The following is a 57,551-nucleotide window of genomic DNA, read 5'->3' on the forward strand; positions in this document are numbered from 1 at the left end:
AGCGGGGCCGTGCTGATGAAGGCCGGGGAGGACGCCGAGCGGTTGGCGTTGCTCACCGGCCGCGGCTTGGACGAGGTGGCGGTGCTCTCGCGCGTGGCCTCGCACCTGACACCGGGGGACGCGAAGGAGGTGGAGCGCCTGCTGGCGGCGGCCTCGAGGGGGCAAACCTTCACCGAGGAGGAATTGCGCTTCCTCGAGCGGGTGGCGCGAGGGCTGGAGGCGCCGTTGCGGGAGGCGGCCGGGGCGCTGCGGGCGGGCCAGAAGGTGCCACTGCTGGGAGTGCGCGCCTTGCCGGACGGCAGCCGGCTGCTGCCCGGCACCCGGGCCCACAAGGCGCAGCGCTGGGTGGACTACCAGTTCCGCCACCCGGAGAAGTACCGCCGCTTCTCCTTCCAGCCGGACGCGGACTGGGAGCGGATGTACGAGACCATTCTGAAGAACCGGCCAGCGGGCAACGCCTTCGAGGACGCCATCCTCCAGGCCAACAAGTACGAGCGCAACGCCGCGATGATGATGCCGCCACCGGGCGGCGGCGCTCAGGGTTTCATCCCCGACGCGGTGAAGAGCAACCCGATGGAACTGATATGGGGACAGCCCTACAACTTCGTCGAGTCCAAGGCCCGGAAGGAACTCTCCCTCTCCGGCAACCTCAAGGAGATGATTGCCTACGTGGACAAGTACGGTGGACACCTTGAGCTGTGGGTCCGCTCGGCCAGGCATCCCGATGGGGCCTCGCACCTGTCCAAGCCCCTCCTGAACAAATTGAACGACCTAAAAGAACAAGGCAAGGCAATCCTTCTCCCCTACCCGTGATGTCTATTCAGGACATGCCCACCCGATATCTCGAAACACGTTTCAGGCTTCCTCCCGGACGTCCCCTCAGCGCGTCGGTAGGAGCTTTTCTTGACCTGATTGTTCGTGAGTTCCGTTGGTTCGAGCCCAGACGCTACGGGTCCGTGGCCCTGGATAAACCCATTGATCCGAGCCGCATCAATCTGGGGGCACTCGTGGCCCACTACGAAGAGCATGGTACCTTGTTCGTGGCGGCCCGCACCGATCGGGACTTCATCTCGATTCACCCCATCACCACCGGCGCTCCACCCTATACAGGCTCCATTTCCTGGCTGACGTCCGCGAGCCTCGCCTCGAAAGCCTCCTGGCGGGCGGCCCATACAAAACAAGTGCTTGAGGTCATGCGCCTGTTTCAAATCCCCCTAGCGCTGGCTGGGCTGGAAACGGATCTTCATGCCAAGCAATGGCGGCTTGTCCACGAAAGCATCCCCCAGGATGATGGAACGGAGTTCACCTACTCGAAAGAGGTGGCCACTGTGCCCGACTACAGCAAAGGACTGGTGGGCCTCGTCTGGCGCAACTTCTACGGGCCCCCCTTCGTCCGCATGTTCGGCGATCGGCTCGACAAACTACCCCCCGAGTGCCGCCAGACGCTCGGAGAGGAGTTCGCCCTCGTCCAGCCCTACGAGCTGCCCACCGAGGCCGGCACCGAGGCGGGTATGGCTCGCGAGCGGGAGCTCATTTCCCTGCTCGGCCCCGAGTGCTTCTACGACCACGAGCACCACACCCTCCCCACCCGCAGGCCCGTCCTCGACGCACTCGGCCAGCCTCTTCACTGAAGGGCCTCGCCCCGGCTCCCCTACCCCGCTGTTACGGCTCTTGCCCTGGAAGCTCATCCTCCGGTTCCGAGCTCGCGCGTCGGGAGTGTAGCGTGAGGGACGGATCAACCCCCAAGGAGTGGAGCCCGTGCCCGCCATCGACATTCCCGCCATCGACACCGAGCGCCTCACGCTGCGAGGCCCACGACTCGAGGACTTCGAGGACTCCTTCGGGATGTGGGGGGACCCGCGGGTGACGAAGTACATCGGAGGCAGGCCGTCCACGCGCGAGGAATCCTGGGCTCGGCTGCTGCGCAACGTGGGCCACTGGGACGTGATGGGGTTCGGCTACTGGGTGGTGCGTGAGAAGAGCACGGGCCGGTTCGTCGGCGAGGTGGGGATGGCGGACCTCCGGCGGGAGATCGAACCCTCCTTCCGGGGGGCCAAGGAGGCGGGCTGGGTGCTGTCTCCGTCGGCGCACGGAAAGGGGTTCGCCACGGAGGCGGTGAACGCGGCGCTGCGGTGGGTGGACGGCAGGTTCGGTCCGGAGCGCGTGGTGTGCATCATCGACCTGGGGAACGAGGCCTCGCTCAAGGTCGCGCACAAGTGCGGCTTCCGCGAGTTCGCACGCGGCACGTACAAGGGCGAGCCCTTGCGGATGCTCGAGCGGCTCCCCGGTTCGCGGGCCTCATAGCGTGAACCGGGGGGCTGGAGACGAAATCCCCTGACCCGTGGTACTCGGGCGCTGCCCATGAGCCACCCCCTCCTCGACGTGCTCGGCCTGTCCGAGCGAAACCCCGGCACCTACCTCGGCAGCGGCGAGTGGTCCGGCACCTCTCCGGACGCGGACCTCCAGGTCGTCAATCCGAGCAATGGTCAGCACCTCGCCCGCGTGTCCTCGGCCAGCGCGGAGGATTACGAAACCCTCATGCGCAGGGCGGCGCAGGCCTTCACCGCGTGGCGCTCGACCCCCGCGCCCAGGCGCGGCGAGGCCATCCGCCTGTGTGGCGAGGCGCTGCGCCGGCACAAGGACGCGCTCGGCTCGCTCGTCTCTCTGGAGATGGGGAAGATCAAGGCCGAGGGTGATGGCGAGGTGCAGGAGATGATCGACATCGCCGACCTCGCGGTCGGCCAGTCGCGCATGCTCTACGGCCTGTCCATGCACTCCGAGCGCCCCGGCCACCGCATGTACGAGCAGTGGCATCCCCTGGGGCTGGTCGGCATCATCAGCGCCTTCAACTTCCCGGTCGCGGTGTGGGCCTGGAACGCGTTCATCGCCGCCGTCTGCGGCAACATCTCCGTGTGGAAGCCCTCGCCGCGGACGCCGCTGTCGGCCATCGCCGCCACGCGCATCTGCAACGAGGCGCTGAAGGCGGGCGGCTTCCCGGAGGTGTTCTTCCTCCTCAACGACGGCGGCAACGCGCTGGCGCAGCGGCTGGTGGATGATCCGCGCATCGCGCTGGTGAGCTTCACCGGCTCCACCACCGTGGGCCGGCAGGTGGGCGTGCGCGTGGCCCAGCGGATGGGCAGGAGCCTGCTGGAGCTCGGCGGCAACAACGCCATCATCGTGGACCGCACCGCCGACCTGAAGCTGGCGATTCCGGCCATCGTGTTCGGAGCGGTGGGCACCGCGGGCCAGCGCTGCACCACCACGCGCCGGCTCATCGTGCACGAGTCCATCGTGGACGACGTGGTGGCCAGGCTCGCCGCCGCCTATGCGCAGGTCGAGGCCCGCATCGGCGACCCGCTCCAGCCCGGCACCCTCATGGGGCCGCTCATCGACGCGGAGGCCGTGCGGCGCTTCGAGGCGGCGGTGGAGAAGGCCCGGGCGTCCGGCGGCACGGTGGTGAGCGGAGGCAGGGCGCTGAGCGGTCCGGGCCACTTCGTGCTGCCCACCCTCATCACCGGGGTCCGGCCCACCGACGAGGTGGTGCGAACCGAGACCTTCGCGCCCATCCTCTACGTGCTGCCCTACCGGACGCTGGAGGAGGCCCTCGCCATCCAGAACGGTGTGCCGCAGGGCCTCTCCTCGGCGGTGTTCACGCAGGATCTCAAGGTGGCCGAGCAGTTCCTGTCCGCGGCCGGCTCCGACTGCGGCATCGCCAACGTCAACATCGGTACCTCCGGCGCGGAGATCGGCGGCGCCTTCGGCGGCGAGAAGGAGACGGGCGGTGGCCGGGAGTCCGGCTCCGACGCGTGGAAGGCGTACATGCGCAGGCAGACCAACACCATCAACTACTCGGACGCGCTGCCTCTGGCGCAGGGCATCAAGTTCGATCTCTGAACGCCCCTCCGGCTCCGCCCGGGCCCCCCCTGCTTCGTGAAGGGCACCGGGTCGGCTACGCTGCCGTCCCGTGACGCCCTACACCTTGCTGCACCTCGCCCTCGCGGGCGCGTTCCTCATCCTCGCGTTGATGCACTTCGCGACCTGGGCCGCGGTGCGCTCGCAGCGGGTCCAGCTCTGGCTCGCCGCGAGCTTCCTCGGCTTCTCGGTGCTCGGCTTCGTGACGGGGCTCGCCAGCCGCGAAGCGGGCGAGGTGATCGCCGACACGCGCCCATGGCTGCTGCTCGGCGTGCTCATCTCCATCCCCCTCCCCTACACGCTCCTTCGCGTCGCGTGGTCGCTGCTGGATCAGCCGCTCACCTTCTGGCGGCGCGTGATGCTGGGGGTGGCCCTGGCGCTCGGTGGAGTACGGGTGCTCGCCGTCACCGGGTCCGTCCTCACGCTGCCCACGGCCGGGTTGACCTCGGAATCGCTCTCGCAGGCGAGCGCGGGACTGAGCCTCCCGCTGTTCTGGCTGCTCGCGGTGTGCGTGGCCGGGACCTGGGCGGTCGAGGCGGTGCGGCTGCTCGAGCGCCGGGGGGCGATGGCGGTGGCCGTGCTCGTGGCCTCGCTCTTCGCGCTCGCGCTCCTGGGCCGCGAGTTCGCCGTGGATGCGGGCTGGATGCCAGGGCCTCCGCTCTTCGTGCTCGTGGGCCTGCCCTTCCTGCTGCTCGCCTCCACCGCGCTCGCGATCCTCACCGCGCGCTCGCTGCGGGGCGCGGACCTGGGGACCGGCATCCACCGTTACCGCCGGCTCGTCCGGCTCGGACGCGGCGGCATGGGCGAGGTGTGGCTCGCGGTGCGCACGGGCCGCGCGGGTTTTCATCGGCTCGTCGTGCTCAAGCGGATGCTGGAGGAGGACGGCGAGGATCCCGCGGTCCGGCTCCAACGCTTCATCGGCGAGGCTCGCACCGCCGCGCGCCTCCATCACCCGAACATCGTGTCCGTCTATGATCTCGGCCAGGTGGATGGCGGGTGGTTCATCGTCATGGAGTACCTGAGTGGCGTGAACGTGCTCGAGCTCGTGCGCCGCGTCGAGAACGGCGGCGCGCTGCCGCTCGAGGTGATCGTCGAGCTCTGTCAGCAGGCCCTGCGCGGGCTCGCCTACGCGCACGAGCGGGGCGTGATTCATCGCGACATCAGCGCGGACAACCTCGTCGTGTCGTTCGATGGCGTGGTGAAGCTCGTCGATTTCGGGATCGCGCATGGCGCCGGTGATGCCCAGGAGCGCGTCTCCCGGGCCGTCTCCCCGCCGCCCGTGACACGGCTCACGCAGGTCGGTGGCATCATCGGGAAGCTCCCCTACATGCCGCCCGAGCGCGTCCAGGGGGCCGAGGCGACGGTGTCGGGCGATCTCTTCGCGCTCGGCTGCATCCTCCACGAGCTGCTCTTCGGTACGCTGCCCGTCCTTTCCGAGGAGGGCCTCCACCTGCCGCGCCGGGAGCGGCCCGACGCCCCCGTGGCGTATCGGATGCTCCGGGACGTCCTCGCCGTCGCGCTTCACCCCCACCCGGAGCGGCGCTTCCGCGACGCGAGGGCCTTCCAGCTCGGCCTCGAGCCGGTTCGACACGCCCTTCCCGCGGTGGAGCTCGTGAGCTGGCTGCGGGAGAACTTCGCGGAGCGATGGACGCGTGAGCGGGAGCTGTCGGAGCTCGGAGATCCCTCGCCCGCCGACGTGGAGGCCTTGCTCACGCGCGAATCGGCTGGGGCGCCTGGAGTGGATGCGGAGACCACGCGGCTCATTCAGCGTTCCCGCTGAGACGCTCACTCATTGTTCCGGCGTGGACGCAACGACATCCCTCGCGAACAACAGTCCCTTCCGGTTTCCATCCCCACCCTTCTACCGCTGGGACCCGCTGGCTCCAGCCGAGGGGGGAATGCATGAAACAATCCATGAAGGTGCTTTGGGGGGTGCTGGCGTGGGCGGGCCTCGTGGCCTGCGGCGTTCCGGTTCCCGAGGAGGAATCGGTACAGCCGGTGACGGAAGAGAGCGTGGAGGTCAGCGCACGCTCGGCCGACAGCGCGCACCGGCCGCGGCCGCCCACGGAGCCGGAGTGGGTGCGCACCATCTCCGGGAGCGGCGAGCACGAGACCCAGGCCGTCGCGCATGATCCGCGGGGTAACGTCTTCGTCCTGGTGACGGATCTCGGAGGACCGCTCGACTTTGGCACCGGGCCCATGAGCGCGCCGTTCCCGGTGGGGCGCATCGCGGGGCTCGCCAAGTACTCGCCTGGCGGCAGGCTGCTCTGGGCCCACGTCATCACGGCCCAGCCCACGGAGGAGATTCCCGTCCCTTCCCTCCTGGGCATCGCGATGGCGACCGATCCGAAGGGCAACCTCGTGCTCTCGGTGAACGTCACGGGACGGCTCGCCCTGGGGGCCATCGACGTGTCCTCGGGGGACTACCTGGTGAAGTTGGACGGGGACGGCCATGGGCTGTGGGCGCGCCGGCTGCCCACCCGGGCGACGGATGTGGCGATCGACGATGACGGCCACATTGGCATCACGGGCTTCCTGCAGGGTGCTCCCGGCGCCACGTTCGATTTCGGCAACGGGCCCATCACGGCCGCGAAGCCATTCGCCTTTGTCGCCCGCTACTCCTCGCGGGGCAAGCTGGACTGGGTCTTCGTCGATGACGAGGTGATCTTCACCGAGGCGCTCGCCACGGATGAGCATGGGAACTTCTACTTCGGAGGCATCCGCTTCCCGGACATTCAAAGCGGCGTCGGCACGCCCTACCTGCGCAAGGTCACCTGCAAGGGCCAGGGCGCATGGTCCCGCCTCCTGGAGGGCAGCACGGGCGGGATTTTGAGCATCGCGGCCCACCATGACCGGGTCGTCGCGGTGGGCTCCTTCTCCGGTTCGTTCCGTTTCGCGGGGCGGACCCATACCTCGGCGCCCTCGGTGCTGGCCGAGGGGTTCCTGCTCAACTTCTCGCAGAGCGGCCGGGAGCGCTGGGCCCAGCAGTTGGACTCCCCGCTCTTCGCGGTCGGCCTGGACCACGAGGGGGGCGTGTACGTCGCGGGTGAGATTGGCTCCGATGGCCCGGACGACTGGCTGTTCACCGCCCGCTACTTCAAGGAGAGCGGCAACAGGGACTGGGCGCTCAGCTTCCGCGACCGCTTCCTCTTCGCCAGGGATCTCTCCGTGACGCCGCGGGGAGACCTGGCCATCACCGGCCCCAGCATCTACGTGCTGCAGTTCGCACGCTGAGACTCAGGGCATGGCCACCGCCTGCTCCAGCGCCTCCTGGATCTGCGGCAGTGAATAGGGCTTGGGCAGCACCACCACGCCCGCCAGCGGCGCCTCTCCCTGGGGGAGCGCCACGTTCCCATGGCCCGAGGCGAGGATGACCTTCATCCCCGCCTTCCGGTCCGCCACCTCGCGCGCCAGCTCCACTCCCGACGCTCCCGGCAGCGACACATCGGTGAACAACACGTCGAAGCCGCTGGCGGCCAGCGCTCCCCGGGCCTCCTCGGCGCTGGTGACCGCCAGCACCTCGTGCCCCAGCAGGTCCATCAACTCGCACGCCGACGTGCGCACGTCCTCGTCATCCTCCACCAGCAGCACGCGCAACCGGCGCGACGCGGCGGGCGCGGGGGGACGCATGGGGACGGTGGGGGCCGGCTCCGCACGGGGGGGGGAGCGGACCGACAGCCGCTGCTGACGGCCATTGAGCAACTGCCGCAGCTTGCGGGCCAGCTCCTCCCGGCTGTAGGGCTTGCTCAGCAACTGCACCCCCGCGTCCAGCCGTCCGCCATGGACGATGGCGTTCTCCGTGTAGCCCGAGGTGAAGAGCACCTCGATGTCCGGGTGCAGCTGCCTGGCCTGCCGGGCCAGTTCGGGGCTGCGCACCGGACCGGGCATCACCACGTCCGTGAACACCATGTCGATGGGGACGCCGCTCTGCAGAATCACCAGCGCGCTCTGCGCGTCCACGGCCTTGAGCACGCGGTAGCCCAGCTCGCTCACCATCTCCACCACCGTGCTCCGCACCTCGGCGTCATCCTCCACCACCAGGATGGTCTCCGTGCCCCCCTCGATGGGGCCGGTGACGATCTGGGTGTCCGCCGACTCGGCCTCCGCCGCGCGAGGCATGTAGAGCTTGATCGTCGTTCCGTGCCCCACCTCGCTGTAGAGCTTGATGTGGCCGCCACTCTGCTTGACGAAGCCGTACACCATGCTCAGGCCCAGGCCCGTGCCGCGGCCCTCGGGCTTGGTGGTGAAGAAGGGCTCGAAGACCCGCTCCATCACCTCCGGCGTCATGCCGCTACCGGTGTCCGAGACGGCCAGCAACACGTACTGGCCGGGGAGGACCTCGGGGTGCAGCCGGCAGTAGTGCTCATCGAGCACGGCGTTGCCCACCTCGATCGTCAACTTGCCGCTGCCGTTCATGGCGTCGCGGGCGTTGACGGCCAGGTTGATGATGACGTTCTCGAACTGGTTGGGATCCAGCGCCGTGTTCCACAGCTCCTTGGCGGTGGAGGTCTCCAGCGCCACCTCCTCGCCCAGGGTGCGGCGCAGCAGGTCATCCATGCCGCGCACCACCTTGCTCACGTTGACGACGAGCGGCTGGAGCGGCTGGCGGCGCGCGAAGGAGAGGAGCTGGGAGGCGAGCTTGGCGCCCCGGTCCACCGCGCGGGCGGCGGTCTGCACGCGGCCCAGGGCGCGCTCGTTGCCCACCAGCTCGCGCTGCAGGAGCTGGAGGTTGCCGGCGATGACCTGGAGCAGGTTGTTGAAGTCATGCGCCACGCCGCCGGTGAGCTTGCCCACGGCCTCCATCTTCTGGGACTGCCGCAGCTGCGCCTCGGTCTTGCGCCGCTCGGCCTCGCTCTCCTCGAGCGCGCGGGTGCGCTCGCGCACCAGCTCCTCCAGGTGCTCCTGGTAGTGGCGCACCTGCTGCTCGGCGAGGACCCTCCCGGTGACGTCCGCGCCGTAGACGAGGATGGCCAGGACGGGGCCTCCGGGCAGACGGACGGGCCGGTAGTCGAGGTCGATGAACATCTCCCGCTGCGGCTCGCCCGGCCTCCAGCTGAGGAAGACCTTCATGCTGCGCATGCTGATCGACTCGCCCTGGTGGAACACCCGGTTGAGCATGTCGATGACAGCCCGGTTCTTGTCCTCCGCGAGCTCCGGCCGCGCCTTGAGCAGCGGCAGGCCGATGACGTTGCGGAAGCCGAAGAACGGCAGGTAGTTCTCGTTGACCATCTCGTAGACGAAGTCCGGACCGCGCAGGACTCCGACCACCCCGGGGAACGCCTCGAGCAGCTGGCGGAGGTAACGGCGCTCGTGCTCCAGCTCCTGGTTGTTCTCCTGCACCGTCGACATCCGGGCGAGCAGGGGCGCGACCTGCTCCAGGGAGAAGCCCTCCCGCCCCGCCTCCCGCGCCCACTTCGCGACGTCCGTGGAGCGCAGGTCCGTCACGTCCACGGCCTGCTGGAGGATGAAGGCCACGTTGCCCGAGGCGTCGAGCAGGGGCTTGTGGGAGAAGGTCCAGAAGCGCTCCTCGAGCACCCGCCCCTCCTGGGTGGAGCGCGCGATGGGCTGGGCCACCATCGGGACGACGTCCAGCATGCGCCGTTCGAGCACCCGCTCGAGCGATTCCCGGAGCCTGCTGGCGTTGTTCTGGTCCGGAGGGTTCGTGTCCCGGGGAAGCACGTCGAACACGTTGCGCCCGATGATCTCCTCACGGCGCAGCGACGTGGCCTTCAAGTAGGCCTGATTGACCGTGACGTACTTCAGCTCGCGGTCCAGCACCATGAGCGGAGTGGGCGCGGAGTCGAACAGTTCCTGGGAGTCGATCTGAGGAGACATACGGGGGCGCACGATAGACGACGCGCCCGCTCCAGGGGACGGCTATCCCACGGCGGGACGCATCCTCCCCTGGAGCTCTCCCTCGGAGTGAAGGGTTTTCTTCTCAACACAAGGGGCGGAAACCCCTCGACGGGTCTCCAGGGAGTCGAAAGACAGAGCAGGAGTGGACCTTATCGCCCCGTGAAGGGGTAGTAACCCGGTTTTCGGTGCGGAGGCTGTCACCTCCGGACCGGGTTTCGCATCTAAGAATTGTCCAAGAAATTCCGCCCCAACCGGCCGCCCCTTCCGGCATCGATGGAAGGTGTTGCTCGGTCACCGGGAGCTCTTGGAAAGGCGAAACGCATCTCAACAAACGGGAGACTTTCAAACATGAAGCGAAGCCTGATGATTGTCGCACTGGCGTTCAGCACCATGGCGATGGCCGCTGCCGGCGCTCCGACCGATCCGGAGATCGCGCACATCGCGGTCACCGCGAACCAGATCGACGTCGACGCGGCGAAGTTCGCGCTGACCAAGACCAAGAACGACACGGTGAAGCAGTTCGCCAACACCATGATCACCGACCACACCGGGGTGATCGCCAAGGCCACCGAGCTGGTGACGAAGCTGAAGGTGACGCCGAAGGACAACCCCACCAGCAAGAGCCTCAAGCAGAATGCGGACAAGGCCAAGGCGGAGCTGCGCAAGAAGAGCGGCGCGGACTTCGACAAGGCTTATGTCGACAACGAGGTCGCCTACCACGAGGCGGTGATCGGCGCGGTGGACACCGTCCTCATCCCGAACGCCCAGAATGCCGAGCTCAAGGCCCTGCTCACCCAGGTGCGGCCGGCGCTCCAGGCACACCTCGAGCACGCCAGGCAACTCCAGAGCGAGCTCGCCGGCGGAGCGGCCACCACCGGCTCGCACGAGCACGGCACCAAGCCCGCCAGCACCGGGAAGTAGATGAGAGCGCACCACCTTACAGCAGGACTCGCGGTGGTGCTTGCGTTCGCCGCCGCCGGAGTGACCGTCGCCGCCGAAAAGAAGGCGGCGCCAAAACAGCACGCGGCGCCGAAGCAACACGCGGTCTCGATCAAGGGGATGAAATTCGTCCCCGAGACGGTGGAGGTGGCCGTTGGCGACGTGGTGGTCTGGACGAACGAAGACATGTTTCCCCACAACGTTTTCGGCGGCCCTCTCAACTCGCCCATCCTCGAGCCGGGGAAGACATATCGGTGGACGGCGGAGAAGCCGGGCGAAATCCCGTATCACTGCTCACTGCACGTCGTGATGAAGGGAACCGTTCGGGTTCGCTGAGGAAACACGCCTGGGACTCGGAGAGGGGCCGCGAGCGTCGGACGCGCGCGGCCCCTTCGCGGTCGGGGAGACAGGATTTGAACCCGTCTCCCCTGCCCTGCTTCAGTTCGAGCCGGCCGTGGAGCTGAGCGGCTTGACCTCGGGAGCCGGGGACTCCTTCAGCTCCACCGAGAGCGCGTCGAGGCCGTGGTAGCCCTTGGTGCTCACCTCGCCGCCTCGATAGAGCGCCCAGCCCTGGAGCTGACCCGGCATGAACGAGCGCGTCATGTGCCAGAGCTGCGGCCCGCTGTTGGCCAGGTAGAGGTAGAGGTTGCGCTTCGGGTTCCACGGGTTGGGCAGCGCCACCGCCAGCCCGTCATCCGAGCGCCCATACGTCTTGCCCTGCCAGCGGAAGTAGCGGCGGCCGATCTCCACCGGCAGCTTCTTCTCCGCCGCCAGCCGCGCCACCAGCCCGTTGTCCTCGGCGCCGCCGAGCACGAACAGATCGCGGCTCGCCAGCTCCTCATCCGTCACCTCGGAGTCGGGCTCGAGGGGGGCGAGCTGATCCGTGAAGGCATCCGCCACCACCTCGCGGAAGGCCAGGGTGAGCGTGCGGTCCGCCTCCACGCCGCGGGCGGTGCCGTGGACGAAGAGCAGCTGGGTGAAGTCATCCATCACGTTGGAGAGCACCTGGAAGTGCTCGCGCGGCACGGGGATGTCGTTGGACGGGTTGAACACCACGCGCACGGGCTTCTCGGCGGTGTGGAAGGAGAAGGTCTCGCTCGCGCCCTTCACCTCCACGCGCTCCAGGCTCGAGCCCTTGGCGGACACGAGCTCCACGCTGGAGACGAAGTGGTAGGGCTTGCCGCCCTGCTCCACCTTCAGCGTCACGTCATAGCCGTCCTTGGCCTGGGTGGAGCTGGCCTGGATGCGAGGCTCGGGCAGGCCGCCGCGCTCCACCCACTGCGAGACGAAGGGCTTGAGGTCCCTGCCCGCGGCCTCCGAGGCGGTGCGCACGAAGTCCGCCGTGGTGATGTTCTTGTTGGCGTAGCGCTCGTGGACGGTGGTCATGACCTTGGAGAAGGCCTTGTTGCCGAGCAGCAGCCGGAGCTGGTGCAGCACGTAGGTGCCCTTGATGCGGGGAATGGTGTAGGTGCCGTAGCGGCCGTACGAGGTGCGCGCGGCCACGGGCACCACGTCCTCCTCGCGCGAGGTGAGGTACAGGTAGCGGGTATTGAGCTCGGCGAGCGAGTCGCGCTGCTGCTCGAAGGCCTTGTCCGCCGGGTCCGGCAGCTTGTTGAGCAGGTTCCAGTAGGCGGCCGTGCCGCTCACGAGCCAGTTGTCGCCATCGGTGGCGGGGAACACGGTGTTGGCCCACAGCAGCTTCTTGTCGAAGCCGAGGGCCTCCTTCACCTTGGTGGTGTCACGCTTCGCCGCGGCGGCCTTCTCCTCCTTCTCGAGCGCCTTGGCGTGGACCGCCTTGAGCTTGTCCGCGACGAAGATGGGGCTGAAGGTGGTGTAGCCGAGCGTCAGGTGCGCAGTGGCGCCGGGGAGGTCCTGGATCCACCGGCCGCCGACCATCTTCTCGCGCAGGGTCGTCTTGCCGTAGTGCGCGAGGAACATGAGCTGTCTGGCCATGTCGGCGGTGGTGATCTTCCCGTCGCAGGCGTGGGGCCGGTTGATGGGGCTGGAGGCCATCATGCGGATGGCGTTGTCCAGGTCGATGCCGCCCTTGCCGTGCTCCTCGAAGTACTTCTGGAAGGCGATGTCGCGGTTCCAGGTATTGAAGGCCAGGTCCACCGGGGCGTTCTGCGGGTTGGAGATGTATTCCTTGCGCACCTCGAGGTCGCGGTTGTTGTTGTTGGCCCAGATGAAGTCCTTGAGGTTGCCCGGAGTCTCCGCGGGCTTGCCCTGCGCGCCGGTGCGCCACAGCTTCGTCTTCTGGGTGCCGAGCGTGAGGCAGGCGCCCTCGCCCGTCTTGGCGTCCGCGAGCGTCCAGTCGTTGGTGTAGAGGCCGTTGTTGCGGTCCTGGAGGATGCGCTGCACCTCGTCGATGGTGGAGGCGTACTGGGCGGCCTTGCGGATGCGGTTGCTCTGGGGCGTGCCATCGGGATTGAAGGGCGTCTGGCCCACGGTCGTCTCGCCGATGACGATGCCCGCGTCGTTGATGAACCAGTCGGCGCCGCTGTGGATGCCGCCCGGGAACGTCTGCATGACGAAGCGGTGGCCCTTGGTGGGCTGCACGTCGAGCATCACGTCCCAGTGCACGCCGGTGTAGCCGTTCCACATGAAGATCTGCGCCATGATGAACTGGCCATCACGGGTGGCGGACTTCGTGGCGACGAAGGACGAGCAGTGGTCGCCCTCGCCCGCGCGGGCCGTCTCGTCCTCGGCCTTGAGGAAGGTGCGCCCGGAGAGCGGCGTGGAGCGCACGCGGTTGGCGTCCTCGAGCTGCCCCAGGTCCACCGCCGAGTTGAGCGCCACCACGTCCAGCAGATCCAACTCGCGGTCCTTGAACTTCACGCCGGCCTTGTTGACGCCGTCGGCGATGCCCTTCATCTCCTCGAGGAACTCGGCGTCGTACTTGCGCAGGAAGAGCGAGTCCGCGAGCAGCCGCACCTGGGACCAGCCATTGACCACGTCCTGGCGGTTCTTCAGCGTGCCGAGCTTCTCCATGTAGCGGACGACGTCCTCGGCCACGAGCTCGCCGTACTGCTGGCCGCGCTCGTAGGGCTCGCCCTCGATGTGGATGTACTTCCACCCGCCATCGTCGTAGCGGAAGCCCTTGCCGGCCCAGCGCACGGACTCCATGGGGATGTACGCGGTGATGTCGTCCACCTCCTCCACGCGCACGTCATCCACCCAGACGGAGCCGGTGGCCTTGCCGTTGCGGCCCAGGTGCACCTGCACGGCATCCGAGCCCTGAATGGCGAAGAAGAGCACCGAGACGCGCCCGTCCGCGTCCGCGCCCTGCGTGGGCGAGCAGTTGGTGAAGGGGAAGCTCTTCATGGACAGGCATGCGCCGATGGCCGTGGGGTAGCGCGCCTGGGGATCCGCCCGCACGCCGCGGGTGCGCACCCACGCGCTCAGGCGGTAGAGGCGGCCCACCTGGAGCTTCACGGGCTCGGACCGCACGGTCGTTTCCGCGCCGCTGGCCGGGTTCTCGATGACGAGCCCGCGCGCGCCCTCGGCCTTGCCGTCCGTGCTGGAGGCCACCTTGCCTCCGCCCGTCGCGGTCCAGCCCGTGGGCTGCCCCGAGGAGGCCAGCGCCTCGAAGCCCGCGTTGGCCACGGGGACCTGCGCGGCCCGTGAGTCGGGCGAGTGAAGTGCTCCCGCGGTGAGCAGCAGTGCGCCGAGGAATCTCGAGATTGTTCGCAGAGGGGTCATGTCCTGAGTGGGGAGATGAAAAGGTCCGGGTACTTCCCCCGCTCCGACCGCCCCGGTCAACCGCCCGCGCATGACGCGCCACGACATCCGGGCCCGTGCGGGGAATCGCGTAGCCGCGTTCGCCGGAAGCGCGAAGTGCGCGGTTTGACTTGGAAATCGGCGCCCGAGGCGTGCCATGGCGGGTAGGACGCGCCCTGCCCCACGCGTCAAGTCCGTCCGGCCCGCCTGCCAGGAGTCCCAGGCAGCCCAGACGCTTTACTTTTGCCTGGAGGAATTTCGGGTCATGCTCCGCGCCGAGTGCGTTCTACATCTTGGATCATCCTGTTGCTGTGCGCAGGCTGCACCGCGCACGTGGTTCCCTCTGTCTCCCCGTCGAAGGTGACGGCGATGTCACAGGAGGCCTCGTCGCCCGCCGTGGCCGCCGCGCAGCCCGCGTCATCGCCGGCCGCCTCGCAGGAGGCCACGGCCTCACCCGCGCTTCCGGAAACCGTGGCGCAGGTGGCGGAGCACAATGACGCGGTCGCCCAAGCCGCCGCCGACACCGAGAGCGAGGAGGAGGCCGGGGGCGAAGATGAGCCGGGCGCCGACGACGCGGACGAGGGCGAGGCCAACGAGGCCCAGGCGAGCACGGACGCCGTGCCCAACGGTCCGCTGTACACCTCGGAGCTGTCGGACGAGAAGCTGACGGAGCTGTGGAAGAAGCAGCCCACCACCCTCGGCTCCATCTCCGTGGGCTTCGTCGAGAGTGGGCGGATGGTGAACTCGGTCCGGGTCCCTCAGGGGGATGACTGGATCGTGGTGTCGCCCGAGCTGGCCTATGGCACCCAGGAGACGGTGGACTACGTCCTCACGGCCATCCGCGAGGTGCGGGCCGCGTACCCGAAGGCGCCCCCGCTCCGCGTGAATCAGATCAGCTCCCGCGAGGGCGGCTTCCTGCGCCCGCACAAGAGCCACCAGAACGGCCGGGACGTGGACCTGGGCTTCTACTACCCCACCGTGGATCCGATCCGCGCCCGCGAGCGCGAGAGGTACATCGACCTCGAGCTGAACTGGGCCCTGCTCAAGTCGCTCGCCACGCACACCGACGTGCAGATGATCCTCGTGGACAAGCGCGTGCAGAAGGTCCTGTACGACTACGCGCTGCGCCAGGGCGAGAGCAAGGAGTGGCTGGACTCGCTCTTCAACGCCGGGCCCAAGGGGCTCATCAAGCACGCGCGTGGCCACCGCGACCACTTCCACGTGCGCTTCTTCAACCCGCGCGCCCAGGAGCTGGGCCGGCGCATCGCTCCGCTGCTCGCGCTGCAGCCGGACAAGAACATCCAGATGCACCGGGTGCGCTCGGGCGACACGCTCGGCGGCATCGCGCTGCGCTACGGCTCCAGCATCAACGGCATCAAGAAGGCCAACCGGATGCGCAACACCTTCCTGCGGCTCGGCCAGGTGCTGGCGGTGCCGCTGCGTGGCCCCTGCACCCGCTGCCCCGTGCCGCCGCCGCTCGTCGTTCCGCCGCGCCGCATGCCGCCCGGGCTCGAGCAGCAGGCCCCGGCCGTGGCCGCGAAGCCCGCGTCCGTCGCCGCTCCGGCCGCCGCCACGCCCGCCCCTGCCCCGGAGCAGCCCGCCGTGGCCGCGCAGCAGACCCCGGCCGCCGCCACCGAGCAGCCCGCCGTGGCCGCGCAGCAGGCTCCGGCCCCCGCGGTGGAGTCCCAGCCCGCCGTATCCGCGCAGCCCGAGAACACGGGCGGCAGCGCGCCGGCGAGCGCCGACACCTCGACCGAGACGAAGCCCCAGACGCCGGACACCTCGCGTCAGGAGCCCTCGGGGATGACGGTGCCGGCCGGGACGCACTCCTCGGCGTCCATCGTGGTGCCGGCGGTGGTGCGGTAGGAAGGACGCAGCGGAGCGGGAGCACGGGCTACACCGTGCTCCCCCGCTTCCGGGTGACGCGGCTCAGGTTCGAGCCCGGCGGCTCGCCTTCTTCTCGCGCTCGCCCAGGGCCGCCTGGAGGAACTTGCCCGCCAGCTTCCGGCCGATGAGCTCCTGGGCCACCATGCCCGCCTCGACGAGCTTGTCCAGGTTGATGCCCGTCTGCACGCCCATGCCGTGGAGCATGTAGACGAGGTCCTCGGTGGCCAGGTTGCCCGCGGCGCCCGGGGCGTAGGGGCAGCCGCCGAGTCCGCCGATGCTGGCATCGTACGTCGTCACGCCCAGCTGCAGGCCCACCAGCGTGTTGGCCAGCGCCGTGCCGCGCGTGTCGTGCAGGTGCAGCGCGAGCTTCTCCACGGGGAGGTGCTCGAGCAGCGCGGAGAGGATGGTGTCCGTCTGCCGGGGCGTGCCCACGCCGATGGTGTCACCCAGGCTGAGCTGGTAGATGCCGGCGTCCACGAGCGCGCGGCTGATCTCCACCACGCGCGACACGGGCACCTCGCCCTCGTAGGGGCAGCCCCACACGGTGGACAGGTAGCCGCGCACGCGCAACCCCGCCTCGAGCGCGGCCTCGGTGGTCTGCCGGGCCTCGGCCACGGCCTCGGCGATGCTCTTGTTGATGTTCTTCTTCGAGTGGGCCTCGGACGCGGAGATGAAGACCGCGGCCTCCTCCAGGCCCGCCTCCTTGGCGCGCGAGAGCCCCTTGAGGTTGGGCACCAGCGCGGAGAACGTCACGCCCTCGCGCCGCCCCACCAGGCGCAGCAGCTCCTCGGCGTCCGCGAGCTGCGGAATCCACTTCGGAGACACGAAGGACGTGACTTCGATGCGCTTCTCCCCCGCGGCGATGAGGGCCTCGACGAGCCGGGCCTTGTCGCGCGTGGGGAGCGTGCGCAGCTCGTTCTGCAGGCCGTCGCGAGGGCCGACCTCATAGACGTCGACCCGCTCTGGCAGCCTGCCGAGCCCGCTCATGCGCGGGCCTCGATGTGGGTTCGGATCCACTGGACGATGTCCTGCGTCGAGCTTCCGGGGGTGAAGATCTCCGTCACCCCCAGGTTCTTGAGCTTGGGGATGTCGTCGTCCGGGATGATGCCTCCGCCGAACACCGCGATGTCGATCGCGTTGCTCTTCTTCAGCAGTTCAATCACCGCCGGGAAGAGCGTCATGTGCGCTCCCGACATGATGGACATGCCGATCGCGTCGACGTCCTCCTGGATGGCGGCGTTGACGATCATCTCGGGCGTCTGGTGCAACCCCGTGTAGATGACCTCCATGCCCGCGTCGCGCAAGGCCCTCGCGATGATCTTCGCTCCGCGGTCGTGACCATCCAGGCCTGGCTTGGCCACCAGAATTCGCAGCTTCTTCTCAGCCATGTCGCAGCTCTGCTCCCACGATGAGATCCGTTGATGTGCCGGACGGCTGCTCCCCCTCCAGCCCACCATGCACCCAGCACATCGAAAATCCCGTGAATTCCAACAGTTGCATCAAATCCGCAAGGGGATAGTAACGGATGGCATATCGCCCTGAAAGAACGCGCCCATCCGGAAATGTCAGTCGCCTGGTGGCCTCGTCGCGACCACGCACCGCGTCGAAGCGGCTCTGCTCCTCCAGCAAGCCGCCGTCCGGCAACCGGGTGGAGAACGAGGCCTCCGGCTGGGACGCCAGCCGCTCGTACGGCACGGTGTGCAACACGAGCCGGCCCCCGGGTTTGAGACAGCGGGCCACCTCGCGCAGCAGGGCCGCGTGCTCCTCGTCCGAGAAGACGAACAGCGTCGAGTACCAAGCGTAGGCCCCCGCCAGCGAGCCCGTGCGGAACGGGAGCGAGCGCAGGTCCGCTCGCACCGCCGGAAAGCCCGGGAGCCGCTCCTTCAGGGAGAGCGCGTCGAGCTCCAGGCCGATGACCCGGCCCGCCAGGGGGCCCTGGGCGTTGAGGCGCGCGGCATGCCGGCCGTGGCCACAGCCCAGGTCCACCACGGGCCCGGGCACCTTCAGGTCCTGGAAGCTCCTGGCGAGATAGGCCACCTCCTTCGCCGTCGTCTCCTCGGAGAGGAACGGCAGCGTGGAGCGGAGGTACAGCTCGCCGAAGAAGCTCACGGAGCGGGCTCTAGAACAGGCCGCCCTCGCGGTACGCGCCCCAGACCTTGCGGAACACGTCGCAGATTTCTCCCAGCGTGGCGTAGGCCTTCACGGCCTCGAGCACCGGCGGCATCATGTTGGCCGTGCCGCGCGCCGCCGCCTCCACCTTGGCCAGCGCCGCGTCCACCGCCGCCTGGTTGCGCTCCGCCCTCACCTGCTGCACCCGGGCGATCTGCGCCTCCTGCACCTTCTCGTCGATGTGCAGCAGCTCGATGGGCGCGTCCCGGTCCGACTTGAACGCGTTCAGGCCGACGATGAGCCGGTCACCCTGCTCCACCTCGCGCTGGTAGCGGTAGGCGCTCTCGCCGATCTCCTTCTGCGGGTACTGCTCCTCGACGGCGCGGATGATGCCGCCCATCTCGTCGATGCGGCGGATGTACTCGAGCGCCCGCTTCTCCATCTCGTCGGTGAGGTACTCGACGTAGTAGCTGCCGGCGAGCGGATCCACCACGCGGTCCACACCGGACTCGTGGGCGATGAGCTGCTGGGTGCGCAGCGCGATCGTCACCGACTCCTCGGTGGGCAGCGCGTACGTCTCATCCAGCGAGTTGGTGTGCAGCGACTGGGTGCCGCCGAGCACCGCGGCGAAGGCCTGCAGCGCGGTGCGCACCACGTTGTTGTAGGGCTGCTGGGCGGTGAGCGACACGCCGGCCGTCTGCGCGTGCGTCTTGAGCTGCATGGAGCGCGGGTTCTTCGCGCCGAAGCGGTCGCGCATCACGTGCGCCCAGATGCGGCGGGCGGCGCGGAACTTGGCGACCTCCTCGAAGAAGTCGTTGTGCACGTCCCAGAAGAACGACAGGCCCGGGGCCACGTCGTCCACGTCCAGGCCGCGCTTGACGCACTCCTCGACGTAGCCGATGCCGTCGGCGAGCGTGAAGGCCAGTTCCTGCACCGCCGTCGCTCCGGCCTCGCGGATGTGGTAGCCGCTGACGGACACCGGGTACCACTTGGGCATGTGCTTCGTGCAGAACTCGATCATGTCCGTCACGATCCGCACCGCGGGCCGGGGACCGACGATCCACTCCTTCTGCGCGATGTACTCCTTGAGCATGTCGTTCTGGATGGTGCCCGCGAGCCTGGCCATCGGAACGCCCTGCTTCTCACCCACCGCGATGTACATGCACAGCGCGACGATGGCGCTGGCATTGATGGTCATCGAGGTGGTGACCTTGTCGAGTTGAATCCCGTCGAAGAGGATTTCGAAGTCGCGCAGCGAGGAGACGCTCACGCCCTCCTTGCCCACCTCGCCGCGGCTCATGGAGTGGTCGCAGTCGTAGCCCATGAGCGCGGGCATGTCGAAGGCCGTGGACAGGCCCGTCATGCCGTGGCTGATGAGGTACTTGAAGCGCTTGTTGGTGTCCTCGGGCGTGCCGAAGCCGGCGAACTGGCGCATCGTCCAGAGGCGGCCGCGGTACATGGTCGGCTGGGGGCCGCGGGTGAACGGGAACTGGCCCGGCAGGCCGAGGCGATCCGGGGACTCGGTCTTGCGGTCCGCGAGCGTGACCAGGTCCGGGATGGGGATGCCCGAGTCGGTGACGAACGTCTTGCGGCGCAGCGGCATCTTCTGCGTCACCGCGGCCACGTCCGTCCGGGCCCACTTCTCGGCGGCCTTGCCCACCGCCTTCACCGCGTTCGCGTCGTAGGAGCGCACCACGACGTTCTTCTTGGCCGGGGCCGCGGCCTTCACGGCCTTCACGGCCGCGGACTTCACGGCCTTGGTGGCGGCCTTCACGGCCTTCTTCGCCGCCTTGGCGGGCTTGCTGGCCTTCGACACCTTGTTCGACGCCTGGGTGGAGGACCGGCCGGCCTTCTTGGCGGACTGGTTCGTACGAGGAGCGGAGAGCCTCTTGGACTCGGTCGGGGTACGAGAGGAGGGCATGGTTGGCGCGGGGATGTAGCACCCGGGTGGGGGGGTCGCAAGCCGCCCGGCACCCGGAGGCCAGACGTCAGCGTCCCCGAGCGAGCCCCACCTTCAACCGACGCACTGCTTCATCCAACACCGCCTCCGTTTTGCAGAAGGCGAAGCGTGCCATCCCCTGCCCCAGGGCCTTGTGCTCGGGACCATAGAAAACACTCGGAGGGATGGCCGCTACTCCCACTTCCGTCACCAGGTGGCGGCAGAAGGCCACGTCGTCCGCGAAGCCCCGCCCGGCGATGTCCGCCATGATGAAGTAGCTGCCCTCGGGCACGTGCGCCTTGAGTCCCGCCTCGGCGAGCCCCGTGAGCAGCCGCTCTCGCTTGGAGAGGTACAGGGCGCTCAGCTCCTGGAAGTACGCGTCCGGCAGCCGCAGCGCCGCCGCCATGGCCGCCTGCAGCGGCGAGGCCGTGGCGAACGTCACGAACTGGTGGGCGCGCTGCACCGCGTCACGCAAGGCCGGTGGAGCGATGATCCACCCGATCTTCCACCCGGTGAGGCTGAAGGACTTGCCGCCGCTGCTCACCGTCACCGTGCGGTCCGCCAGCGAGGGCACCGTGGCGGGGCGCACGTGGCGGGCCGGGCCGAAGACGATGTGCTCGTACACCTCGTCCGAGAGCACCTTCACCTCGTGCTCGGCGCACAGGGCGCCCAGGAACTCGAGCTCCTCGCGGGTGAACACCTTGCCGGTGGGGTTGTGGGGCGAGTTGAGGATGAGCAGCCGCGTCTTCGGGCCGAAGGCCGCTCGCACCTCGTCGCGATCGAACCACCACGCGGTGTGCGAGGCATCCGGCGGACGCAGCGGCACATAGCGCGCCCTGGCCCCGACGAAACCGATGTTGGCGTCGTACGAGTCGTAGAAGGGCTCGAAGGCCACCACCTCGTCGCCCGGGTCCACCAGGCCGAGCATCACGCAGAGGATGGCCTCGGTGGCACCGCTGGTGACAGTCACCATGGTGTCCGGATCAATCCCGGTGTGCCCGTGGAAGCGAGCGCCCTGCTCGGCGATGGCGACGCGCAAGTCTCTCAGGCCGGTGCTGGGGGCGTACTGGTTGACGCCGTCGGTGATGGCCTTGCGGGCGGCCTCCTTGACGGCCTCGGGGCCATCGAAGTCGGGGAAGCCCTGCCCCAGGTTCATCGCCCCGTGTTTCAGGGCGAGCGCGCTGAATTCGGAGAAGACGGTGGTACCGAGATGGGCCACGCGGCCCGCGAGGATTGGCCTGCTCATGCGTACGCTCCCTTGTTCAGGGGCGCACGATAGCGTCCATTCGCACCGGACGCGCCACTGCCTCGCGCCGGGCGGCCGCGCGGGTACACCCCAGGGCCAGCCCCATCACCACCATCACCAGGGGGACGGCGCACATCAGGTCCGTGGCGTAGTGGAAGCGGCCCACCAGGGTGGCGAGGATGAGGCCGATGCCCGGCAGGAGCATGACGCGGAAGAAGCGGCGCTCGAAGCGGAAGGCGTAGGAGAGCACCAGGAGCGCGCCGCCGGTATGGCCCGAGGGGAAGCAGTCCCGGGCGAAGGGCGGCATGCGCATCACCGAGTCCAGGTAGGACGTGGCCCACACGCCGCGCAGCGGCCCGGAGAACTCGTGGAAGAGGAAGTAGCGCGGGCCGATGGCGGGCACCAGCGCGTAGCACAGGTAGTTGAAGGCGAAGAAGAGGCTGAGCCCGAGCAGGTACTCGTCGAAGGCGTCGCGGCGGCCGGTGAAGTACAGCATGACGCCGAAGGCCAGCGGCCAGACGAAGTGGCCGTAGTAGCAGACCATCAGCACATCGGTGAGCCAGGGGGGCACCACGTGCCCGAGCACCACCGAGGCCTGGGCGCCGAGCATCCGCTGATCCATGGCGGCGAGCTGGGCGTCACGCAGCACCGGGGTGACGGCCGTCACCAGGGGGCTGAGCAGCTCATGGCTGAGGCTCAACACCGGCAGCAGCCAGAAGGAGGCCACGAAGGCCAACAGCCGCTGCCGGGGGAAGTAGGACTCGAGGGTGCGCAGGACCAGGGGCCCGAGCGCGAAGATGCCGAAGTGAACAGCGGACCTCGTGGAACCGGGAGCCCACCGCGCGGGCCCCAGCAGCGCCAGGGTGGCCAGTGAGCAGGAGACGACAATGACGATGTCGACTCCTCGCAGGTGTACGTCCCGGGCATCCGCGCGAGCGCGGGTGTACGAGGTCCATGGGTTCACGCCGATTTACGCTCCCCCGGCTCTGCTGCCGCCTGCTCGCCAGGCGCGCTGATCTCCAGGCTCTGCACCACAGCCCCCTCCTTCTTCCGGCCTTGCCACCGCTCCATCAACGCCAGCATGGCCGGAAAGAAGACGGTGGTGCCCAGGAAGGTGCACACGACGCCCAGAAGTGCAATCTGGCCGATCGATCGCAGCCCCGCGTGATGGGAGATCAACAGTGCGCCGTAGCCCGCCGCGTTGGACAGCGTGGCCACCACCGCCGCCAGGCCCGTGTGCCGCACGACATGGCCGAGCGAACCGGGGCCCTCTTCCTCATAGCGGTGGAAGAGGTGCACCGAGTTGTCCACGGCGATGGCGAGCAGGTTGGGGAGCACCACGGCGTTGATGAAGTTGAGCTTCACGTCGAAGAGGTACATCCCACCAGCCAGACAGAGCATGCCCAGGAACAGCGGGCCGGCCACCAGGCAGGCGCGCTTGAAGCTGCGCAGGCTGATGAGGATGGTCAGGAAGACCACGATCGCGGCGGACCAGAGGATGAAGGGGCCATCCGCGCGCACCATGGAGAAGATGCGGGCGGCGATCCGGTTGCTGTCCAACACCGCGAGGTCCACGCCCTTCGCCTTCGCGCCGTCGATGACCTCGTCGATCTGCGAGGCCCACGCGGCGAGCTCCCGGGTGTCGTGGTTGGACACCGAGGGGAAGAGCAGGAGGAACATGCCCTTGCCGTCGAGCGCCTCGAAGCGGCGGCGGACCTCGTTGGGCAGCTCGTCGGGCCCGTACGGCTGGGCCTCCAGCATCTTCGTCACGGTGGCCACGCGCGGGTCGTTCCGGGCGCTCTCGGGCAACTTGCTGAGCGTCTCGCGCAGCGCGGCGAGCTGCTCCTGGTGCGCCGGCACGTCCTGAGGGAGCAGATCATTGAGGGACGCGTACTGCTTGAAGGTGGAGTCCGCGCCGTGCTTCGCCTTCACCTCGGAGATGACCTGCTGCACCACCTGGGCCTGCTTCAGGTCGTCCACCAGGAGGATGGCCGGGTTGAGGGGCGTGCCGAGCTGCTCGATGATGTGGTCATCGAGCGCCACGGAGGGCGAGTCGCCCTTGAGCTTGCGCATGTTCGTCTCGAAGCCCACGCGCGGCGACACGTAGACCGAGTAGCCCGCGAAGCCGAGCACCGCCAGGAGGATGCCGACGATGACGGCCGTGGGCATGCGCCGGCCAGGCAGGCGCTGCGCCGTGCCGGCCGGGGCCTCGGGCGCATGGGCGGCGGCGGGCGTGCGGCCCGGGCGCAGGCGCTCGGCGAGCACGAGCAGCGCGGGGCCCATGCCGTAGGCCACCAGCACGGCGAGGATGACGCCCACGCCGGCCAGCAGACCGAACTGCTTGAAGGCCTCGAACTGGGCGAACATGAGCACGAAGAAGGCCGCCGCGTTCGTCAGCGCCGAGGTGAGGGCGCCGGCGAAGGTGCCACGCACGGCCTCGGATAGCGCCTCGGGGGCCGGGTGCTCGCGCCGCTCCTCCCAGTAGCGCATGGCCAGGTGGATGCCGTACTCCAGGCCCAGGCCGATGAGGATGGCCACCAGGAAGCCGGTGACGACGTTGAGGTGGCCGATGGCCAGCTCCGCGAAGGCGAACGTGAGCGACACGCCGAAGATGACGGGCACGCCCACCACCGCGAGCGCCCACAGCCGCCGCGTGGCGAGCAGGATGATGGCCACCGCCATCACCGCCGACAGGATGCCCGCGCGCGTGAGGTCGCGCCGCATCACCCCGTCCTCCTCGAGCCGCGCCTGGAAGGCACCCGCGTAGTCCAGCTTCACCCCGGGCCAGCCCTGGGCCACCTCGTCGGCGGTGTGCTTGACGTCGTCCACGAGCTTCTGCGCGAACACCAGATCGCCGGCGGTGCCGCCCGGCTTCACCATGAGGTACACCTCGGAGCCGTCGGCGCTGCCGAGGTACTCGCGCATGGGCGCGTCCGGGCTGTACTTCTTGACGATGCCCTCGAAGTCCAGCGGCGCGTCCTTCTCGTCGAGCAGGTCCACCGCGAGCGCCTGCTGCTTCTCGTAGCGCAGGCGGGCGTCCACGTCCTGGCGCAGCGCGCGCAGCTTCTCCGTGGGCAGCAGGAGCAGGCCGCGTTCCTGGAAGAAGCCCACGTTGAAGTGGTGCTCCACGTAGCGCACCTCGGGGAGCGTCTCGAGCTTCTTCGCGAGCACGTCCGAGAAGGCGCGCAGCTGCTCGGGCGCGGCGCCCTGGGCGCGCACCACGAGGTAGCCGTCGCCGCCGGCCTTCTTCGCCACGCGCGTCAGGTCCTTCACCTCGCGCGCCTCGCTGGGCAGCAGCTCCACGAAGGAGCCACGGAACTCCAGCCGTCCGGACAGCAGCGCGCCACCGAGCGCCAGGACCGTGAAGGCGAGGAGCACCCGCCACGGACGCGTCAGCGTTCCCCGGATGAAGGCCTCGAACCAACGACGACGCAGAGAATCAGCCAAGCTTGACCCCAGTCGAGTGGAGGCCCGCAGAAAGCAAACTTCCCGCCCCCTGTCACGGCCTCAACGAATCCGGGTGCAAACACCATCCGAGCAAGAAGCCTTCCTCGCGGGTGCGGAATCCACCGATGTGACGCCCGCCCAGGGCGCCCGCCGCCGAAACAGGACAGGCACGTCCCGGCTGTGCAGCCGGTTGCGCACTCGCCTGCCCGGGAACGGGAATATCCCTACGTGTCAACCCCCGCTAATCGCACGCTCCGCCCGGGCTCATGTGCTCTGGGAGAGTCGCCGCCTTGACACTCGGGGGGTGACTCAATAATGACGGCCACGCCTAGCCCCCCGAGGAGGACGCGCGCTGCGGTGCAGCAGCCTGGATGGAACACTGCAGGGAAGCGCGCCCCGGATTCGCGGATCCGGATCTCCCCCACAAGAGAAGACCGCCCATGAGTGACGTATTCGAGAAGTGCAGCAGCTGGAAGGACTACCGCATCGCCAAGGCGACGGGCCTCTACCCGTACTTCCGGGCCATCGAGGAGTCGTTCGGTGCCACCGAGGTCCAGATCGAGGGCCGCCGCATCATCATGGTGGGCTCCAACAACTACCTGGGCCTGAGCGCGGATGCCCGCGTGAAGGAGGCGGCGATCAAGGCGGTGGAGCGCTACGGCACCACGTGCTCCGGCTCGCGTCTGCTCAACGGCACCCTGGCGCTGCACGAGGAGCTGGAGCACCGGCTGGCGAAGTTCCTCAACCGCGAGTCCGCGCTCGTCATCTCCACCGGCTTCCAGACGAACCTGGCGCTCTCCTCCATCCTCGGCCGTCACGACATCGTCTTCGCGGACCGGCAGAACCACGCCTCGCTGGTGGACGGCATCCGCCTGTCCTTCGCCACCGAGCGCAAGTTCCGCCACAACGACCTGGAGCACCTCGAGCAGCTCTTGCAGCAGGCCGAGGAGAAGGAGCCCAAGGCGGGGAAGATCATCATCACCGACGGCGTGTTCTCGATGGAGGGCGACATCTGCGATCTGCCCCGCATCGTGGAGCTGGCCAAGAAGTACAACGCGCGCGTGATGACGGATGACGCCCACGCCATGGGCGTGCTGGGCGAGAAGGGCCGCGGCACCTCCGAGTACTTCGGGCTGGAGGCGGAGACGGACCTGGTCATGGGCACGTTCTCCAAGAGCTTCGCGTCGCTGGGCGGCGTGCTGGCGGGCCCCTCGGACGTCATCAACTACATGCGCCACAAGTCGCGCTCGGTCATCTTCTCCGCGTCCATGACGCCAGCCTCCGTGGCCTCGGCGCTCAAGGCGCTGGAGATCATCGAGGCCGAGCCGCAGCGGCGCGCGCGCCTGCTGGACATCGCGGAGAAGATGCACAACGGCTTCCGCGCCATGGGCTTCGACACGGGCGTGTCGGTGACGCCGGTGGTGCCGGTGCACATTGGCGATCAGGTGAAGTGCTTCCGCTTCTGGAAGGCGCTGCACGAGGCGGGCGTGTTCGCCAACCCCGTGGTGCCCCCCGCGGTGGAGCCGGGCCACGCGCTCATCCGCACCAGCTACATGGCCACGCACACGGACGAGCAGCTGGACCGGGTGCTCGACACCTTCGAGCAGATTGGCAAGAAGCTGGACATCATCCCCCAGACGCGGCCCTCCACGTACACCCCGGTGCAGATCGCCCGCCCGGGCACCTTCGTGCGCAACAACAGGGCGACGGAGAAGTGGGCCGCCGCGAGCAACGGGCACAACGGCCACAACGGCTTCTCGCTGGATCAGCTCTCGCGCATGTCGTCGCGCGAGGTGGCCGGCAAGCTGTTCGACGCGGTGGAGACGCTCACCTGGCGGGCGGCCAACCTGCAGCCCGAGGACATCCGCAAGCTGGGCCAGATGCCGATGAAGCTCTGGGAGAAGCGTGCGAACATCCCCGGCATGCTGCTGGAGAAGGGCGCCAATCTCTTCATCCGCAACGGTCGCGAGGACCACAACTAGGACACGAGGAGCACGCACGCCATGGCCGTCACCGCCGAGAAGCAGACCCCAGCCACATCGCTGCCGCCCCTGCCCGCCGACGTGGAGGTGACTCCCGTCCGGAGCTCGGCGGACCGCACGGCCTTCATCCGCCTCACCTATTCCCTCTACAAGGGCGACCCGAACTTCGTGCCGCACCTGGAGATGGAGCGCCGGGACTTCATGGACCCGAAGAAGCACCCCTTCTTCGAGTTCGGCGAGGTGGAGTTCTTCCTCGCCCGCCGGGGCAAGCAGGTGGTGGGACGGATCGCGGCGGTGAACAACCCCCGCTACAACGAGTTCCACGGCACCAACGTGGGCTTCTTCGGCCTCTTCGAGTGCGTGAATGACGCCGGCGTGGCCCGCGCGCTCTTCGACACCGCGGCCGCGTGGCTGCGCGCCAAGGGCTTCACCTCCGTCATCGGCCCGATGAGCTACTCCACCAACGGCGAGGTGGGTCTGCTCATCGAGGGGTTCGACACCCCGCCGGCCATCATGACGACGTACAACCCGCGCTATTACGCGGCGCTGATGGATGCCAACGGCTTCGCCAAGGCCAAGGATTTGTTCGCCTGGGAGCTGTCGGCCTCCACCCCGCCGCCGGAGAAGGTGGCGCGCATCGCGGAGAAGATCCGCCACCGCGAGGGCGTCACCGTGCGCCCGGTGAACCTCAAGGACTTCGACACCGAGGTGGCCCGGGTGAAGGCCATGTACAACGCGGCCTGGGAGAAGAACTGGGGCTTCGTCCCGATGACGGAGCACGAGTTCGACCACCTGGCGCGCGATCTCAAGCAGATGGTGAAGCCGGAGCTCGCGCTGGTGGCCGAGGTGAAGGGCGAGCCGGTGGGCTTCGCGCTCACCATCCCGGACGCCAACGAGGCCATCAAGGTCGCCAACGGCCGGCTCACCACCTTCGGCCTGCCCATCGGCCTGGCGAAGCTGCTGCTGGCCACGCGCCACATCCGCCGGTTGCGCCTGGTGCTGCTCGGCACCGTCGAGGGCTACCGGCGCCGCGGCCTGGACGCCATCCTCTACCTGGACACGCTCAACAAGGCGCGCGAGCTGGGCTACGAGGGCGGCGAAATCTCCTGGACGCTCGAGGACAACCACCTCGTCAACCGCGCCATCGAGTCCATGGGCGGCAAGCGCTCCAAGCTGTACCGCGTCTACGAGAGGCCGCTGTAACGGCTCCAACGAGAAGACCCCACCCCGCCCCTCCGGATGAGAGGGTCGGCCGTGGGGTCTTCGGCGTTCCGGGACGCGAGAGGCGGCGCGATTAGAGCGACTTCTCGATCTGCGCCCGCTTGGCCTTCAGGGTGGACAGCAGGCCGTCGAAGCCCTTGTCGGCGATCAGCTTGCGGAACTGGCCCTGGTAGGTCTCCAGGAGGGACACGTCATCGGTGATGACGTCGTAGATGCGCCACTCGCCCTTGCCGTCCGCGCGGTAGAGCTTGTACTCGACGGGGAACTTGTCCCGGTTCACGTTCACCGTGGTGTCCACGGTGGCCTCGTTGCCCTGGACGTCCTCCTTGCCGTACTGCACCTGGGTCTTGCCCTGGCCGAGCGCCTTCTGGGCGTAGGAGGCCCTCAGCAGGCCCTCCATGGTGCTGGAGAAATCCTTGCGCTGGGCGGCCGTCAGCTTGTCCCACTTGTCGCCGAGCGCGCGCTTGGACAGCTCACCAAAATCCACGAACTTCTCTACCACCTTCGAGAGCTGATCCGCGGTGGCGCCCCTGGCGGAGGCGACCTTCTGGACGTCGGTGTTACCCGACTTCACGACATCAAGGGGACCGGGCGCGGCGGTGAGCAGCACGGCGGCGAGCAGGGAAGCGAACATATCGGTGTGACTCCGAAGCGCTGAAAGTGAAGTTGGCAGAAATGACACTTCGCGGCGTGGTCTTATTCACGGTCCCTTGGGGGCGGTGCCGGTCACCCGTGCCAGCTCCGCCTGGGCGACCTGGAAGTCGTGCCAGCTCTGCGCCAGCTCGGCCGACGACTGGGCATACGCCGTGAAGGACTCGATGACATCCCGCGTGCCGGTGGTGCCCAGGTCGAAGGCGGCCATGGCGGCCGTGGCCCAGCGCCGGGCGTCCCGCGCCGCGTCGTGCAGGGCCTCGGCCCGGTGCTGCGCCGCCATGAGCTCGCCGTGCGTCTTCGTCACCTCCAGCCGGATGGCCGCCTGGAGCAGCCGCTGCTGCGCCTTGAGCTTGTCCAGCTCCGCCCGCGACTGCTCCAGCTCCGCCTGCTTCGTCGGGATGTCGAAGGTGTAGCGCGCCACCAGCCCCACGCCCACCTCGCGCTGGTTGTAGGGATCGTAGGCGAAGGGATCCCGCTGCGGCGTCGCGTTCGAGGTGTACCGGAGCGACAGGAAGCCCGCGAGCCCGAGGTCCGGATAGAACATGCGCTCGCGGATGAAGACCTCCTTCTCGCGCGCGATGAGGCCCGCGGCGATGCCGGCGAGCTCCGGCCGCTTCTGCTCGGCCGTGGCCAGGGCCTCCTCCAGCGTGGGGGCCTTCACCTCCCCTTCCGGCTCCAGCTCCATCTCCACCACCGCGACGGGCTCCCCGGCGGGGATGTTCGCCAGCAGCCGGATGGCGGCCAGCGCGAGCTGCTGGCCCTGCTCGGCCTGGGCCCGCCGTGCCTGGAGCTGCTTGCGGAAGAAGCCCAGCTTGTACAGGTCCATCTTCGAGACCTGCTCGGACTTCGCGTCCAGCATCTTCTGGAGCTGCCTGGCCGCGTCCTCCAGCCGCCCGGACGTCTCGTCGAGCTGCTTCAGCCCCGAGCGCGCCAGCTGGTAGCCGAAGAAGGCCTGTGCCGCCTGCGAGCCGGCCTCGTCCTCGGCGCGCTGCTGGAGCGCCTTGCCGATGATGGGCCCCTGCTCCGCCGCCTTCTCCAACGCCTGCAACTTCCCGAAGGTGTAGAGCGGCAGCACCGCGTTGGACTCGATGAAGGCCGTCACGCCCAGCCGGCCGAACTTCCAGTCTCCCTCCAGCGAGGCCTCCGTCGTCGGAGGACCGCCCAGGCCGTTGTTGTACGCCTCGGGCATCGGGCCGCCCGCGCCCACCAACGTCTCGAACTTGGGGAACCACGCCCACCGGGCCTGGTACAGCAGGGCCTCCAGCCGGCGCAATTCCGCTCGCGCCTCCTCCACCCGCGCGTCCTGCTTGCGCGCGCGCTGGACGAGCTGCTCCAGCGTGAGCGGCGTGCGCTTCGCCTCCCCAGCGGCCGAGGGCGGGCCCTCGTTGGGGACCGCCTCCTCCACCGCCTGGCCCACCTCGGGGGCCACGTTCGGAACGTTGGGAAGGTCCGCGCCTCCGGCGGGAGCCTGGGGCGTGGCCTGGGGAGCCGCCTGCGAGGCCGGGGCGGGCGTCGTGGCCGACCCGGGTGTTGGTACCGAGGGCGCGGGCGTCGGAGCCGGAGCGAGCTGCGCTCCCGCCCACGTCGCGGTGAGCACCCATCCCAGCCCCAGAGTACGTAGCGAATTTCTGCGGTTCACCACTCGCCTCTCCCAGAAGCCCCGAGCACCCGGGACGTTCGCAGCGGCGCAGCATCCACTTTCAGCAACCGTCCGTCATCGGGATCGTGCATTCCGTGTGTCGAGCGTTCGCGCCGCGACGAAGACGCGAATGATCTGTTGGTACAGGGCCGCCGCGTGGGCAGAATCCGCGGCGTCAAGTCAAGGGGCCTCCCGCCCCAATCCGAGGAGCCACATGGCGTATACCGACCGCGTCAAGCAGATCCTCTCGTGGTACCCGTCCGACACTCCGGGCACGCTCACCAACCTGGCCCGCCTGCTCAACACCGGCACGCTCGCCGGCACCGGCAAGATGGTGATCCTCCCGGTGGATCAGGGCTTCGAGCACGGCCCCGCGCGCTCCTTCGCGCCCAACGCCGCCGGGTACGATCCCGACTACCACATCAACCTCGCCATCGAGTCGGGCTGCAACGCCTACGCGGCCCCCCTGGGCTTCCTGGAGGCGGTGGCCGGCAAGTACCTGGGTGAGATTCCGCTGATCCTGAAGCTCAACAACTCGGACTCCCTGGGCAAGCCCGAGCACCCCATGTCCGCCGTCACCGGATCGGTGAAGGACGCGGTGCGTCTGGGCTGCTCGGCCATCGGGTACACCATCTACCCGGGCTCCGGGTACCGCAACGAGCAGTACGAGGCCCTGCGCGAGCTCATCTCCGAGGCCAAGTCCTACGGCCTGCCCACGGTGCTCTGGGCCTACCCGCGCGGGAGCCTCTCCAAGGAGGGAGAGCAGGCCATCGACGTCATCTCCTACGCGGCGCAGATCAGCGCGCAGCTGGGCGCCCACGTCATCAAGGTCAAGCCGCCCAAGGACTTCCTGGAGCAGCCCGAGGCCAAGAAGGTCTACGAGAAGTTCAACATCCCCACCAAGACGATGGCCGATCGCATTCGCGACGTGGTGAAATCCGCCTTCAACGGAAAGCGCATCGTCATCTTCTCCGGCGGCGAGTCCAAGAGCACCGAGGATCTGCTCGAGGAGATCCGTCAGATCGCCGCCGGTGGAGGCTTCGGCTCCATCATGGGCCGCAATGCCTTCCAGCGTCCGCACGACGAGTCGGTGAAGCTGCTCAAGGACGTGATGAACATCTTCAAGAGCGCCAAGTAGCCGTTCCGACGGGGAGTTTCCGGCGGCCGGTGTCCTTTGACCCGGCCGCCTTTTCATTGCCATTGAACAAGAACACCCCTGGGTCGAAAACGACAGATGGGTAGTGATTGACCCAAATGCTGTTTTTCCCTCTGTGGGCCTTCCATTCTCACTCAATGAGCAATATTTCTCCTCTCAAAAGCTATTTGCCCCTATAAAAATTTTCTGTTATCAAAACCGGGAGTAGAATGCCATGGGGCTTGCCCGACCCCCCAAGCCGCCCAGCCCCGGAGGTTCGCCATGCTGACATTGGTTGCCGCTGTGCAGGATACGATGCCGACGCGCGGAACCTCGGGTGGCAGCCATCAGGACATGAACGAGCGGAAGGCATCTCCACAACAGGGCGGGACCCCGCCGGCGGAGCAGCAGCCGTCCGGGTCACCCGTGAACTTCGCGTCCTGGGCGAAGACGGTGCAGTACCAGACGCAGGTGGTGCTGCATCAGATCCTCGAGCTCGAGGACGAGCGGCACCTGGATCCGGCGTGGAGCAAGGTGCTGGAGCAGGTGCGCAGCTACTCGCTGAGGCCCTCCAAGCGCATTCGTCCGGGACTGGTGCTGGTGGGTTACGCCCTGGGCCGGGGCGACACGCGGGCGCCGTCGGGGCTGTGGCGGTTCGCGGCGGCCACGGAGCTGCTGCACACGTTCATGCTGATCCACGACGACGTGGCGGATCAGGCGGACACGCGGCGCGGAGGCGCGGCGCTGCACAAGATGCTGGGCGAGGGGCGGCTGGGTGAGAACCTCGCGGTCGTGGTCGGAGATCACCTCTATGGGCGCTCGCTCGAGGTGATGCTGGGCTGCAACCTGCCGGACTCGGATGTAGCCACGCGCTACTTCCTCAAGGTGTGCCGCTACACCGCGGCCGGGCAGTACATGGACATCCGGCTGCCGCACCAGCCGCTGGCCGAGCTGTCCATCTACCACGCGCTGCGCGTGGCCTACCTGAAGACGGCGCTGTACGGCTTCACCGCGCCGCTGGTGTGCGGGGCGATGCTGGCCGGTGGCGCTCCGGAGCTCATCAACAAGCTGGAGCGCTTCGGCCGCTACGTGGGCACGGCCTACCAGCTGCGGGACGATCTGCTGGGCCTGTACGGACAGTCCTCCGTGGTGGGCAAGCCGACCGACTCGGACCTGGCGCAGGGCAAGCGCACCTTCCCGCTGCTGGTCGCCTACCTGCGCGCGACGCCCGAGGCCCGCCAGGAGCTCGAGACGCTCTGCATCCCCGGCCCCAAGGACGAGACGATGCTGCAGCGCGCCCGGGAGCTCGTGGAGGCCCACGAGGGCCGCGCCGCCACCGAGCGCCTCATCGAGCGCTCCACCAACGCCGCCGCGCGCGTCCTGGCCACCCTGCCCGAAGCCGGCGGCCTCAAGCAGATGCTGCGCGACCTGCTGCAGATGCTGATGATCCGCGAGGCCTGAGCCTCGAACGCCGTCCCGGGGCCCCCGCCCCACCCGTGCACTTCCAGGCGCTGGCGCCTCCCCCACGTGGTCCGTTGGCCGGATCCGGGGTGTGCGCCCGTCGTGCGTTTCCCGCCCCGCCATGCCGCATTCCCGTCGCGCTCGCTCCGGACCTGGCGCGTCCGCCGTGCGCTCGGGCCGTCAGCGCCCGCGGGGGAAAATGAAAAGGCCCGCCGGGGTATCCCGACGGGCCTTCTTCACTGTGGAGCTAATCGGGATCGAACCGATGACCTCTTGAATGCCATTCAAGCGCTCTCCCAGCTGAGCTATAGCCCCACAATGTCGCAACCACCTGGGAAGTGGTTGCTGTCCGTCGAAAGCGGCGCCCTTTTATAACTTCTTCGTGCGGGGCGCTACTCCTGAATGGCCCCCACCCGCGTTTTTTTGCTTCAGCCGCTGGGCCGCCTCCTCTCCTTCCTGGAGGAGATCGCCAATCTCCCGGGCCTGGGCCTCGGCCTTGTGCTGGGCCTGCTCGATGGCCTTGAGCAGGGGGGCGAACGTGGAGGAGAGCTCCAGCCGGCCCTTCTGCACCTGCTTGAAGACGGCCTCGCCCAGCTCGCGGAAGGCCCGCTCCTTCTCCGTCTGGATGAAGTCGCGCTGCGTCTTCGCCCGAGCCAGCTCGGCGTGCTTCTCCACCTGCTGGCGGAGCTGGGTCATCTGCGACTGGGCGGAATTGAAGGCCTCCTGGAGCTGACGGAAGGCCTCGGACTGCTTCGGGTCGGCTGCCACCGGGTGCAACCTCTCGGGAAAGAGGACCGCTTCCCTGCGTAGCGTGCACCCGGCGGACCTGTCAACCCTGCCCCGTCCCGTCCTTGCGCAGCCGGGCGGCGAAGAAGCCCCCGCCCGGTACCTTGGAGGGCAGCGCCCGGAGGAAGGGGCCGTCGCACAGCACCGCCGCCCGCTCGGGTCCAAACAGGGGCGCGAGCGGCTCCACGGTGAAACCCGGCACCCGGGCGAGGAAGTCCCGCACCACCGCGTCGTTCTCCTCGGGCAGCAGCGAGCACGTGGCGTACACCAGCAGCGCTCCGGGCTTCACCTGTCCGGCCAGCTCCTCGAGCAGCCCCAACTGGGTGTCGTGGAACTCCTCCACCGACTTCAGGCTGAGCTTCCACTTCTGATCCGGCTCGCGCGCCAGCGAGCCCGTCCCGCTGCACGGCGCGTCCACCAGCACCACGTCCGCCTGCTGAAGCGGCAAGGGATGAGGGAAGGAGACATGGCGCAGGGACAGCTCCCGCGCCCGCTCACGCGCCTGGGCCAGCCGCCTCCGGGAACGGTCTCCCGCGAGCACCTTCCCCGCCTTCCCCACCTCGTCCGCCAGCCCGAGCGTCTTGCCCCCCGCCCCCGCGCACACGTCCGCCACCGTCTTCCCCGACAGCGAGCCCTCCAGCGGACGGCAGGCCTCGACAATGAGCTGGCTGCCCACGTCCTGCACCTGCAGCCGGCCCTCCTTCATCACCCGCGTCTCGAAGACCCGGTGGCTGGCCTCGGCGATGCGCACCGCGTCCGGCGCCACGTCCACCGCCTCCGCCACCACGCCCTCCTCGGCCAGCCGCGCCAGCACCTCGGCCCGCGTGCCCGAGGGCCGCGCCCGGAAGTGCAGCGACGGCTCCTCGTCCAGCGCCGCCAGAATCGCCTCCAGCACCGGCGCCGGGTGCAGCTCCGCCAGCCGCAGCACCAGCCAGTTGGGGAACGAGTAGCGCGTCGCCAGGCGCTCCGGCACGGACTCCGGCACCGGCGGCTCCGGCAGCGGCGACTCCGCCACCCGGGCCAGCAGATCATCCTTGATGGTGCGCGGCCGCACCGGACCGGGCAGCTTCACCTCGGGGCCGATGCGCGCCCAGTTCGCGCCACAGAAGAGCCGGCGCCACAGCACGTAGCGCACCAGCATCTGATCCTCCAGCAGACCAATCTTGCTCGGAGGATGGCCCAGCGTCCGCGCCGCCAGGTCCAACAGCCGCTGGTGCCGCGAGAGCTCGCGCACCGCCAGGGCCGTGAAGCGCCGCTCCTGGCCGCCCAGCCCCTCCGCGTCCTTCAACGCATTGGCCAGCGCCGCCTTCAGGGGATCGCCCTTGAGCACCGACAGGTGCGCCTCGAGGGCCGCGGTCGCCGCGCGCCGCGAGGGACGCCCCAACCGCTCCGCGTCCAGGAATGTCTCAGGCCAGAGAGTGCTCACGCTCGAACGTTCTGCCGCGCCCCGCTACCCGCGGAGCGCCTGCGAGACGGCCAGACATCCCTCGTGGGTCCGCACCTCACGCGGTCCGGCCGCCAGAAAGAAGTATTGCTGCCCCACGCGCCGCTCGCCCTCCACCTCGAGCGAGCCCTCCACCACCATCACCCCCGTGCGCCCCCGGTGGACCGGCCGGGACAGGCTCACCCCGGGCTCCATCCGTATCCACAGGCGCCCATCCGGCTCCTCCAGCACCCGGACCCCCGCGCCCACCTCCGTCCAGGCCCCGTCCGGCGGCGCTCCCCCGGCAGCCGCCCGCGTCACCTCGTTCTTCAGCCCGATGAAGCGCTCCACCAGACCGAACACGTCCTCGATCAAGAAGGGCTTGGCGAGCACCGCGTCCGGCTCGTGGGGGCGCAGCACCCGCACCACCTCCTGGGCCGTGGACGCGCTGACGACGGCCACCGGCTGCAGCCGCTGACGCGCCGCTTCCAGGATGATGCGTCCCCCCTCCCCCTTCTCGCCAATGCGCAAATCCGTGAGGACCAGCGCGAAGAGCTCCTCGCGCAAGGCCGCCAGCGCCTGGGGCACACTGCCAGCCTCACGGACCTCGGCCTGCTCGGAGACCAGCTCCACCATCCCCTCGCGGAGACTGGTGTCATCCTCCACCAGCAGCACCTTCATGGGGACCTCCCGCCCGTCCGGAGTCTCACAGCGCGCCTGGGAGTGTCCCGTCCCATCGGGGTGGAGAACTCCCCGGATTGGCCCTCCCCGGACTCGAACCGGGACGCGGGGTCAGCCGCAGCGGATTTTGAGTCCGCCTCGTCTACCAATTTCGACAGAGGGCCCCTTGGGGTTGGAACAAGCAGACGTATACCGCGATGCCCGCCTGGACGCATCCGAAGATTGCGGTCCTCTACAACGATCGCTAAACGGGCGCCATGTACAACCTTCTCATCGCCCTGGGGGCGGGTCTCGTGGTGACCCTGCTGACCCGGTCCTTCGGCTTCAACCTCTGGCAGAGCCTCATCCCGGGCACCATCGTCTTCGTGGCGGCCTACCTCCTGCTCGCCCAGCGCATCGGTAAAAAGCTCCAGGCCCTCATGGGCTCCGTCCAGAAGGACCTCCAGGGGCAACCGACCAGCCAGCGCGAGGCCCAGGCGCGCGTCGAGCGGGCCATCAAGGTGCTCGAGAGCGGGCTCGTCTACGAGAAGTGGCAGTTCCTCGTGGCCCCGGAGCTCCACTCCCAGATTGGAATCTTGAAGTACATGTCCAAGGACCTGGACGGGGCGAAGGTGAACCTCGCCCAGGGCAGCCCGCGCAACTACCTGGCCAAGGCCATGGAGGGCGCCCTCTACTACCAGCGCAAGGACTTCCCCGCGATGAAGAAGTCCTTCGAGGCCGCCGTCACCGCCGGCAAGAAGGAGCCCCTCATGTGGGCCGTCTACGCCTGGTGTCTGGTGCAGAACAAGGAGAAGGACGAGGCCGTCAGGGTGCTCGCGCGCGGCGTGGAGGCCAACCCCTCCGACGAGAAGCTCAAGAACAGCCTGTCGGCGCTGCAGAACGACAAGCGGCTGAAGATGAAGCCGTATGAGCCCATGTGGTGGCAGTTCGGTCTGGAGACTCCTCCGCCCCAGATGCTCGGCGGGGGCGGCGGCGGCCGCCGCGTTCAGTTCAACCCGCGACGCTGATCCACCCCTCCCGGGAATTCCTACTGGCCGCATACCCGGGAACGCTGCAACTCTTGCCAAGTCGGGGGCGCCTCCTTCCGGGGTGGGTGCTGCAAGTCCCTGGAATCATTCTTCCCCTCGGGTGCGGTGAAGAGGGGCACGGCCCTTGCTGCAAAGGGTCGTCACATCAGCGGGCGAGCGAGCCCGTGAAGTGAAGAGACAGCGGACTTGGCAGCCGGGGGTCTCGGGTGAAGGGGGAGGCGGACGTGGGGTGCACTCCGTGGGCGGCGGCGGAGGAGGGGCGGAAGGGTTCACCCTCCGGGCGTGGCACCCGAGACTTTCGGCCTGCCATTAAGCGGCGGGCGCGGCACGTGGAGCGGACCATGGAACGGCACGACCGGTATGGAGATGGGGAGCGGGCCCTGATCCTGGTCGTGGAGGATGACGCGGGCACGCGCGACAGTCTGGTGGAGCTGTTGGCCGCCCGATTCGACGTGCTCGGTGCGAGCGACGGCCAGTCGGGCCTGGTGCTCGCCCGGGAGCGCCAGCCAGATCTGGTGCTGCTGGATCGCTTCCTCGACCACGAGGACGGGCTGGCGGTGCTCGAGTCGCTCCAGCACGACAAGGCGACCGAGTCGGTGCCCGTCATCTTCCTCACCGGAGACTCCGACGAGGCCACGCTGGAGAAGTGCCTGGAGATGGGCGCGGTGGACTTCGTCCACAAGCCGGCCAGCGCCCGCGAGCTGATGGCCCGCATCGACCGGGCCCTGCGCCAGAGCGAGCAGCAGCAGAAGCTCCAGGTGCTCGCCCAGACGGACGCGCTCACGGGCCTGGCCAACTTCCGCGCCCTGTCCGTACGGCTGGACGAGGAGTTCAAGCGCTCCAACCGCTACCAGTATCCGATGTCGGTGGTGGTCATCGACCTGGATCACCTCAAGGCCATCAACGATGGCATGGGGCACGACGTGGGCAACCGGGCGATCCTCGCCCTGGCCAGCCACCTGCGCACCAACCTGCGCGAGGTGGACTTCGCGGCGCGCTTCGGCGGGGACGAATTCGTCGCCCTGCTCCCACACCAGACGGCGGCCGAGGCGGCGGTGTTCGCCGAGCGGATCCGCGCCGGACTGCGCACCGTGAAGGTGACACGCAGCGACGGGCGGCCCGCCCCCTTCGGGCTGAGCGTGAGCGTGGGCATCGCCGACCACTCGACGGCCCACCCGAAGGAGAGCACCGAGTCGCTGCTGAGGGCCGCGGACGCGGCGCTCTACGAGGCCAAGCGCGAGGGGCGCGATCGGGTGGTGGTGTACGGGGCGACGGAGCTGCCGCCCCCCAAGGTTCAGCGGCACTGAAGCACAAAACCCCCATGGAAGGCGGAGCGAGGGCGAGGATGAACGGGAGCAGGCTGGCGAGCGGTTCGAGGGTTGCCATCATCGGGGGTGGGATCGCCGGAGCGGGGCTGGCCGCCTCGCTGCTCTTCAATGGCCGGGCCCGGGGGTGCGCGCTCGACGTGCGCGTCTACGAGAGCGGCGAGCCGGGCTCCATCGCCCCGCCGGCCATCCTCACGCCCGAGTGCCGCTCGCGCCTGGCCGCGCTCGGCTGCCGCGTGCCCCCCGAGTGGCGCGCGCACGAGCTGCGCGGCGTGGAGATCCTCTCCCACGGCAACCGCGAGGTGCTGCCCTGCTCGCCGGGCGGCCTGTGGGTGGTGGATGGGTGGCCCCAGGGCCAGGGAGGGCTCGCGCTGGTGCGCGAGGTGCTCGCCGGCGCGGCCACGTCCCAGGGCGCCCGCTTCGTGCAGCGGCGCGTGGACCGGGTGGAGAACCAGCCCTCGGCCCCGGACGCTCCCGCCGCGGTGCGCAAGAGCGGCCCGCTCGTGGTGCGAGCCCAGGGCAGCGGCGAGCGCTTCCACGCCGCCGTGCTGGCCACCGGCGCCGGTCCTTCTCTCGGGGAGGCCTTCTTCCCGGGCTTCAAGCCCGCGCCCACCGTGGCCGCCGTGCAGGCCCGCCTGCGCCACGCCTCGCCCCGGCTGTCCGTCACGCCGCTCGCGCGGCTGTGGCTCTCCCCGCTGCCCACCGTGGACGGGCTGCTGCTGCTGCCCGGCGCGCACTCGGTGTACGCGCTCGCCTTCGGGGCCTCGGTGACGCCCGCGGACCTGTGCCAGGCGCTGATGATGGCCGCCCGCGATGGGCTGGTGGAGGAAGGTTTCGAGCTCGCCGCGCTGGAGACGACGCGGCTTCCCTATGGGCCGGGCCGCACGATCGTGGCCCCCGGACAGCTCGCGGTGGGCGCGGCGGCGTTCGGCCACCCGCTCCAGCTGGGCCTGTCGGAGACGCTGGCCTCGTGCAGCCGCGCGGCCGTGGCACTGCTGGACGCCGGGCTCGAGGGCCCCGCCCTGGAGCGCCGGTATGTGCGCGAGGGCCTCGGTGAGCTGCTCGAGGACTCGGCCGCCGGGGCTCGCGCCGTCACCTGGTTGCGCCGCGCCGGCCGCCGCGCTCCCCAGGCCTTCCTCGCGGCCCGCAACCGGGGCTCCTCGGGCGGCATGGGCGGTGGCGGCGTGCTGGGGCTCTCCTCCCCCACTCCGCTGGCCCTGCTGTCCTCGGCCCGCTGGGCCGGCTTCCGAGAGACGATGGCCTCCTGGGTGCGCACCGCCGTGGAGCCCCTGCCCACGACGATCCCCACGCTCGAGCCGGACCTCTACTACATCGTGGATGACGATCCGGACGCGCGCGAGGCGATGACGCAGCTGCTGGAGTCCACGGGCGCCCGCGTGGTGGCCTTCGCCGACGAGCTGGCGCTGTTCTGCGCGGTGGCGCGCCGGCCTCCCACGGCCATCCTCCTGGACGTGGTGCTGCACTGGGTGGACGGCCTGCGGCTGTGCGAGGGCCTCAAGCAGCATCCGCTCACGCGCGACACGCGGGTGGTGGTGATGAGCGGGTTGAACCGGCCGCACGTGCGCCAGCGCGCGCTCGACGCCGGAGCCGAGGCCTTCCTGCCCAAGCCCGTGGAGCCCGAGCGGCTGCTGCGGCTGCTCATGGGCCACGTGCCCGCCAGCGCACCGGCGGCCCAGCCGCACCAGCCCGACGAGGCCGGCGTGTCCGACGAGTCGGGACGCTACGCCTCCTGAGTCAGACGGGCGGATGCGCCTCCGTGACTGAAGACGGACCGCGCTCCGTCTCCAGCGGCGGCTGGCGGGTCCTTGGCAGCTCGACGGTGAACGTGGAGCCCTTCCCCAGCTCACTCTCGAGCGTGATGTCGCCCCCGAGGGCCTTCGCGCTCTGGCGGGCGATCCACAACCCGAGCCCCAGCCCCCCGTAGTGCCGTGAATCGACCGCGCGCTCCAACCTCTCGAAGATCCGCTCGTGATCTTCCGGGGCGATGCCGATGCCCTGATCCCTCACCTGGAGGCGCACGCGTCCCGCCCGTGCCTCGAGCCGGACCGTCACGGGATTGCCGGCGCCGAACTTGAGCGCATTGGAGAGCAGGTTGCCGACGATGTGCTCGAGACGCAGGCGATCACTCTCTCCGGGGAGCGGGCCATCGCATTCCAGGCGGAGCTCCGAGCGCGCCTTCGCCGCGGCCTCCTCATGCTGCTCGAGCTGCTCCGCCACCACCTCCCGGAAATCGAGCAGCTCGTAGCGTGGCTCGAGCTTCCCCGAGGTGATCCGCGCGAGGTCCAGGAGCTGATCGCTCAATTCCTGGAAGCGCCTCATCTGGCGCAACGCGGTGGCGACCACGGGCCTGAGCCGGGCGGCCTCCACCTGGCCCCCGGAGGCACCGTCCAGCACCCGCTGCAGGTGTTGGATCTGCACCTTCATCGACGTGAGCGGGGTCTTCATCTCGTGGGCCGCGATCGATAGGAACTCGTCGCGCAGCCCGAGCGCCTTCTGGGCCTCCTGGAAGGCCCGCTCCGCCTCCTGCCGCGCCCGGCTCTCCTCGACGAGCAGGCGATCCCGTTCGGCCTCCGCCCGGCGACGGACCGTGATGTCGCGGAAGCTCCACACCCGCCCGACGATTTCCTCTCCCAGGCGCTGGGGCCGCGAGACGCGATGGAAGATGCGGCCGTCCGTGAGCGTGATCTCGTCCTCGCTCTCCAACTCGGGGTGCGCGTAGAGGTGCTCCACGCGGGAGACAAAGGCCTCGGGGTCCACCAGTTGCTCACGCACGACGGCCAACGCCCGCGCATCATCGCCACTCTCGAGGATGGACGGCGGGAGCCTCCACAGCTCGGCGAAGCGCTGATTCGTGGCGGTGATGCGGCCCCCGCGATCGACCACGAGCAGGCCATCGGCGGTGGACTCCAGCGAGGAGTGCAGCAGGGAGAGGAAGCGCGCGATCTCCCGGGTGCGCTCGGCCACACGCGCCTCGAGACTCTGGCGCTCCAGCTCCAGGGCTCGCTGCATCAGGTGACGATCCTCGAAGGCGGCGGCCAGCACGAGGATGAAGCCGTTGAACACCACCTGCCGCGCCTGGATCTGAATGAAGGTCCGTGCGAAATCCTCGCCATACCCCAACACACGCATGGAGGCGAGCGTCACGCCGGCAATCAGCAGATTGACGAGGACAGCGCCCTTAGCGCCGAAACGCAAGGTGCCCCAGACTATGATGGGGGTGATGGGGTACGCCAGCGCGAGGCCCGCCTCGCCAAACCGCCGCCGGAACTCGACGGAGACGAGGCCAGCGGCCAGAGCGAAGGCGAACGCCAGAGCCACTTCCCCGCGCGACCGGCGCGGCCGGCCTATCGGGCCCGCGGAGAGCGCCAGGATGGCGGGTGCCACGGTCAGCACCCCCGTCGCGTTGGCGTTGAACCAGATCCAGGTCTTGCGGAAGAACTCCGGTCCGAGCTCGGCCAGCCCTCCCGCCCAGAGCGCGGCATGGGTCGTGACGGCGACGAGCGCGGGATGGACAATGCCCCCCACCACCACGAAAGCGATGACGCCGCGCACGGAGTGGGGCCAACGTCTCGTCCTCACGAACCGGTCGATGAGCCGGACACCCGCCACGGTCGAGAGCGTGCGGGCCACGCTCGTGAGGGCCGCGGCGGTATACGCGCGAGCGGTGGATTCGTTGGCCCCCGTCTCGAGAACCCAGCGCCAGGAGCTGAACACACAGGAGCCGATCAGGGACCCGAGCAGGATGGCGGGCCATCGCGAGGTGCCTCGCAGGAGGAGCATCGCGAGGGCGAAGCCCCCCGCTGGCCAGATGGCGACCAACCGGCCTTCGGGCATGAGGAGCAACCCCAGCCATCCCAGCAGCACGTAACCGCCCGCGATCGCGAGGTACTCGACGAGGAGAAGCCCCGCCCGCCGGCCCGTCCATTCCGACGGCCGTGGATGCTGCTCTGGCGCTCGAGACCTCGCGTGCGCATCCATTTGCTTTGCTCCCCGAGCCAGCAAGGGCCAGGACCAAAGATAGACATGCCCGATGCCTCACCCGGCGCCGTGCGCCCACGGGAGCTTCGGCTCGCCGGGGAGGCGATCGGTAGGGCGCACCCTGTCCTTCTTCAGGCCGGCCCCCCGTCCTCGCCCGAGAGCGCGCCATACGGCGGCTCCATGAAGATGGCCCCCGCCTCCTTGCGGAACCACGTGAGCTGCCGCTTGGCGTAGTGGCGCGTCTCCCGCGCCGCCTGCGCGATGGCCTCCTCCACCGAGAGCTTCCCGTCCACCACCGCCTTCGCCTGCACGTACCCCACGCTTCGCATCGGCGCCGCTTCCGCGTAGCCCCGCGCCACGAGCTCGCGCACCTCGTCCACCAGCCCGCGCCGGAACATGGCCGCGGTGCGCGCGTCGATGCCCCGGTACATCTCCTCGCGCGGCGGCGAGAGCACGTACATCCGGAAGGGATACCGGTCCGCGGCGAACGCATGCTCCTTGCGGAACTCGGAGGCCGTCTTGCCCGTCTGCTCGTGGATCTCCAGCGCCCGGATGGTGCGCACCAGATCCCTCGGCGGCAGCTTCGCGGCCGTCTCCGGATCCACCTCGGCCAGCTTGCGGTGCACCGCTTCCCGGCCCTCGGCGGCCGCGAGCGCCTCCAGCTCCGCGCGCAGCTCGGGGTCCGCTCCCGGTGCCTCCACCAGGCCGTGCAGCAAGATGCGCAGGTACATGCCCGTCCCGCCCACCACGAACACCGGCTTGCCCCTCGCGGTGAGGTCCGCGATCGCCTCGTCGGCCCGGCGCTGGTACTCGGCGGCGGAGAAGGGCTCGAGCGGCTCCACCACCGAGATGAGGTGATGCGGCACGGCGGCGAGCTCCTCCGCCGAGGGCTTCGCCGTCCCGATGTCGAAGTACCGGTACACCTGCTGCGAGTCCGCGCTGACGATCTCCCCACCCCGCCTGCGGGCGAGCTCCACGGCGAGCGCTGTCTTTCCGGAGGCCGTCGGTCCGGCGATGACGGTGAGGAAGGGCTTCATCCGCGTAATATGCTTCAGGCGCGGGCCATCCGGGAGCGCCGCGGTTCTGGCCTACTCCGGTCAGCGCTCCAGCGCCGCGCGCACCACCTCGGCGGCGGACGCATCCCTCGCGAAGACGAGCCGGGCCGTCTCCACACCCGCGAGCAGCCGGCTCGACGCGCCCAGCAGGTGGCGGCGTCCCGCGGCGGAGGACTCGGGCAGGAGCGCGTTGAGCAGCAGCACCCGGGCCACCGCCCCCGCATCCACCGGCTCCCAGCGCGAGCCCGTGTCCCAGCCCAGCGTCCCCACCACGCGCAGCGAGGCCTCGCGCGGCACGCCCACGTTCCACGGCGTCCCGGCGGCCCGCCAGCCTCCGGCCTCGGGCCACACCGCCACCAATTCGTCCGTCAGCAGCGCCCCCCCGGACCTCGTCCACAGCGCGCCCAGGGTGCTCTTCCCCGCCCCGGAGTTCCCCGTGAAGAGGGCGGCGCGGCCCTGGTGCTCCACCGCCACCCCGTGCACCAGCAGGCCCCCGCGCCTCGCCAGCTCCCCGGCGAGCATCACCTTCAACACCGTGTCCACGGCGAAGCGGCCCTCGCCCGTCGTCACGGTGGCGCTCCGGCCCCCGGGGGCGAGCTCCGCGACGTAGTCCTCCCCCTCCACCCGCAGGCCTCCACCGAGCACGGGACGCGGCTCGGGCAGGGCGCGCACCGGGGGCACGGGACGAGGCTCCCTCGGACGCAGCACGCGGACCCGCGCCCGGGCCGGCTCCGAGGTGATGAAGGGCTGGAAGGCCCGGACGAGCGCCTCCTCCTGCGAGGGCTCCTCGGGCTCGAGCGACACCGTCCAACCGGCCAGCGCGAGCGTCACCCCATGGGACGGATGAACCTCACGGCAGGTCCTCGCACGAGCCCGGAATGTCGCAGCCGTAGTCGTCGTGGAAGGACAGCTGCGCGAGCGCGACGAAGGGCTGCTCCCAGAGCACCGCGGGCGGCTCGTAGACGCGCGGACGCGAGGCCGCCACCGGCTCCTTCGAGTCGGGTGCGGTGGGCGCTACGGGCATGGGCTCGCGGTCGCGCGTCATGGAGGGCTCAGGGGAAGGGCACCGGGAAGGCGCAGACGCGGCCGTCCTGGGTGCCCACGTGGAGGCGCGACACGGTGGTGTCCACCGTGGGCGTACCCATGGCCAGCGCGCCGGGCAGGGAGACCTGCTTGCCGTCCGCGCCGGTGGTGAAGTCCAGCTCGTGCACCTTCTCGTCCTTGCCGCCGACGTAGAGGCGCTGCACGCCGCCAATCGTGGCCGAGAAGGTACCGGACGGGCTCGGGATGGGGGTGGACCAGAGCTTGCTCACCGTGGTCCCCGTGGAGGTGGTGGTGATGCCCCAGCGCTCCACCCTGCCGTCGGTGTCGGTGGCGCCCAGGATGCTCACGACGAAGCCGTTGTTCACCGGCCGGGCATACTGGGAGAACGCGGGCACCGAGGCCGAGGGGCGGCTCGCCACGGACGCGCTCCAGAGGACGCTCATCGCCACCATGTCGAGCCCGTACACCGTGCCATCGCTGTTCGTCACCAGCGCCACGGGCGGCGTCGTCGAGCCATAGCGGACGATGCCGAAGTCGATGTCCCCGAGCGACAGCCGGGCCAGCTCGCTGCCGGTGAGCGAGTCCAGGACGCGCACCGAGGCCAGCGAGCCCCCGTTGGAGCGAGCCCCCACGTACAGGCGGTTGTACGTGTAATCGATCATCATGCCGCCGCTCACCATGCCGAGGTCCCCCGGGGCGTACGTCCACACGGGAGCACCGTTGGCGGCATCGAGCGCCACCACCTTGTTGTTGGTGCCGGTGCTCAGGCGGGTGGCGAAGAAGGCGATGTCCCGGTTGAGGAAGGCCGCCTTGTAGGCCGCATTGGTGCTGGTGGTGTTGTAGAGCTGCACCACCGGGAAGGACTGGATGGTGCCGAGCGACGTGGTGCTGCGCCAGAGGAGCTCGCCGGTGTCGGTGCGGATGGCCTGGGCGTAGCCGGCCTGGTCGCCGGTGACGATGTACTGCCCGGAGCGGCCGGACAGCGGGACGATGGGGAAGCGGCTCTGCACGGGGCCCTGGAGCTGCACGGGCCGCCAACGCTCGTTGCCATCCAACGAGGGCGTGGACGTATTCGTGAGGTTGGCCGTCACGCGGCCCGAGGTATTCGAGGTGAAGATGCCCACGCCGAGCTCGGTGATGGGCTGCTGCAACGTGGAGAAGCCCGCGCTGTAGCACCACAGCGGCTGGCCGGACGCGCGGCTGCTGGGGACGGACTTCAGCCCGAGCGACTGCGGCGTGTTGCCGGGCGAGTACCGGTAGAGCGAGTCATGGTTGTAGACGCGGTAGACGTACGCCGTGCCATTGGTGAGGCCGGTGTCCTCGAAGGTGGAGGCCACGCTCAGCTCGTCCGAGTACGCCACCGTCGCGTTGCCGAGCACCTCACCGGCAGCGTAGCGCCGGCCCGGCTCGGGGACGGTGTTGGGGGCGGTGCCCGCGGCGCGCAGCACGAGCACCCCGTCATGATCGGAGGGGTTGGTCCACACCAGCGAGTTGCGGCCCTGCCCGGCCACGGCCACCAGCGCATCCACCTCGGGCATGACGCGGTTGACGAAGACGGTGACCGGCGAGTCCACGCGCAGCGTGTTGGTGGTGGTGCCGCTCACCTGGGTGAGCTCGAGCTGGTGGCTGAAGGCCGTGTCGGCGGACACGGTGCCGATGGCGCTGTAGTCCACCGAGAAGGTCTTCTGCGTCCCGGGGGTGATGCCGGGCTGTCCGTTCGGAGCCGTCCAGGTGTAGCCCTTGTTGGAGCTGGTGCTCCAGCCGCTCGCGTCGTTGGCGAACGGCGTGCCCGAGACGGTGAAGAAGGCCGTGTCCGGCGTGAGCAGCTTCACGGTGCGGATCTCCACCGTGCCGCCGTTGTAGAGGGTGTAGCGGAGCGTCTTGTTCTTCGCGCCGGCGATGACGGAGGACGGATTGATGGACAGCCGGTGCTCGACGATGCGCCCCTGCGCGGAGGTCACCGCCCCCGTGTTGATGGCGGAGCCGTCGCGCGTGGCGTCCGCCTGGCTGTCGAACTGGAAGGTGCTGCCGATGGCCCCATTCAGCTGGTACTTCCAGATGAAGGACACGGACGAGCCCGGGCCGAGCGACGAGGCGCTCACGGGCGTGGGTCCGCTCAACAGCGTGGGCACCGCCGTCCCCGTGAAGTTGGGAGCGCGGGGAACGACGTCCCGGTAGGTGCTCGAGGACGGGTTGGACACCACGAGGCGGACCGTCACGGTGTCGCCCGGAGCGATGCTGGAGGGCAGCGCCTCGAGGAGCGCCGGGAAGCTGCTCACGTTCACCTGGAGCGAGGAGGTCGGCGCGGTGCTCACCGTGCCATTGCCCGCCGAGGCCTTGAAGACGGACATCCCCTCGGCCGTGGACTGTAGCTTTCCGGAGAAGGCGCCGGTGGCACCGGGGGCCAGCGAGAGCGAGGACGGCGAGAAGGCCACCACCGTCCGGCCGAAGGCCGCGCTGCCCACCACCACCGGGCCGCTCAGGGTGATGTTGGACTGGTTCACCGTCGAGCGGTTCACCACGGTGAACTGCACCGTGACGTTGCCCCCGAGCTGGAGCGTCCGAGGCTGCACCGTGATGCTCGCGGACAGGCCCACGCGCTTCCAGCTCGCCACCGTCGGGTCGCCGGAGAACGTGGTGCCCGAGCACGTGTCCTTGGCCTGACTCGACTTGTTGGGATTGCTTCCTCCCACCAGCGCGTCGGTGACATCCGCGTTGGCCGCGACTCCCACCAGCCGCAGGGTGAAGCGCGCGGAGGCGCCCGGCGCGAGCCCCAACGGCCCGGGGCTACAGGAGCCACTGGCCTGGTAGGTGATGCGGCGCTCCTTGCGATCAACGGTGTTCACCGTCCAGCCCGCCGGGGCGTCTCCGCCGTCGACATCATAGGCGGCACCATCGACCGCGAGGCTCACCTCGTTGAGCGGGCGGGTGCTGGTGGAGGCGTTGCGGACCTCGAAGACGAGCGAGGAGATCTCCCCCATCACCGAGGTGCCGTCGACCGGCGTGACGGTCCACGCGTTCTGGGCCAGCGCGGAGGCGGGCAGGAGCAGGGTCAGCAGCGCGAGCAGGCGTGCGTTCATGGCGGGACCTCAGCGCTCCAGGGTGAAGGTGATGGCGGTCAGGGGCGCGCCATCGACGAAGAAGCGCGCCTCCCACGTTCCGCTCAAACCGTGGATGGGAATGTTCGTCCCCGCGACCGGGAGGCTGAAGACGAGCTCGCGCTCCTCGGTGGGCACGGCCTCCACCTTCTGGGTGTGCTTCTCGTGCGCCGCGGGGCCGGGGGCCAGCAGCTCCGCGTCCACCGACGCCGAGCCGACGATGCCGCTCACGCGCAGCCGCACCTCCACGGACGTCACGTCCGACAGGCCCCGCGCGCCCTCGGGCACGTAGGTGACGTCCGCCTTGCCCACCAACGGCGGCAGCGGAGGCGTGGGACGCACCGGCGGGGTGATGCCATTCCAGGACACCTCGGCGGGCACCACGGGCCCCTCCTCCGGCGTCCCACCCGTCGTCACCGACGGAGCACCTTGATCACAAGCGGCGAGTCCCAGGACCACCGCCGCCAACGCGAGCGCTTTCATCGAAGCCCCCCCACTGCGTCCAACAGTCCATGTCCCGTGAGCCGCTCGAGGAGGCGCAGGCAATCCCCGAGCACCCGCTCCACGTCCACGCCGTACTCGTCCGCCACCATGCGGGAGATCTCCCGGGCGGTGCGCTGGCCGTCACTCAATTCCCAGATACGCGCCGCGGTGTCGTTGAGGCCCCGCAGCATGCGTCCTTCCGGATCCATCACCACGAAGTCCGAGCCGAAGCGCTGACCATCCGCGCCCTCTCGGTGGCGGGGGATGCTGTCGGCCCGGAAGCTCATGCGCGCCTCCGGCCGGGAGTGCGTCCGAGCAGTGCCGCCAGTCCCCGTTTCACCGCCGCGCGCCAGCGGCCCCAGCGCATCGGACCCCGGTCCCACCGGGCCGGCGCGAGCACCTCGTCCCCCCGGCGCACGAGCCCCACCCGCCCCAGCACTCGCGCGCGAGGCAGCGGCGGATCCTCCACCCGGGCATTGTCTCCGAGCAGCACGCAGGTATCGCCCTCACTGCGGCGCACGCGGTGCACCACCAACGAATGCGCGAAACGCGCGAGCACCACCTCACCGGGACGCGGCGCCTCCGCCAACGGCTCCACGCACGCCAGGTCCCCCGAACGCAACGAGGGCCACATGCTGTCTCCCTTTATGGGAATCCAGCACAGGCCCTCGTCTCGACGTCCGTGCGTCCCGTCTGGTGGCATGACTGGGACGGAATTCTACCGTCACATCTACAACGCTCCAAACCGGCGGCTCCGCAAAACCCCTGGGATTCCCAAGGGTTTCACGCGTTTTCCCGGCTAGGAGGGCTTGATGGCGTTGCGCAGCGTCTGGGCCACTTCGTCCAGCCGCACGGGCACGGGGTCGCCTCCCCGCATGGGCTTGAGCTGGGCCTGGCCGCTCTGGCGCTCGGCCTCGCCGATGACGAGCGCGTAGGTAGCGCCCAGCTTGTCCGCGCGCTTCATCTGGCTCTTGAGGCTGCCACCGCGCGTGTCGAACTCCACGCGCAGGCCCTCGCGGCGCAGCCGGCTGGCCAGGGCGAAGGCCACGTCCGCCGAGCCCTCGTCCGCCGCGGCGATGAAGAGATCCTTCGAGGGCCCGTACTGCTGCCCGCCCTCCTTGAGGAGCAGGCAGAGCCGGTCCAATCCCAGGCCGAAGCCCACCGCGGGCACGTCCGGCCCGCCGAGGCTCTTCACCAGCTTGTCGTAGCGGCCGCCACCGCCCACGGTGCTCGCGGTGCCGAGCGCCGGGTGCGAGGCGATGAACTCGAACGTGGTGCGCGTGTAGTAGTCGAGCCCGCGCATGATGCGGGGGTTGACCACGTACTTGATGCCCACGGCGTCCAGCTTGCGCTGCACCTCGGCGAAGTGGCCACGGCACGGCTCGCACAGCGACTCGAGGATGCTGGGGGCGGCGCTGGCGATCTGCTGGCAGCGCTCGTTCTTGCAGTCGAGCACCCGCAGGGGGTTCTTCTCCAGGCGCACCTGGCAGTCGGCGCACAGCTCGCTGGAGTGGGCGCGCAGGTGCTCCACCAGCCGCGACTGGTAGGCGGGCCGGCACGCGTCATCGCCGAGCGAGTTGATGTTGAGCGACACGTCCGTGAGCCCCAGCGCCTGGAGGAGCTGCACCACCATGTCCATCACCTCGACGTCCTGGGCGGGCTCCTTGGAGCCATACGCCTCGGCGCCGATCTGGTGGAACTGGCGGTAGCGGCCCGTCTTCATGCGCTCGTAGCGGAACATGGGGCCCAGGTAGAACCAGCGCGTGAGCGGCTCACTGTTGCTGATGGAGTGCTCGATGTACGCGCGCGCCGCCGGAGCGGTGCCCTCGGGACGCAGGGACAGGCTGCGGCCGCCCTTGTCCTCGAAGGTGTACATCTCCTTGCCGACGATGTCGGTGGTCTCGCCCACGCTGCGCACGAAGAGCGCGGTGTCCTCGACCATGGGCGTGCGCACCTCGGCGTAGCCAAAGCGGCCGAACAGCTCGCGGGCGGTGCGCTCCACGTGCTGCCATACCTCCACGTCGCCGGGGAGGATGTCGTTCATGCCCTTGACGCCACTGACCTTCTGACTCACGGAATCTCTCCAATGCGCCGGCCCATGCGGACCACGGCCTCGGGCTGGAAGCTCTCGTCCCACTTCACGCGGCCCGGCTCGAACACGAGGATGACGGTGGAGCCCATCTCGAAGCGGCCCAGCTCCCCACCCTTCTCCACGGAGATGGGGCTGTCGTAGCGGTGCACCTTGCCCGGCTTGCCCACGTGGGTGACGACGTCCTCGTACGCGGCCTTGATGCGCGACACGCAGGTAGCGCCCACCTTCACCACGGCGCACTTGCCGGCCACCGTGTCCAGGTAGGTGACGAGCCGCTCGTTGACGCAGAAGAGCGCCTGCTTGTTCTTCACCGAGGCGGGATTCACGGGCCAGAACTCGCCGGGGATGTACGAGTAGCCGGTGATTCTCCCGCCCAGCGGCGAGTGGATGCGGTGGTAGTCGCGCGGGGACAGGTAGATGGTGGTCCAGGCACCGCCATGGAAGGGCTCGGCGGCCTTCTCGTCACCGAGCAGCTCGCCCACGGTGTAGTGGATGCCCTTGGCCTGCATGACGCGGCCGTGCTCGGCGTAGCCCACCTGGGACACGGCGCCGTCCACGGGGGACACGACGACCTTCTCGCCCGGGTCCACGGGACGCATGCCCGTCTTGAGGCCGCGGGTGAAGAACTCGGCGAACGTGGGGTAGTGCTCGAGGGCGTGCTCGGCCTCGGCGAGGTCCACGTTGTACATCTTGGCGAAGGCCTTGATGGCCGCCCGGTGCACCGGGGCGGGCGCGGGCAGGCGCGTGGCCATCCCCACCGCCGTGGAGAGCGCGGACTTGGGGAGGATGTGCATCAGCTTCATGAAGGTCTGTTCGTTCATGACCCGTGGTTGTGCTGGAGGAAGTTGTGGGGGTTGGATGCGCGAGCCCGCTTCAGCGACCGCCATCCGGGGAAGAAGGGCCCGTACCACCGTCGGCGGGGAGCTCCTGGATGGCGCTCCGGGGCACCATGCCGAGCACCTTGCCGTCTTCGATGATCATCACCTGATCCTGGAGCGAGCCGTACTGCTGGCGACACGCCGCGCGGTCCGCCAATTCCCAGCGGTCGCGAGTACCACGGCCGCGGACCTCCAGCGGCTCGCCCTTCTGGAAGCAGCCGGAGAAGCCGCTCGCCAGCTGGGCCACCGGGGTGCCGACCCCGGGCACGCCCGCCGTGCCGGCATCCGTCCCCGCGTCCGCGGGCTCCTCGGGCGTCTCGGGGGCCGGGGGAGGCGTCGAGGGGCCGGAGTTGAAGCCGGGGGGCATCTGGCCCGGCTGGCGCGCCTGGGCGAGCGCATCGGCCTTGGCCTTCTCGCGGGCCTGGGCCTGCTGCTTTCCGGTCTGGATGCGCGTGCGCAGGTCATTGGCCGCCGGAGCGTCGAGACTGTCGGCGGGTACCTGGGAGAGCAGCGACTCCACCTCGGCGAGCGCGGGGTCGACGAAGGCATCGTCGCCCTTCTCCGCGTAGAGCTTGCCGAAGCGCGTATAGGCCTGGGAGTAGGCCTCGGAGGGCTTCGCGGGCTTGCGGCAGGCCACGGGGGCCACCGCCAACAGGAGGGCCATCAGGAGGCCAGCGGACATCCGGCCGGAAATGGAGTCGTAGGGACGCACGGGGCCGGTTTTCTACGTCATTTCCGGGCCGCCGCACCCCTTTTTCGCACCGGCGCCCTACCCCCTCGGAGCATCAGTCGAGGAATCGTCGATACCAGCGCACGGTCTCCTCATGGGAGGCGCCGTCGAAGGTGCGATAGCTGGGGCACTCGTACAACCAGGGCGCGAGTACGCGCGCGAGCTCGCGGTACGTGGGGAGGTCCTGGCCCTGGGTCAGGTCTCCGGCCTCCGGCCACGGCCCGAGCGTCACCACGGCCCGCTCCCCTTCCATCTCCTGCACGGTGGTTCCGGGCGAGTGCACCCGGGAGCGCAGGCCCGCGGCACCGCCCACCTCGCCCAGCACCGGCTGGCCCAGGAAGTTGAGCCAGTGCACGCCGTCGACCTGGCACCCGAGAGACGTCGTGCCATGAGTCACGTCCAGGCCCGGGTAACGGAAAGCCTCGTCGCGAATGCCCTCGAGGGATCGGAAGTAGGGGCCAGGAGAATAGAAACCGAGGCCCGCGTGACCAGAAGAGAAGGGCACCAGCGCGGCCAACTCCATGATCAGCTCGCGCATCCTCCCGGGGCCGTGCTCCTCGAGGTACTCGGAGGGCCAGGAGAAGCTCACCAGACTGACCTCGTCGTCCGGATCGCGCCAGGGATTGCGGGCCCGGTAGAAGAAGCCGTAGCCACTGGTACCGTTGTTGTAGCCCGCCAACTCGACGGAACGGTCAAAGCCGCTCTTGATAAAGGGATAGACCTCATCCTCCTCGAGATCATCCAGGAAGAATTCCCCGGGGGATGAAGAGAGCTGATTGCGGATCCGCTCCCAAGCCTCTTCATGCAACCCATCGGGTTCGTATCCCAGGTTGTACTCGGAGAAGATGTCTGGACCCATGCCGACAGCGCGGAGATACACATCGAACGCACGGCGCACCCCGCCCGCGAGCTCATGGTGGTTGAACGGCAGGTGAAGCACGAGACGAACAACTTCCCGTATCCAGAGGCGCTCTCCCTCTGGCCGCAAGCAGTAACGCCGCACCCGGGGATAGTGCTGGCTCATCGGCTGATTCCAAGCTGCGGGGTGACGAGCGCTCGCCGGTTCTGCCCTGGAAGCTTGTCGTATTTGGCCAATTTATCGCTCAATGTCCGCCTCGCATCACCAAGAGGATCGCTCTTGCTCCCGGAAGTACAGGGGAAGAGGAAATCGTAAAGGAATTGAATCTTGTTGGCGTCGCCCACCAGGTGCAGAACGATGTCGGGAGCAAGAGATTTGAACCGCTTATCAATGAGCGCGTAGCGGCCCGTGGACGGATTCTGGCCATAGCGCGGCTCCCGGGAGAGGTGGTCCGAGAACTCCGATCCCAGCTCTCGTTCGACGCAGGCGAAGGCCGCCGCGTGCTTCATCGTCCCGAGCTCCATGGCCTGTGTCACCTCTTTGTTCCCTTCGTAGCGAACGACCCGTCTGCACTCGGCATCACTCGGGTACTTGCCGGGGCCATATTCCTGCTCGTTGATCTTGAGGTCGGCCTCCTTGGCGCACTGAACGAGCACCGCCTCGACGCGCTTCACCTCCGCCTCGTCGAGGAAGTCCTTGAGGGTGATGAGGCCCTGGAGGATCTCCACCGTCTCCACCAGCTTCTCCGCCGTGGCGCCGAGAATCTCCCCGCTGGCTCCAGCGGGCGAGCAGGCCAGGGGATGGCTCATGCAGGAGGATTGCGCGTAGTGCGAGGGAACGCCGCGCTCCCCTCCTCCGGCCCACCCCTGCTGCACGGGAGGAAACGACGCGCTCCGAGGCCCGCCCATGGCACAGGCCTCCAGGAGCACCAGTGCGCCCAGCACCAGCGGAACCGCACCTCTCGCGGCGCGGCTCACACCCCGAGGAACAGGCGCTTGCCGAAGTTCAGCGCGAGCGACGCGTCGAAGATCTTCTGCGCGGCCGACTCGATGTCGTACTCCACCCGGAGGTACTCCACCGTGCGCGCCCCGGTGTCACAAATCACGAAGCATGCCCGGTTGTCGTAGTCCCGCGGCTGCCCCACGCTCCCCACCGAGATGATGTACTTGTACCCCCGGCGGATGCCGAACTTCTGCGCCACCACGTCATGCACCTCGCCATTGCCGATGGCGAACGCCTTGCACAGGTGGCTGTGCCCGATGAACGTCACCTCGGGCAGGTGCTCCACGTACGGCGCCAGCTCGCGCGCCTGCTCCAGCGCGAAGATGTACTCGTACGCCTTGGGCTCCACCGGCGAGCCGTGGCTGAAGCCCACGTCGCCAATGCGGTACGTGTACGGCAGGCTCTTGAGCCACTCCATGTTCTCGTCGGAGAGCACGCTGGCGGACCAGTCGAGCGCATGGCGGGCGGCGTCGTAGTAGTACGAGTAGTCCATCCGCCCGGCCACCGCCGCGTCGTGGTTGCCCAGCAGCGTCACCTCCGTCACCGAGCGCACCAGGTCGCAGCAGGCGTTGGGCGAGGCCCCGTAGCCCACCACGTCCCCCAGCGACACGAGCCGATCCACCTTCTGCTCTTCCGCGACCCGGAGCACCTCCGTCAGCGCCTCGATGTTGGAGTGGATGTCGGAGATGATCGCGATTCGCATGGTGTGTGGGTCTCGCTGGCGCCCACGTCCAGCTTCAGGCGCCGAACGCGGGTCCTCGCTGCTCTTCGGAGATGATGCGCCGCAGCAGGGCCAGCGCGCCAGAATCCAAACCCTCGAACTTCAGCCCCATTCCGGGCGGGCCCTTCTGCTGCCGCTGCGGCCGGCTCCATACCACGGTGGCCTCGGCCATCACCTCGCGCACTTCCCCGCTGCTCAGCCGCAGCAACGTCCGCCGTCCCGTGTCCAGCGGGGTGTTCGTCTGCACGAACAGCCCGCCCTCGCTCAGGTTGGCGATGCGCGCGTAGAGGGTGATGTTCTCCGACTCGCACCAGCACCGCAGGCGCGAGGGGAAACGTGCGTGCTTTCGATTCTCCGTCCGCAACCCGCTGGTCCTCCGGTGCGCGGCCGCCCCAACCGGCCCCCCAACCACCTTCCGCTCTTTCCAGGTATCAGGATTCGCAAGAGCGGACATTAGGGACAGCGGAAAAATCCGTCAAGGAGGGCTCCCCCTCCCCGCCGGCACCCCATCAGCCCTCCTGGGGGCCGAGCTCCTCGAAGTGCGTGAGGCGCTTGAAGTCGGAGAAGCGCGCGCGGATCTCCGAGCGCGTCACCTCGCGCAGGCGCTCGAGGCTGAACTTCTCCACGGTGAAGGAGGCCATGACGCTGCCCATCACCATGGCGCGGCGGAGCGTCTCGGAGTTCAGCTGGCTGGCGATGGCCAGCGTGCCCATGAAGCCACCGGCGAAGGTGTCTCCGGCGCCCGTCGGATCGAACACGTCCGCCAGGGGCATGGCCGGGCAGGCGAAGATGTGCTCCTGCTCGAAGAGGAGCGCGCCGTACTCGCCGCGCTTCACCACCACGCGCTGGGGGCCCAGGCCGAGGATGGCGCGGGCGGCGCGCACGATGTTGTGCTCGCCGGTGAGCTGGCGCGCCTCGGCGTCGTTGACGAAGAGCAGGTTGACGCGCTTGAGCGTCTTGAGGAGCGCCGGGCGGCTGCCGTTGATCCAGAAGTTCATCGTGTCGGCGGCCACCAGCTTGGGCGCCTTCACCTGGTCCACCACCTGCGACTGGAGCTCGGGGTGGATGTTGCCCAGGAAGACGTACTGGGCGTCACGGTACTTCTCGGGCAGACGGGGCGAGAAGGACTGGAAGACGTTGAGCTGGGTGTCGAGCGTCTCCGCCTCGTTGAGCTGGTAGCCGTAGCGGCCCTTCCAGCGGAAGGTGCGGCCCTTCTCCCGCGTGAGGCCCTCGAGGTCCACGCCACGGGCCTTGAGGAACTCCAGGTGCGCCTGAGGGAAGTCCTCGCCCACCACCGCCACCACCTGGGTGGGGGTGAAGAACGACGCCGAGGTGGAAAAGTAGGTGGCGGAGCCGCCGAGGACGTCCTCCTTCAACCCGAAGGGGGTTTCCACCGAGTCCAATGCGACCGAGCCAACGACGAGAAGAGACATGGGCGTTCCAGGGAGAGAGGCCGGGAAATCAGGCACGGGGCTCCCAGGGGACCACCCGTGCCCGTGCGAGGTACGACTTTTCAGCCGGTCAGGTCAAGCCATCCGGAGGGCGGACGGCATTCAGGGCTTGGGGACGACGGGGAGAATCGACTTCAGGTCGTCGTCCGTGAAGTAGATGCCGCCGCCGAAGAAGAAGTCCCGGCCGGCGAGCATGCGGCGCGTGTTCAGGTCGCGCTTGGGATCATTGAGCAGGTCGTCCATACCGGCGGTGATGAAGAGCCGGTCGAACGCCTGGGCCCTGAGCGAGGTGCGGATGCGCGGGTAGCGCAGCTCGTCCACGGAGAAGTTGAAGGCGTCCACCTTCAGCGTCAGGTGATCCTGGAAGAAGTGGAAGTCGGCGCCCACGCCACCGGTGGACTCGATGATGCCGAAGCGCAGCGTGGTGAAGTAGTAGCGCTTGGCGAACTGGGCGCTGAACTTGAAGCCTTCCTTGATGATCTTCTGCTGCTGGATGACGGGCTCGCCCGAGGAGGGCGGGTTGGACTGGACGACCTGCGTCTCCACCGTGCCGCGCGGATCATCCACCAGCTCCAGCAGGTAGTACTTGTCCGGCTTGGGCGCCAGCTTCAGCGAGAGGCTGTTCTTCGAGGCCCCCTGCTCCACCAGGTACGTCGCCTGAAGTCCCACCTCGGTCTGCATGCCGGTGAGCCGTGAGGAGAAGTCGGACAGGTCCTCCACGGACTCGGAGAGCTTCTGGCCCAGGCGCTTGTCGGCCACGAGCGCACCCACCGCGCCCTCGCCGTTCTTCACCTTGGTGGTGATCTCCTCGATGTTGGCGAGCGAGCGGTCCAACCGGTTCATCGTCTGCTTGAGGCTGGCCACGCTCTCCTTCAGGTCCCCATCCCCGCCGTTGCCGACGATCTTCTGCACCGTGGCCAGCACGTCTCGCGTGTCGCGGGTGATGGCCTCGATGTTCTGGACGATCCGGTGCACGCCCTCCTCGTTGGAGGCCGTCATGCCGCGCACGTCGTTGCTCACGCCCTCGAAGTTGCGAAGGATGGAGTCCAGCCGCTCGGAGCTGGCGCGCACCGTGAGGTCCACCGACTCGGAGAGGCGCACCAGGTTGTCCACGATCCGCCCGAGCGAGCCGGCGCCCTTGTCCCCGCCCAGCACGTCGCGCAGCGCGCCCGTCACCTGCTGGATGTCGGAGGTGATCTGGCCGAGCGAGGCGAAGACGGCCTCCATGCCCTGCACGTCGATGACCTTGCGGATCTCCCCGCCGTCCTCCATGGGAGGCGCCAGCTCGGTGCCGGGGTTGAGGTCCAGGAGGTAGTCACCCAGCAGGGATTCCGAGCGCTTGATCAGCGCGGCGTCCTGGTGCAGGGCCACGTCGCGGCGGATGCGCACGGTGACGCGGGCGCGCGTGCCCTCCAGCTTCACGTCCTCCACCTCGCCCACCGGGATGCCGGCGATCTGGATGCGGCTCTTCTTCCCCAGGCCCGAGGCGTCCCGGAAGAAGGCGTAGGTCTGGATGGACTCGTCCTTGCCGAGGCCCCCCTTGCGCGTGAAGAGGATGAAGCCGAAGAGGAACCCTCCGGCGACGAGCACCAGGAGGCCAACTCGGAAGGGTGTGAGGAGCTTCTTCACCGGGTGTGACTCCTACTCGTTCTTTCCGAACCAGGTCTGAAGGAAGTGCTGCACCACCGGGTTGCGCGACTCGCGCACGCGCTCCGGCGGCCCCTCCTCCAGGATGACGCCCTTGGAGAG

48 protein-coding genes and 2 tRNA genes (1 of these 50 running past the window's edge) are annotated in these 57,551 nt (G+C 69.0%); 16 read left to right on the plus strand and 34 right to left on the minus strand.

Annotation, left to right across the window (positions count from 1 at the left end):
• The 6 genes from ACJ8AN_RS04280 to ACJ8AN_RS04305 all read left to right on the plus strand — a co-directional run.
• Positions 1–813 (plus strand): hypothetical protein (locus ACJ8AN_RS04280; protein ID WP_407753929.1); only part of this gene is annotated, 813 nt, incomplete at its 5' end.
• A 143-nt stretch (positions 814–956) separates the two neighbouring features.
• Positions 957–1,631: a hypothetical protein gene (locus ACJ8AN_RS04285; protein WP_407753930.1), complete on the plus strand. Its 675-nt coding sequence runs from the start codon at positions 957–959 to the stop codon at positions 1,629–1,631.
• A 127-nt stretch (positions 1,632–1,758) separates the two neighbouring features.
• Positions 1,759–2,304 carry a GNAT family N-acetyltransferase gene (locus ACJ8AN_RS04290; protein ID WP_407753931.1) on the plus strand — a complete coding sequence of 182 codons (546 nt, stop codon included), beginning with the start codon at positions 1,759–1,761 and terminating at the stop codon, positions 2,302–2,304.
• Between the two features lie 57 nt (positions 2,305–2,361).
• The gene (locus ACJ8AN_RS04295; protein ID WP_407753932.1) at positions 2,362–3,894 is read left to right on the plus strand and encodes an aldehyde dehydrogenase family protein; all 1,533 of its coding nucleotides are present in this window, start codon (positions 2,362–2,364) and stop codon (positions 3,892–3,894) included.
• Between the two features lie 70 nt (positions 3,895–3,964).
• Positions 3,965–5,692, plus strand: a complete 1,728-nt coding sequence (locus tag ACJ8AN_RS04300; protein ID WP_407753933.1) for a protein kinase domain-containing protein — start codon at positions 3,965–3,967, stop codon at positions 5,690–5,692.
• 134 nt (positions 5,693–5,826) lie between these two features.
• A complete protein-coding gene (locus ACJ8AN_RS04305) occupies positions 5,827–7,146 on the plus strand; it encodes a hypothetical protein (RefSeq protein WP_407753934.1) in 1,320 nt (439 codons plus the stop codon).
• 3 nt (positions 7,147–7,149) lie between these two features.
• On the opposite strand, the gene ACJ8AN_RS04310 is transcribed toward ACJ8AN_RS04305, so the two are convergent.
• On the minus strand, positions 7,150–9,747 hold the full coding sequence (locus tag ACJ8AN_RS04310; RefSeq protein ID WP_407753935.1) for a response regulator: 2,598 nt from the start codon (positions 9,745–9,747) through the stop codon (positions 7,150–7,152).
• A gap of 369 nt (positions 9,748–10,116) precedes the next feature.
• On the opposite strand from ACJ8AN_RS04310, the gene ACJ8AN_RS04315 reads away from it, so the two are divergent.
• Complete coding sequence (locus tag ACJ8AN_RS04315) at positions 10,117–10,689, plus strand: DUF4142 domain-containing protein (RefSeq protein WP_407753936.1); 573 nt, start codon at positions 10,117–10,119, stop codon at positions 10,687–10,689.
• A 33-nt stretch (positions 10,690–10,722) separates the two neighbouring features.
• Positions 10,723–11,043 carry a plastocyanin/azurin family copper-binding protein gene (locus ACJ8AN_RS04320; RefSeq protein ID WP_407753937.1) on the plus strand — a complete coding sequence of 107 codons (321 nt, stop codon included), beginning with the start codon at positions 10,723–10,725 and terminating at the stop codon, positions 11,041–11,043.
• Positions 11,044–11,145: 102 nt separating this feature from the next.
• Here ACJ8AN_RS04320 and ACJ8AN_RS04325 read toward each other — a convergent pair whose 3' ends face one another.
• Positions 11,146–14,313 (minus strand): C45 family autoproteolytic acyltransferase/hydolase, encoded by a 3,168-nt coding sequence (locus ACJ8AN_RS04325; RefSeq protein ID WP_407753938.1) that lies wholly within the window; start codon positions 14,311–14,313, stop codon positions 11,146–11,148.
• Positions 14,314–14,796: 483 nt separating this feature from the next.
• On the opposite strand from ACJ8AN_RS04325, the gene ACJ8AN_RS04330 reads away from it, so the two are divergent.
• Positions 14,797–16,293: a penicillin-insensitive murein endopeptidase gene (locus ACJ8AN_RS04330; RefSeq protein ID WP_407753939.1), complete on the plus strand. Its 1,497-nt coding sequence runs from the start codon at positions 14,797–14,799 to the stop codon at positions 16,291–16,293.
• Positions 16,294–16,356: 63 nt separating this feature from the next.
• Here ACJ8AN_RS04330 and ACJ8AN_RS04335 read toward each other — a convergent pair whose 3' ends face one another.
• The 7 genes from ACJ8AN_RS04335 to ACJ8AN_RS04365 all read right to left on the minus strand — a co-directional run bounded on the left by ACJ8AN_RS04335 (position 16,357) and on the right by ACJ8AN_RS04365 (position 25,055).
• Entirely contained in the window at positions 16,357–17,301 is a 945-nt protein-coding gene (locus ACJ8AN_RS04335) for a hydroxymethylglutaryl-CoA lyase (protein WP_407753940.1), read from the minus strand.
• Positions 17,298–17,702, minus strand: coding sequence for a cobalamin B12-binding domain-containing protein (locus tag ACJ8AN_RS04340; protein ID WP_407753941.1), 405 nt, complete (start codon positions 17,700–17,702; stop codon positions 17,298–17,300). Before ACJ8AN_RS04340 ends, ACJ8AN_RS04335 begins: the two co-directional genes overlap by 4 nt.
• Positions 17,695–18,423 carry a class I SAM-dependent methyltransferase gene (locus ACJ8AN_RS04345; RefSeq protein WP_407753942.1) on the minus strand — a complete coding sequence of 243 codons (729 nt, stop codon included), beginning with the start codon at positions 18,421–18,423 and terminating at the stop codon, positions 17,695–17,697. Before ACJ8AN_RS04345 ends, ACJ8AN_RS04340 begins: the two co-directional genes overlap by 8 nt.
• A 10-nt stretch (positions 18,424–18,433) precedes the next feature.
• Positions 18,434–20,344 (minus strand): methylmalonyl-CoA mutase, encoded by a 1,911-nt coding sequence (locus ACJ8AN_RS04350; RefSeq protein ID WP_407753943.1) that lies wholly within the window; start codon positions 20,342–20,344, stop codon positions 18,434–18,436.
• Positions 20,345–20,411: 67 nt separating this feature from the next.
• The gene (locus tag ACJ8AN_RS04355; protein WP_407753944.1) at positions 20,412–21,608 is read right to left on the minus strand and encodes an aminotransferase class I/II-fold pyridoxal phosphate-dependent enzyme; all 1,197 of its coding nucleotides are present in this window, start codon (positions 21,606–21,608) and stop codon (positions 20,412–20,414) included.
• Between the two features lie 16 nt (positions 21,609–21,624).
• Positions 21,625–22,572 carry a phosphatase PAP2 family protein gene (locus ACJ8AN_RS04360; protein ID WP_407753945.1) on the minus strand — a complete coding sequence of 316 codons (948 nt, stop codon included), beginning with the start codon at positions 22,570–22,572 and terminating at the stop codon, positions 21,625–21,627.
• Positions 22,569–25,055: an efflux RND transporter permease subunit gene (locus ACJ8AN_RS04365; protein WP_407753946.1), complete on the minus strand. Its 2,487-nt coding sequence runs from the start codon at positions 25,053–25,055 to the stop codon at positions 22,569–22,571. The genes ACJ8AN_RS04360 and ACJ8AN_RS04365 overlap by 4 nt, the downstream gene beginning before the upstream one ends.
• 440 nt (positions 25,056–25,495) lie before the next feature.
• Between ACJ8AN_RS04365 and ACJ8AN_RS04370 the strand changes: the two genes are divergently transcribed.
• Positions 25,496–27,037, plus strand: a complete 1,542-nt coding sequence (locus tag ACJ8AN_RS04370) for an aminotransferase class I/II-fold pyridoxal phosphate-dependent enzyme (RefSeq protein ID WP_407753947.1) — start codon at positions 25,496–25,498, stop codon at positions 27,035–27,037.
• A 21-nt stretch (positions 27,038–27,058) separates the two neighbouring features.
• Positions 27,059–28,240, plus strand: a complete 1,182-nt coding sequence (locus ACJ8AN_RS04375) for an N-acetyltransferase (protein WP_407753948.1) — start codon at positions 27,059–27,061, stop codon at positions 28,238–28,240.
• A gap of 91 nt (positions 28,241–28,331) precedes the next feature.
• On the opposite strand, the gene ACJ8AN_RS04380 is transcribed toward ACJ8AN_RS04375, so the two are convergent.
• Complete coding sequence (locus tag ACJ8AN_RS04380; protein WP_407753949.1) at positions 28,332–28,892, minus strand: phospholipid-binding protein MlaC; 561 nt, start codon at positions 28,890–28,892, stop codon at positions 28,332–28,334.
• Positions 28,893–28,958: 66 nt separating this feature from the next.
• On the minus strand, positions 28,959–30,551 hold the full coding sequence (locus ACJ8AN_RS04385) for a TolC family protein (protein WP_407753950.1): 1,593 nt from the start codon (positions 30,549–30,551) through the stop codon (positions 28,959–28,961).
• Positions 30,552–30,765: 214 nt separating this feature from the next.
• Here ACJ8AN_RS04385 and ACJ8AN_RS04390 point away from each other — a divergent pair, with 214 nt between their 5' ends.
• Together ACJ8AN_RS04390 and ACJ8AN_RS04395 are read left to right on the plus strand one after the other, a co-directional pair.
• Positions 30,766–31,689 carry a class I fructose-bisphosphate aldolase gene (locus tag ACJ8AN_RS04390; protein ID WP_407753951.1) on the plus strand — a complete coding sequence of 308 codons (924 nt, stop codon included), beginning with the start codon at positions 30,766–30,768 and terminating at the stop codon, positions 31,687–31,689.
• 423 nt (positions 31,690–32,112) lie between these two features.
• Positions 32,113–33,147 (plus strand): polyprenyl synthetase family protein, encoded by a 1,035-nt coding sequence (locus ACJ8AN_RS04395; RefSeq protein WP_407753952.1) that lies wholly within the window; start codon positions 32,113–32,115, stop codon positions 33,145–33,147.
• 242 nt (positions 33,148–33,389) lie between these two features.
• Here ACJ8AN_RS04395 and ACJ8AN_RS04400 read toward each other — a convergent pair.
• From ACJ8AN_RS04400 to ACJ8AN_RS04420, 5 genes are all read right to left on the minus strand, one after another.
• Positions 33,390–33,462: transfer RNA gene (locus tag ACJ8AN_RS04400), tRNA-Ala, on the minus strand.
• 54 nt (positions 33,463–33,516) lie between these two features.
• Positions 33,517–33,915 carry a hypothetical protein gene (locus ACJ8AN_RS04405; protein ID WP_407753953.1) on the minus strand — a complete coding sequence of 133 codons (399 nt, stop codon included), beginning with the start codon at positions 33,913–33,915 and terminating at the stop codon, positions 33,517–33,519.
• Positions 33,916–33,976: 61 nt separating this feature from the next.
• Complete coding sequence (locus ACJ8AN_RS04410) at positions 33,977–35,359, minus strand: RsmB/NOP family class I SAM-dependent RNA methyltransferase (RefSeq protein WP_407753954.1); 1,383 nt, start codon at positions 35,357–35,359, stop codon at positions 33,977–33,979.
• A 24-nt stretch (positions 35,360–35,383) separates the two neighbouring features.
• Positions 35,384–36,037 carry a response regulator gene (locus ACJ8AN_RS04415; protein WP_407753955.1) on the minus strand — a complete coding sequence of 218 codons (654 nt, stop codon included), beginning with the start codon at positions 36,035–36,037 and terminating at the stop codon, positions 35,384–35,386.
• A 78-nt stretch (positions 36,038–36,115) separates the two neighbouring features.
• Positions 36,116–36,201, minus strand: a tRNA-Leu gene (locus ACJ8AN_RS04420).
• Positions 36,202–36,294: 93 nt separating this feature from the next.
• Between ACJ8AN_RS04420 and ACJ8AN_RS04425 the strand changes: the two genes are divergently transcribed.
• The 3 genes from ACJ8AN_RS04425 (at position 36,295) to ACJ8AN_RS04435 (ending at position 40,144) form a co-directional block, all read left to right on the plus strand.
• Positions 36,295–37,044: a tetratricopeptide repeat protein gene (locus ACJ8AN_RS04425; RefSeq protein ID WP_407753956.1), complete on the plus strand. Its 750-nt coding sequence runs from the start codon at positions 36,295–36,297 to the stop codon at positions 37,042–37,044.
• Positions 37,045–37,406: 362 nt separating this feature from the next.
• Complete coding sequence (locus ACJ8AN_RS04430) at positions 37,407–38,372, plus strand: diguanylate cyclase (protein WP_407753957.1); 966 nt, start codon at positions 37,407–37,409, stop codon at positions 38,370–38,372.
• A 38-nt stretch (positions 38,373–38,410) separates the two neighbouring features.
• Positions 38,411–40,144: a two-component system response regulator gene (locus ACJ8AN_RS04435; protein ID WP_407753958.1), complete on the plus strand. Its 1,734-nt coding sequence runs from the start codon at positions 38,411–38,413 to the stop codon at positions 40,142–40,144.
• 1 nt (position 40,145) lies between these two features.
• Here ACJ8AN_RS04435 and ACJ8AN_RS04440 read toward each other — a convergent pair whose 3' ends face one another.
• The 18 genes from ACJ8AN_RS04440 to ACJ8AN_RS04525 form a co-directional block, all read right to left on the minus strand.
• Positions 40,146–42,389 carry an ATP-binding protein gene (locus tag ACJ8AN_RS04440; RefSeq protein ID WP_407753959.1) on the minus strand — a complete coding sequence of 748 codons (2,244 nt, stop codon included), beginning with the start codon at positions 42,387–42,389 and terminating at the stop codon, positions 40,146–40,148.
• Between the two features lie 131 nt (positions 42,390–42,520).
• Positions 42,521–43,426, minus strand: a complete 906-nt coding sequence (miaA, locus tag ACJ8AN_RS04445; RefSeq protein ID WP_407753960.1) for a tRNA (adenosine(37)-N6)-dimethylallyltransferase MiaA — start codon at positions 43,424–43,426, stop codon at positions 42,521–42,523.
• A 60-nt stretch (positions 43,427–43,486) separates the two neighbouring features.
• On the minus strand, positions 43,487–44,275 hold the full coding sequence (locus ACJ8AN_RS04450) for a hypothetical protein (RefSeq protein WP_407753961.1): 789 nt from the start codon (positions 44,273–44,275) through the stop codon (positions 43,487–43,489).
• Between the two features lie 19 nt (positions 44,276–44,294).
• Complete coding sequence (locus tag ACJ8AN_RS04455; RefSeq protein ID WP_407753962.1) at positions 44,295–44,489, minus strand: hypothetical protein; 195 nt, start codon at positions 44,487–44,489, stop codon at positions 44,295–44,297.
• A gap of 7 nt (positions 44,490–44,496) precedes the next feature.
• Positions 44,497–47,568, minus strand: a complete 3,072-nt coding sequence (locus ACJ8AN_RS04460) for a PQQ-binding-like beta-propeller repeat protein (protein ID WP_407753963.1) — start codon at positions 47,566–47,568, stop codon at positions 44,497–44,499.
• Positions 47,569–47,577: 9 nt separating this feature from the next.
• Positions 47,578–48,069 (minus strand): hypothetical protein, encoded by a 492-nt coding sequence (locus tag ACJ8AN_RS04465; protein WP_407753964.1) that lies wholly within the window; start codon positions 48,067–48,069, stop codon positions 47,578–47,580.
• Positions 48,066–48,356: a PqqD family protein gene (locus tag ACJ8AN_RS04470; protein ID WP_407753965.1), complete on the minus strand. Its 291-nt coding sequence runs from the start codon at positions 48,354–48,356 to the stop codon at positions 48,066–48,068. Before ACJ8AN_RS04470 ends, ACJ8AN_RS04465 begins: the two co-directional genes overlap by 4 nt.
• The gene (locus tag ACJ8AN_RS04475; RefSeq protein ID WP_407753966.1) at positions 48,353–48,772 is read right to left on the minus strand and encodes a S24/S26 family peptidase; all 420 of its coding nucleotides are present in this window, start codon (positions 48,770–48,772) and stop codon (positions 48,353–48,355) included. The genes ACJ8AN_RS04470 and ACJ8AN_RS04475 overlap by 4 nt, the downstream gene beginning before the upstream one ends.
• 96 nt (positions 48,773–48,868) lie before the next feature.
• On the minus strand, positions 48,869–50,113 hold the full coding sequence (gene hisS / locus ACJ8AN_RS04480; protein ID WP_407754022.1) for a histidine--tRNA ligase: 1,245 nt from the start codon (positions 50,111–50,113) through the stop codon (positions 48,869–48,871).
• 26 nt (positions 50,114–50,139) lie between these two features.
• Positions 50,140–50,982 (minus strand): archaetidylserine decarboxylase, encoded by an 843-nt coding sequence (gene asd, locus ACJ8AN_RS04485; protein WP_407753967.1) that lies wholly within the window; start codon positions 50,980–50,982, stop codon positions 50,140–50,142.
• A 52-nt stretch (positions 50,983–51,034) separates the two neighbouring features.
• Positions 51,035–51,751, minus strand: coding sequence for a hypothetical protein (locus ACJ8AN_RS04490; protein ID WP_407753968.1), 717 nt, complete (start codon positions 51,749–51,751; stop codon positions 51,035–51,037).
• Between the two features lie 73 nt (positions 51,752–51,824).
• A complete protein-coding gene (locus ACJ8AN_RS04495; protein ID WP_407753969.1) occupies positions 51,825–52,793 on the minus strand; it encodes a type VI immunity family protein in 969 nt (322 codons plus the stop codon).
• Complete coding sequence (locus ACJ8AN_RS04500) at positions 52,790–53,437, minus strand: hypothetical protein (RefSeq protein ID WP_407753970.1); 648 nt, start codon at positions 53,435–53,437, stop codon at positions 52,790–52,792. Before ACJ8AN_RS04500 ends, ACJ8AN_RS04495 begins: the two co-directional genes overlap by 4 nt.
• A 164-nt stretch (positions 53,438–53,601) precedes the next feature.
• The gene (locus tag ACJ8AN_RS04505; protein WP_407753971.1) at positions 53,602–54,333 is read right to left on the minus strand and encodes a metallophosphoesterase family protein; all 732 of its coding nucleotides are present in this window, start codon (positions 54,331–54,333) and stop codon (positions 53,602–53,604) included.
• A gap of 34 nt (positions 54,334–54,367) precedes the next feature.
• The gene (locus ACJ8AN_RS04510) at positions 54,368–54,715 is read right to left on the minus strand and encodes a TIGR02266 family protein (protein WP_407753972.1); all 348 of its coding nucleotides are present in this window, start codon (positions 54,713–54,715) and stop codon (positions 54,368–54,370) included.
• 145 nt (positions 54,716–54,860) lie between these two features.
• A complete protein-coding gene (locus ACJ8AN_RS04515; RefSeq protein ID WP_407753973.1) occupies positions 54,861–55,784 on the minus strand; it encodes a PfkB family carbohydrate kinase in 924 nt (307 codons plus the stop codon).
• A gap of 120 nt (positions 55,785–55,904) precedes the next feature.
• Entirely contained in the window at positions 55,905–57,431 is a 1,527-nt protein-coding gene (locus tag ACJ8AN_RS04520; RefSeq protein WP_407753974.1) for an MlaD family protein, read from the minus strand.
• A gap of 12 nt (positions 57,432–57,443) precedes the next feature.
• Positions 57,444–57,551 carry the 3' portion of an ABC transporter ATP-binding protein gene (locus ACJ8AN_RS04525; RefSeq protein ID WP_407753975.1) on the minus strand. 657 nt of this gene lie beyond the right edge of the window, so 108 of the gene's 765 nt are visible here — the last part of the coding sequence; its start codon lies off the right edge, out of view; the stop codon is at positions 57,444–57,446.

It is taken from the genome of Archangium sp. (genome assembly GCF_045802675.1).
Taxonomy (GTDB): domain Bacteria; phylum Myxococcota; class Myxococcia; order Myxococcales; family Myxococcaceae; genus Archangium.

What these genes read in the sequence shown, in the direction of transcription:
- ACJ8AN_RS04495 (WP_407753969.1), bottom strand. Translation starts at nt 52,793, where the DNA reads ATGAGCCAGCACTATCCCCGGGTGCGGCGTTACTGCTTGCGGCCAGAG.
- ACJ8AN_RS04310 (WP_407753935.1), bottom strand. Translation starts at nt 9,747, where the DNA reads ATGTCTCCTCAGATCGACTCCCAGGAACTGTTCGACTCCGCGCCCACT.
- ACJ8AN_RS04440 (WP_407753959.1), bottom strand. Translation starts at nt 42,389, where the DNA reads ATGGATGCGCACGCGAGGTCTCGAGCGCCAGAGCAGCATCCACGGCCG.
- ACJ8AN_RS04305 (WP_407753934.1), top strand. Translation starts at nt 5,827, where the DNA reads ATGAAGGTGCTTTGGGGGGTGCTGGCGTGGGCGGGCCTCGTGGCCTGC.
- ACJ8AN_RS04340 (WP_407753941.1), bottom strand. Translation starts at nt 17,702, where the DNA reads ATGGCTGAGAAGAAGCTGCGAATTCTGGTGGCCAAGCCAGGCCTGGAT.
- ACJ8AN_RS04390 (WP_407753951.1), top strand. Translation starts at nt 30,766, where the DNA reads ATGGCGTATACCGACCGCGTCAAGCAGATCCTCTCGTGGTACCCGTCC.
- ACJ8AN_RS04315 (WP_407753936.1), top strand. Translation starts at nt 10,117, where the DNA reads ATGAAGCGAAGCCTGATGATTGTCGCACTGGCGTTCAGCACCATGGCG.
- hisS (WP_407754022.1), bottom strand. Translation starts at nt 50,113, where the DNA reads ATGAACGACATCCTCCCCGGCGACGTGGAGGTATGGCAGCACGTGGAG.
- ACJ8AN_RS04375 (WP_407753948.1), top strand. Translation starts at nt 27,059, where the DNA reads ATGGCCGTCACCGCCGAGAAGCAGACCCCAGCCACATCGCTGCCGCCC.
- ACJ8AN_RS04425 (WP_407753956.1), top strand. Translation starts at nt 36,295, where the DNA reads ATGTACAACCTTCTCATCGCCCTGGGGGCGGGTCTCGTGGTGACCCTG.
- asd (WP_407753967.1), bottom strand. Translation starts at nt 50,982, where the DNA reads ATGAACGAACAGACCTTCATGAAGCTGATGCACATCCTCCCCAAGTCC.
- ACJ8AN_RS04460 (WP_407753963.1), bottom strand. Translation starts at nt 47,568, where the DNA reads ATGAACGCACGCCTGCTCGCGCTGCTGACCCTGCTCCTGCCCGCCTCC.
- ACJ8AN_RS04430 (WP_407753957.1), top strand. Translation starts at nt 37,407, where the DNA reads ATGGAACGGCACGACCGGTATGGAGATGGGGAGCGGGCCCTGATCCTG.
- ACJ8AN_RS04435 (WP_407753958.1), top strand. Translation starts at nt 38,411, where the DNA reads ATGAACGGGAGCAGGCTGGCGAGCGGTTCGAGGGTTGCCATCATCGGG.
- ACJ8AN_RS04380 (WP_407753949.1), bottom strand. Translation starts at nt 28,892, where the DNA reads ATGTTCGCTTCCCTGCTCGCCGCCGTGCTGCTCACCGCCGCGCCCGGT.
- miaA (WP_407753960.1), bottom strand. Translation starts at nt 43,426, where the DNA reads ATGAAGCCCTTCCTCACCGTCATCGCCGGACCGACGGCCTCCGGAAAG.
- ACJ8AN_RS04465 (WP_407753964.1), bottom strand. Translation starts at nt 48,069, where the DNA reads ATGAAAGCGCTCGCGTTGGCGGCGGTGGTCCTGGGACTCGCCGCTTGT.
- ACJ8AN_RS04355 (WP_407753944.1), bottom strand. Translation starts at nt 21,608, where the DNA reads ATGAGCAGGCCAATCCTCGCGGGCCGCGTGGCCCATCTCGGTACCACC.
- ACJ8AN_RS04370 (WP_407753947.1), top strand. Translation starts at nt 25,496, where the DNA reads ATGAGTGACGTATTCGAGAAGTGCAGCAGCTGGAAGGACTACCGCATC.
- ACJ8AN_RS04475 (WP_407753966.1), bottom strand. Translation starts at nt 48,772, where the DNA reads ATGCCACCAGACGGGACGCACGGACGTCGAGACGAGGGCCTGTGCTGG.
- ACJ8AN_RS04350 (WP_407753943.1), bottom strand. Translation starts at nt 20,344, where the DNA reads ATGCCCTCCTCTCGTACCCCGACCGAGTCCAAGAGGCTCTCCGCTCCT.
- ACJ8AN_RS04515 (WP_407753973.1), bottom strand. Translation starts at nt 55,784, where the DNA reads ATGTCTCTTCTCGTCGTTGGCTCGGTCGCATTGGACTCGGTGGAAACC.
- ACJ8AN_RS04505 (WP_407753971.1), bottom strand. Translation starts at nt 54,333, where the DNA reads ATGCGAATCGCGATCATCTCCGACATCCACTCCAACATCGAGGCGCTG.
- ACJ8AN_RS04500 (WP_407753970.1), bottom strand. Translation starts at nt 53,437, where the DNA reads ATGAGCCATCCCCTGGCCTGCTCGCCCGCTGGAGCCAGCGGGGAGATT.
- ACJ8AN_RS04335 (WP_407753940.1), bottom strand. Translation starts at nt 17,301, where the DNA reads ATGAGCGGGCTCGGCAGGCTGCCAGAGCGGGTCGACGTCTATGAGGTC.
- ACJ8AN_RS04470 (WP_407753965.1), bottom strand. Translation starts at nt 48,356, where the DNA reads ATGAGCTTCCGGGCCGACAGCATCCCCCGCCACCGAGAGGGCGCGGAT.
- ACJ8AN_RS04415 (WP_407753955.1), bottom strand. Translation starts at nt 36,037, where the DNA reads ATGAAGGTGCTGCTGGTGGAGGATGACACCAGTCTCCGCGAGGGGATG.
- ACJ8AN_RS04295 (WP_407753932.1), top strand. Translation starts at nt 2,362, where the DNA reads ATGAGCCACCCCCTCCTCGACGTGCTCGGCCTGTCCGAGCGAAACCCC.
- ACJ8AN_RS04455 (WP_407753962.1), bottom strand. Translation starts at nt 44,489, where the DNA reads ATGACGCGCGACCGCGAGCCCATGCCCGTAGCGCCCACCGCACCCGAC.
- ACJ8AN_RS04330 (WP_407753939.1), top strand. Translation starts at nt 14,797, where the DNA reads ATGTCACAGGAGGCCTCGTCGCCCGCCGTGGCCGCCGCGCAGCCCGCG.